Source organism: Nostoc sp., from assembly GCF_036919615.1.
GTDB lineage: Bacteria > Cyanobacteriota > Cyanobacteriia > Cyanobacteriales > Nostocaceae > Nostoc.
Genome location: NZ_JBALCN010000094.1, coordinates 1 through 57,671 on the forward strand (window position 1 = coordinate 1; position 57,671 = coordinate 57,671).

At 41.7% G+C, this 57,671-nt stretch carries 38 protein-coding genes and 3 pseudogenes (1 of these 41 running past the window's edge); 18 read left to right on the forward strand and 23 right to left on the reverse strand.

Annotated features, from left to right (window positions below):
* The first annotated feature begins 417 nt into the window (after window positions 1-417).
* The 3 genes from V7K48_RS27210 (at window position 418) to V7K48_RS27220 (ending at window position 2,268) form a co-directional block, all read left to right on the forward strand.
* Window positions 418-729 (forward strand): hypothetical protein, encoded by a 312-nt coding sequence (locus V7K48_RS27210; RefSeq protein ID WP_335077183.1) that lies wholly within the window; start codon window positions 418-420, stop codon window positions 727-729.
* 269 nt (window positions 730-998) lie between these two features.
* A complete protein-coding gene (locus V7K48_RS27215; protein WP_335077185.1) occupies window positions 999-1,904 on the forward strand; it encodes an ATP-grasp domain-containing protein in 906 nt (301 codons plus the stop codon).
* 229 nt (window positions 1,905-2,133) lie between these two features.
* Complete coding sequence (locus tag V7K48_RS27220) at window positions 2,134-2,268, forward strand: winged helix-turn-helix domain-containing protein (RefSeq protein ID WP_335077187.1); 135 nt, start codon at window positions 2,134-2,136, stop codon at window positions 2,266-2,268.
* Between the two features lie 401 nt (window positions 2,269-2,669).
* On the opposite strand, the gene V7K48_RS27225 is transcribed toward V7K48_RS27220, so the two are convergent.
* The gene (locus V7K48_RS27225; RefSeq protein WP_335077189.1) at window positions 2,670-2,804 is read right to left on the reverse strand and encodes a hypothetical protein; all 135 of its coding nucleotides are present in this window, start codon (window positions 2,802-2,804) and stop codon (window positions 2,670-2,672) included.
* A 24-nt stretch (window positions 2,805-2,828) separates the two neighbouring features.
* Between V7K48_RS27225 and V7K48_RS27230 the strand changes: the two genes are divergently transcribed.
* A complete protein-coding gene (locus V7K48_RS27230; protein WP_442949481.1) occupies window positions 2,829-5,441 on the forward strand; it encodes a chloride channel protein in 2,613 nt (870 codons plus the stop codon).
* 105 nt (window positions 5,442-5,546) lie between these two features.
* Here the strand turns inward: V7K48_RS27230 and V7K48_RS27235 are convergent, their stop codons facing one another.
* The 6 genes from V7K48_RS27235 to V7K48_RS27260 all read right to left on the reverse strand — a co-directional run bounded on the left by V7K48_RS27235 (window position 5,547) and on the right by V7K48_RS27260 (window position 13,244).
* Entirely contained in the window at window positions 5,547-6,128 is a 582-nt protein-coding gene (locus V7K48_RS27235; RefSeq protein WP_335077193.1) for a Uma2 family endonuclease, read from the reverse strand.
* 48 nt (window positions 6,129-6,176) lie between these two features.
* Window positions 6,177-7,772, reverse strand: a complete 1,596-nt coding sequence (locus V7K48_RS27240; protein WP_335077195.1) for a DHA2 family efflux MFS transporter permease subunit — start codon at window positions 7,770-7,772, stop codon at window positions 6,177-6,179.
* Between the two features lie 75 nt (window positions 7,773-7,847).
* Window positions 7,848-9,107, reverse strand: coding sequence for an MFS transporter (locus V7K48_RS27245; protein WP_335077198.1), 1,260 nt, complete (start codon window positions 9,105-9,107; stop codon window positions 7,848-7,850).
* Between the two features lie 299 nt (window positions 9,108-9,406).
* Window positions 9,407-10,879 (reverse strand): HlyD family secretion protein, encoded by a 1,473-nt coding sequence (locus V7K48_RS27250; RefSeq protein WP_335077200.1) that lies wholly within the window; start codon window positions 10,877-10,879, stop codon window positions 9,407-9,409.
* 161 nt (window positions 10,880-11,040) lie between these two features.
* A complete protein-coding gene (locus V7K48_RS27255; protein ID WP_334967797.1) occupies window positions 11,041-11,508 on the reverse strand; it encodes a MarR family winged helix-turn-helix transcriptional regulator in 468 nt (155 codons plus the stop codon).
* A 77-nt stretch (window positions 11,509-11,585) separates the two neighbouring features.
* Window positions 11,586-13,244, reverse strand: a complete 1,659-nt coding sequence (locus tag V7K48_RS27260) for a glycosyltransferase family 39 protein (RefSeq protein ID WP_335077203.1) — start codon at window positions 13,242-13,244, stop codon at window positions 11,586-11,588.
* Between the two features lie 139 nt (window positions 13,245-13,383).
* Between V7K48_RS27260 and V7K48_RS27265 the strand changes: the two genes are divergently transcribed.
* Complete coding sequence (locus V7K48_RS27265) at window positions 13,384-14,028, forward strand: class I SAM-dependent methyltransferase (RefSeq protein ID WP_335077205.1); 645 nt, start codon at window positions 13,384-13,386, stop codon at window positions 14,026-14,028.
* Between the two features lie 91 nt (window positions 14,029-14,119).
* On the opposite strand, the gene V7K48_RS27270 is transcribed toward V7K48_RS27265, so the two are convergent.
* A complete protein-coding gene (locus V7K48_RS27270) occupies window positions 14,120-14,944 on the reverse strand; it encodes a zinc-dependent peptidase (protein WP_335077207.1) in 825 nt (274 codons plus the stop codon).
* Between the two features lie 50 nt (window positions 14,945-14,994).
* Between V7K48_RS27270 and V7K48_RS27275 the strand changes: the two are divergent.
* Window positions 14,995-15,201 (forward strand): annotated as a pseudogene (locus V7K48_RS27275) (ISLre2-like element ISCst1 family transposase); the annotation flags it as partial.
* A gap of 269 nt (window positions 15,202-15,470) precedes the next feature.
* Here the strand turns inward: V7K48_RS27275 and V7K48_RS27280 are convergent.
* The 3 genes from V7K48_RS27280 to V7K48_RS27290 all read right to left on the reverse strand — a co-directional run bounded on the left by V7K48_RS27280 (window position 15,471) and on the right by V7K48_RS27290 (window position 19,116).
* Complete coding sequence (locus tag V7K48_RS27280; protein ID WP_335077210.1) at window positions 15,471-15,959, reverse strand: hypothetical protein; 489 nt, start codon at window positions 15,957-15,959, stop codon at window positions 15,471-15,473.
* A 314-nt stretch (window positions 15,960-16,273) separates the two neighbouring features.
* Window positions 16,274-18,196, reverse strand: coding sequence for a hypothetical protein (locus tag V7K48_RS27285; RefSeq protein ID WP_335077212.1), 1,923 nt, complete (start codon window positions 18,194-18,196; stop codon window positions 16,274-16,276).
* A gap of 14 nt (window positions 18,197-18,210) precedes the next feature.
* Window positions 18,211-19,116 carry a hypothetical protein gene (locus V7K48_RS27290; RefSeq protein WP_335077214.1) on the reverse strand — a complete coding sequence of 302 codons (906 nt, stop codon included), beginning with the start codon at window positions 19,114-19,116 and terminating at the stop codon, window positions 18,211-18,213.
* 272 nt (window positions 19,117-19,388) lie between these two features.
* Here V7K48_RS27290 and V7K48_RS27295 point away from each other — a divergent pair, with 272 nt between their 5' ends.
* Entirely contained in the window at window positions 19,389-20,180 is a 792-nt protein-coding gene (locus V7K48_RS27295; RefSeq protein ID WP_335077216.1) for an SAM hydrolase/SAM-dependent halogenase family protein, read from the forward strand.
* Between the two features lie 670 nt (window positions 20,181-20,850).
* Here the strand turns inward: V7K48_RS27295 and V7K48_RS27300 are convergent.
* Both V7K48_RS27300 and V7K48_RS27305 read right to left on the reverse strand, forming a co-directional pair.
* Window positions 20,851-21,591 (reverse strand): SDR family oxidoreductase, encoded by a 741-nt coding sequence (locus V7K48_RS27300; RefSeq protein ID WP_335077218.1) that lies wholly within the window; start codon window positions 21,589-21,591, stop codon window positions 20,851-20,853.
* Between the two features lie 925 nt (window positions 21,592-22,516).
* On the reverse strand, window positions 22,517-23,260 hold the full coding sequence (locus tag V7K48_RS27305) for a response regulator transcription factor (RefSeq protein WP_335077220.1): 744 nt from the start codon (window positions 23,258-23,260) through the stop codon (window positions 22,517-22,519).
* 157 nt (window positions 23,261-23,417) lie between these two features.
* Here V7K48_RS27305 and V7K48_RS27310 point away from each other — a divergent pair.
* Window positions 23,418-24,193: pseudogene (locus V7K48_RS27310) on the forward strand (alpha/beta fold hydrolase); the annotation flags it as partial.
* A 102-nt stretch (window positions 24,194-24,295) separates the two neighbouring features.
* Here the strand turns inward: V7K48_RS27310 and V7K48_RS27315 are convergent.
* On the reverse strand, window positions 24,296-25,261 hold the full coding sequence (locus tag V7K48_RS27315; protein WP_335077223.1) for an acyltransferase family protein: 966 nt from the start codon (window positions 25,259-25,261) through the stop codon (window positions 24,296-24,298).
* A gap of 331 nt (window positions 25,262-25,592) precedes the next feature.
* On the opposite strand from V7K48_RS27315, the gene hetI reads away from it, so the two are divergent.
* Complete coding sequence (gene hetI / locus V7K48_RS27320; RefSeq protein WP_335077225.1) at window positions 25,593-26,312, forward strand: 4'-phosphopantetheinyl transferase HetI; 720 nt, start codon at window positions 25,593-25,595, stop codon at window positions 26,310-26,312.
* A gap of 20 nt (window positions 26,313-26,332) precedes the next feature.
* Here hetI and V7K48_RS27325 read toward each other — a convergent pair whose 3' ends face one another.
* The 8 genes and pseudogenes from V7K48_RS27325 to V7K48_RS27360 all read right to left on the reverse strand — a co-directional run.
* Window positions 26,333-27,136 carry an SDR family NAD(P)-dependent oxidoreductase gene (locus V7K48_RS27325; RefSeq protein ID WP_335077228.1) on the reverse strand — a complete coding sequence of 268 codons (804 nt, stop codon included), beginning with the start codon at window positions 27,134-27,136 and terminating at the stop codon, window positions 26,333-26,335.
* Window positions 27,137-27,604: 468 nt separating this feature from the next.
* Entirely contained in the window at window positions 27,605-27,841 is a 237-nt protein-coding gene (locus V7K48_RS27330; protein ID WP_335077230.1) for a hypothetical protein, read from the reverse strand.
* A gap of 71 nt (window positions 27,842-27,912) precedes the next feature.
* Entirely contained in the window at window positions 27,913-29,436 is a 1,524-nt protein-coding gene (locus V7K48_RS27335; RefSeq protein WP_335077232.1) for a thioester reductase domain-containing protein, read from the reverse strand.
* Window positions 29,437-29,438: 2 nt separating this feature from the next.
* Window positions 29,439-31,112 carry a PfaD family polyunsaturated fatty acid/polyketide biosynthesis protein gene (locus tag V7K48_RS27340; protein ID WP_335077234.1) on the reverse strand — a complete coding sequence of 558 codons (1,674 nt, stop codon included), beginning with the start codon at window positions 31,110-31,112 and terminating at the stop codon, window positions 29,439-29,441.
* 272 nt (window positions 31,113-31,384) lie between these two features.
* A complete protein-coding gene (locus V7K48_RS27345; protein WP_335077236.1) occupies window positions 31,385-36,151 on the reverse strand; it encodes a PfaB family protein in 4,767 nt (1,588 codons plus the stop codon).
* Between the two features lie 299 nt (window positions 36,152-36,450).
* Window positions 36,451-38,178, reverse strand: coding sequence for an SDR family NAD(P)-dependent oxidoreductase (locus tag V7K48_RS27350; RefSeq protein WP_335077238.1), 1,728 nt, complete (start codon window positions 38,176-38,178; stop codon window positions 36,451-36,453).
* Between the two features lie 133 nt (window positions 38,179-38,311).
* Window positions 38,312-43,816, reverse strand: a complete 5,505-nt coding sequence (locus tag V7K48_RS27355; RefSeq protein ID WP_335077241.1) for a beta-ketoacyl synthase N-terminal-like domain-containing protein — start codon at window positions 43,814-43,816, stop codon at window positions 38,312-38,314.
* A 454-nt stretch (window positions 43,817-44,270) separates the two neighbouring features.
* A pseudogene (locus V7K48_RS27360) lies at window positions 44,271-44,513 on the reverse strand (hypothetical protein); the annotation flags it as partial.
* A 1,497-nt stretch (window positions 44,514-46,010) separates the two neighbouring features.
* Between V7K48_RS27360 and V7K48_RS27365 the strand changes: the two are divergent.
* From V7K48_RS27365 to V7K48_RS27395, 7 genes are all read left to right on the forward strand, one after another.
* Window positions 46,011-47,219, forward strand: a complete 1,209-nt coding sequence (locus V7K48_RS27365; RefSeq protein ID WP_335077243.1) for an ABC exporter membrane fusion protein — start codon at window positions 46,011-46,013, stop codon at window positions 47,217-47,219.
* 53 nt (window positions 47,220-47,272) lie between these two features.
* Window positions 47,273-48,451, forward strand: coding sequence for an ABC transporter permease DevC (gene devC, locus V7K48_RS27370; protein ID WP_335077245.1), 1,179 nt, complete (start codon window positions 47,273-47,275; stop codon window positions 48,449-48,451).
* 210 nt (window positions 48,452-48,661) lie between these two features.
* Window positions 48,662-49,666: an NAD-dependent epimerase/dehydratase family protein gene (locus tag V7K48_RS27375; RefSeq protein ID WP_335077247.1), complete on the forward strand. Its 1,005-nt coding sequence runs from the start codon at window positions 48,662-48,664 to the stop codon at window positions 49,664-49,666.
* 288 nt (window positions 49,667-49,954) lie between these two features.
* Window positions 49,955-50,938: a glycosyltransferase family 2 protein gene (locus tag V7K48_RS27380; RefSeq protein WP_335077249.1), complete on the forward strand. Its 984-nt coding sequence runs from the start codon at window positions 49,955-49,957 to the stop codon at window positions 50,936-50,938.
* Window positions 50,939-51,016: 78 nt separating this feature from the next.
* Complete coding sequence (locus V7K48_RS27385; RefSeq protein WP_335077251.1) at window positions 51,017-51,484, forward strand: DUF2141 domain-containing protein; 468 nt, start codon at window positions 51,017-51,019, stop codon at window positions 51,482-51,484.
* A gap of 117 nt (window positions 51,485-51,601) precedes the next feature.
* Entirely contained in the window at window positions 51,602-52,888 is a 1,287-nt protein-coding gene (locus V7K48_RS27390) for a glycosyltransferase (protein WP_335077273.1), read from the forward strand.
* A gap of 410 nt (window positions 52,889-53,298) precedes the next feature.
* Window positions 53,299-54,576 carry a glycosyltransferase gene (locus V7K48_RS27395; protein ID WP_335077253.1) on the forward strand — a complete coding sequence of 426 codons (1,278 nt, stop codon included), beginning with the start codon at window positions 53,299-53,301 and terminating at the stop codon, window positions 54,574-54,576.
* A 536-nt stretch (window positions 54,577-55,112) separates the two neighbouring features.
* On the opposite strand, the gene V7K48_RS27400 is transcribed toward V7K48_RS27395, so the two are convergent.
* Window positions 55,113-56,024, reverse strand: coding sequence for a LysR family transcriptional regulator (locus V7K48_RS27400; RefSeq protein WP_335077255.1), 912 nt, complete (start codon window positions 56,022-56,024; stop codon window positions 55,113-55,115).
* 231 nt (window positions 56,025-56,255) lie between these two features.
* On the opposite strand from V7K48_RS27400, the gene V7K48_RS27405 reads away from it, so the two are divergent.
* Both V7K48_RS27405 and V7K48_RS27410 read left to right on the forward strand, forming a co-directional pair.
* On the forward strand, window positions 56,256-56,744 hold the full coding sequence (locus V7K48_RS27405; RefSeq protein ID WP_335077257.1) for a nuclear transport factor 2 family protein: 489 nt from the start codon (window positions 56,256-56,258) through the stop codon (window positions 56,742-56,744).
* Window positions 56,745-56,903: 159 nt separating this feature from the next.
* Window positions 56,904-57,671 carry the 5' portion of a hypothetical protein gene (locus V7K48_RS27410; protein ID WP_335077259.1) on the forward strand. The gene runs 546 nt beyond the window's last position, so the window shows 768 of its 1,314 coding nt (coding positions 1-768); the start codon lies at window positions 56,904-56,906; its stop codon lies beyond the right edge, outside the window.

Genomic DNA, 57,671 nt, shown 5'->3' on the forward strand with positions numbered 1-57,671 from the left:
TGTATTTCTTTTTCACCATGATACAACTGGGTAGAAGGGGATTACTGAAATTATTACCATAGTCACCCCTCAATTCAAAGCTGACAGACTACTAGAAGTCGCACGCCAGTTGCTCATGGGGAAACCCCCTGTTCCCGTAATGGCTTGGCTATACAGGCAAAACTACCTGCGTGGGTTTCAAACCCTTGATTTTCTCTTAGTCCACGCAGGTGGACGAGAGCTTGTGTAGTAGTGACTTATAGTCGCCTAATACTTTTCAAACATCCTCTGAGGTAATTGAATGTAAATTGAAAAGCTTGATTAGCTATAACTCTCAAATATGTTAGAGAAGATTCCCAGGGGAGGAAAATGTTTGTACTTCTGGCTATGATATAGTACCATATAATACATTTATCTGGGAAAATTTTGGTGAATTATATGAAACATCCCTTTGAACTAGAAGTATCTGAGCTAGAAGCAATTGAGCTAGACTTTCTAGAGCCATTGGCAGATGAGTTAGCTCAAAAGATTACAGGAGGATTTCAAGCTACAACTGAGCACATTACTGCCAATGAGGGTGAGGCAGGAGAAGAAGGTGGCGGCCATGTGGCTACAACTAATTACATTACTGCCAATAAGGGTGAGGCAGCAGAAGAAGGTGGTGGCGTCCATAGAGCTACAACTGAGTACGTTACTGTCCCCCATCCGGGTGAGGCAGCAGAAGAAGGTGGTGGTTTGTGCCACTACTAGGCTTTCTTTCTTAATGATTATGTTTCCATTTGAAAGATAATATCCTGTGCTTAATTTCTGGTGCTAGGTAGGAGGCTCAGTTGGCAGTTCTAATTGAAGGCAGGATGGACAAAGTTTCTTCCTGAGAGAGTTTCAAAGATTATAATTTTACGTTTAATTATGTCCACCTACTTAGCCAATTTATTTCATGAAAAGGTAGCTGGTTGTTACTTGAACAAGAATAGTAATCTACTAGCTTATGTATTTAACTATTAATATTTCATATAAGGATGAATATTCTCGTATTAGGTAATTCTTTTGATGCTCATGCTTTACACATGAGAGATGCGCTGACAAAAGCCGGTACAGCAGTAAATTACTTGGATACTCGTTTGTTCCCAACTCAGGTACAAATTTCTTGGCAACCTGATATTCAAGCTGGCTGCTTGGTTCTACCAGGGGGGCATCAGTTAAATTTGCAAGATATCAAGAGTGTTTTTTGGCGGAATTTCTCTGCTCCTTACATTCCTAATTTACCAGAAGGTCAGCAGACAATTGCTTTTAGTGATGCAATGAGTGTACTGCGGACACTGCTTCAAGCTAAACCAGTCAGATGGGTCAATTCTTGGCAAGCTTACCAGTTTCACAAAGAAAAACCCTTGCAACTGAGTCAAGTTAAGCTTCTAGGCGTTGAAATTCCAGCAACATTAATCAGCAATAACCCACACCAAGTAATTGAATTCTGTAAAATCCAACCAAAGACAATTTTTAAGCCAGTCTACGGTGGGACACATACTCAGTTCGTGAGTGACTTTCATTTAGAACCCCATCGGTTAAATTTGGTATTACGACTTTCTCCGGTAACATTCCAAGAGTATATTCCTGGCACTAATATCCGCAGCTATGTAATAGGAGAAGATATTTATGCTGCGGAAATTCGCAGTAATTCTCTAGACTTTCGAGAAGATGAAAAAGCACAGTTAATTCCGGTGGAACTGCCTGACTTAGTTCAACAACAATGTTTAGCAATTAGCAGAGCCTTAATGTTAGAGTGGACGGCGATAGACTGGCGTTTAAAACCAACGGGTGAGTATGTCTTTTTAGAAGCAAATCCCAGTCCGATGTTTTTACACTTTGAGCAACAAACAAAATTTCCTATTACTCAAAGTTTAGTTAACCTTTTATTAGTAAACTAAGCTTGCAACACCCTCGCAGATAAAATTATTGGCTTGGATGCTGGGGCTGATGACTATATGACAAAACCCTCTGAAATGCCGGAACTAATGGCTCAGATTCGAGCAATGTTGCAGCGTAGTAACAACTTCAGCTGACCTTTGTTGGGTAAGTCTGCGTTTAAATTCTAGCACCTATGAAGTTACATATGCAGACAAACTTTTATATCTGGCTCCAAAAGAATATGCCCTGTTGGAACTGCTGGTTTCTAGCGATCGCCGGGTACTGAGTCGAGGTAGAATTATTGAGCGAATTTGGTCATTGCAAGACCCACCCAGCGAAGAAACTGTTAAATCTCATATCAAAAGTTTACGTCATAAACTCTGAGAAGTTAGCGCTTCTGATGATTTTATTGACACAGTTCACGGACTAGGTTATCGTCTGAAGCAGCTTTAGTTTTGGCTTGTGATTGTCTGCCCGATTTTTACCCGATTTCTACCTGATATTTCCACAACTATTTTTTAAGCTGATATTCTGAATAACTTCTCGGAACACCACACAGCAAAATTTCCCCGAACCAAATACATAATTTGGTTCGGGGGGTTTTGATTTAAACTATTAAAAATCCTCTTCCATGTTGCTAACAATAAAGTTGGAGGTCTTCTATGAGACATCACACTGTTGATGTCAACTCAAATTTATCTCAATCCAGCTTGACTGAAAACTCAGCTGATAACGTTGGGTGAAAAGAATTGTATTTATTATTGGTTTAACCATCACCAATTGCCCTAGCAATCCTGTGATACTCCAACTACGGTGTCAACACCAGCACCAGCAAAATCTCTGGAATTGAAGCGATCGCGCCCTAGTAACTTATTCGTGTGATTATTTATATATAGTGGTTGAATTGAATGAGTAGCCAATTGGTTGTCAAGTTTAGAATCAACATGACACGCATGGGGCAGATTTTTTGGAAGCGGCTCTCCTATAAGCTTTTGCCCACTAAACGCCTTGCAATGGTGCAAGCTTGTCTGATTGGTTTAGTCTCTGGATTGGCTGCTGTCTTGTTAGGGCAAGGTGTGGGATTGTTAGGTGGGTGGCGACTACAAATATCCCATCAGTTTCCTGCTTTGTTGGCACTGCCGATAATTGGGTTAGTGGGCGGATTTCTCGCAGGCTGGTTAGTGGAGCGCATCGCCCCTGAAGCTGCTGGTAGCGGCATGTCAGAAGTAAAAGCGGTGCTGGCAAAGGTGCCCATGCCGCTCAACTTGCGAATTGCTGTGGTGAAATTGGTCGGTGCAACGCTGGTGCTAGCATCTGGGATGCCCTTGGGGCGGGAAGGGCCTACAGTGCAAATTGGTGCAGCCTTAGCCAGTCAGTTTAGTCGCTGGTTTCCCACCTCCCCTGAACACCGTCGCCAACTGATTGCAGCCGGAGCCGGAGCGGGACTTGCGGCTGCCTTTAATGCCCCGATTGCTGGGGTATTATTTGTTGTCGAAGAACTTTTGCAAGATGTCTCTGACATCACCTTGGGAACAGCAATCCTGGCTTCATTTATTGGTTCTGTTGTTGCCCGTATTTGTGACACCCATAGTTTAGATTTAAATCTAAATCTAGCGGCTACCAAGACCAGCTTTTATGTGTCGGAAATTCCCTTTTACTTGCTGTTGGGAATTTTGGCAGGATTCGGGGGCGTGCTGTTCAATCGGGGAGTTCTCGCCAGTTTGGGTTTAAGTCGTCGCTTTCTCAAAATCAGCTTACCTTGGCGGATGGGACTGGCTGGATTAGTGACGGGATTGGTATTTGCTTGCCTTCCCTCATTATTTCGGGACAACGCTGGATTACGGGAACTGTTGCTGACGGGTGAAGCAAACTGGCAATTAGTAGCACTAGTTTTCTTTCTTCAGTTTCTACTTATCCTGTTTACCTACGCTTCTGGTGCGCCTGCTGGATTGCTGGTTCCCACATTAGGGCTGGGAGCAGCTTTGGGTTATTTGGTAGGAACCTTAGAACACCACTTCCTGGCTGTGAGTTTGGCGACAACTTATGCACGAGTTGGGATGGGGGCATTTTTCTGTGGGGTGGCGCGAGTCCCAATTACGGCAGTGATCATCGTGTTTGAGATGACAACTGACTTTAATTTGGTGTTACCGTTGATGATTGTTTCGGTAACTGCTTATTTGGTGGCGGAAGCCCTAGAAACGGGATCACTATACGATCATCTATTAGAATTTAAAGGCATTCATTTGCCAAAAGAAACCAATCCCCACGCGCCTTGGACGCAACTAACCGCAGCCAATGTCATGCAACCGAGTGTGGAAACTCTGGGGAGCCGGATGAGTTGGGATGAGGCATTACAGGCATTTTCTCAATCCTCCCACCGCCACTTTCCAGTATTGGAAAAGGGTAAATTGGTCGGAATCTTAACTCAACAAGATATTACAAATCTCTCCCGAACAGGCTTAAGTGAGCATCTTACTGTAGACCAAGTGATGACTCCAGAACCAGTAACTAGCTGTCCTGTTGATACCCTTGCCCATGTGCTGCACTTGCTCAACCGTTACAAGATTAACTGTTTACCAGTTGTGCAAGGAAACCGCTTGGTGGGTATCATTACCCGTAGTGATATTATTCGAGTGCAAGCTGCCTATTTCAATGGTTCTGAAGACTTTTTAGGTTCTAAAGCCGAACCATCCCGCGTGATTTACCATACCAGTGCGCCGGAAACTGGACAGGGAAGGTTACTGGTGCCATTGAGTAACCCGAAAACAGCAGGTATGCTGTTGGAGATGGCGATCGCAATTGCCCGCGATCGCCATTATGAAATAGAATGTCTGCATATTATTGTTGTCCCCCAGCACAAGATTCTTGCAGAAACCCAAGTGAATATCAAGGCAGCTATGGGCCCACTGCAACAAGCAATGCGTTTGGGACAGAAATGGCATATCCCAGTACATACCCAAATTCGAGTTGCCCACGACTTGTCAGAAGCAATTTTGCAAACTATCAAAGACCGCCATATTAATTTCATGCTGATGGGTTGGAAAGGCAGCACAGCCACACCGGGAAGGGTCTTCAGTCGGGTAGTAGATACGGTTATCCGGCAAGCAGCCTGTGATGTGGTGTTAGTTAAGCTGAATAAGCAAACTCACTTAGAACGCTGGTTAGTACCGATAGCGGGTGGCCCCAATGCCCAACAGGCAATTCAATTGCTCCCAGCACTGACTTCACTGAGTAAAACTCCAGTGGTCAACTTATGTCAAGTGTTTGAACCAAATAAAACTGAAGCGGATACAACAACTCTCAAAAAAGCTGCTGATTTTCTCAAACAACGGCTCAAAGGTTTAGTAACAATTGATCCACTCTATGCAAATTCTGTGTCAGAAGCCGTCTTGGATTGTGCTAGACGTAACCAGAGTGATGTGATTATTTTGGGAGCTTCTCGTGAGAGAATGTTGCAACAAGTAGTGCATGGTAATATCCCAGCAACTATCTGCCGCAATAACAACCAAATTGTGATTTTAGTCCGTGCAGCATCTGCTATTGGAGAGGGTAATTAATCTTCTTTTAACGGGTGAGGAACGGGCGGAAGTTGAGCGACAAAAGTGGGAGAAAATTGTAAAGATGCGACTCAACGTTTTAGGAATTGACCCCAGAATATTGGATTAGGATAGATTCTCGTCTACTAATAATACATCTTCATATATAGCTGCGATCGCACAATGAAAATCGACGCTAGCTAAATGTACTTCTTGTTCTTTTTCATAAGGGTAAAGTACCCAATGTCCTTCCTGATTGCGACGGAAGCATTCCACACTCATTTGGTCTGGTGAAATTAGCACATATTCTTCTAGTGATTCTAAGTGTCGATAACTAGCAAATTTCTTTCCTCTGTCATAGCCTTCTGTTGATTCAGAAAGCACTTCGACAATTAAGCAAGGATGGGACTTAAAATATTCAAATTCTCTATCTCGTATATCACAATTCACCATTACATCGGGATAAAAATAGCGATTTATAACATCAATTTGTGCTTTCATATCTAACATATAGACACGGCAACCACTACCCCGGAGATGGTTTCGCAGCAGGGAAAACAAGTTTCCTACTACGGTGACATGAGCATCACTTGCCCCTGCCATTGCGTAGACTTGCCCATCAATATACTCGTGTTTGATTTCACTTACTTTCTCGCCTTCTAGATATTCTTCTGGGGAGATATAATACTCACTTTGGCTAATGACCATTTTAGTACCTTAGTAGTTTTATCAAACATTTTAACCGATACAACAAATTTAATGAGCGCCAGCGCCACCAGTTGCCTTCACCTTTTTGAGGAATAAAACGGCAAGTCCACTAAGTAACAATGCAATACCAATAAAGTAGAAACAATCGTTAAAAGCCATTACAAAGGCTTCCCGGCGGACAATGTTGGATATAGATGCGATCGCTTCATTTTGGGCTGTACTCAAATCTGCTCCACGACTGACAAAATACTGTGTCATTTGGTCAATTCGCTGTTGAGTTTCTGTGTTATATAAAGATACTGTATCACCCAATCTATTCGAGTGAAATTGCTCTCTGTTTGTTAATAGAGTAGCTAAAGAAGCAATTCCGATAGAGCCGCCCAAATTCCGCATCATATTAAATAAACCACTTGCTGATCCTGCTTCTTGCGGACTCAATCCAGCAGTGGCAATAGAACTAAGCGGCACTATAATTAGGGGTTGTCCCATTGCCCGGACAAATTGCGACCATCGTAACTGATCTAATCCGGTTTCATTAGTCATTCCAGAGTTCATAAATGCACTGATGGAAAACAAAGTCACACCAACAGCCACCATTAACCGCACATCGATACGTTTCATCAATCGGGGGATGAGGGGAATAATAAATAGTTGGGGAATACCAGCCCAAATTAATACTTCACCAATTTGCAGCGCATTGTATTGTTGAATCTGGGCAAGATACAACGGTAAAATATAAATTGAACCATACAATCCTACTCCCAGCGACACATTGACAATACTCGCTAAACCAAAGTTTCGCCTAAGTACAAGCCGTAAATTAATAAATGGTTGCTTCCGAGTTAATTCAATATAGAAAAATATCGCCAAAAAAATTACTGCAATTACAGTTAAGCGCACAATCAACGCGGAACCAAACCAATCTTTGCGGCTACCTTCTTCTAAAACAACTTGTATGGAACCTAACCCAATAGCCATTGCAATAATTCCCCACCAATCACCTTGTTTCAATAAATTAATTTGGGGTTCTTCTTGCTTCATTCCGTACCAAACGCCAGCTAGCATTAATACCCCTGGAATTAGATTTATATAAAAGTTGTATTCCCAACCAAAATTTTCTGTTAACCAACCTCCTATTGTCGGGCCAATTGATGGTGCAAAAACTGCACTAAACCCAAATGCAGCTAACCCAACTGATTGCTTGGATTGGGGTAAAGTCGTTAAGACAACTGTCATAGCAGTGGGAATTAATACTCCTCCGCTCAAACCTTGTAAGGCGCGAAATAAAATCATGGAATTGAGATCCCATGCCCAAGCACAGCAAATAGAAAAGAAGATAAATAGTACAGTATTAACTAACAGATAACGCCGCAGAGAAAACACCCGTGATAACCATCCTGTTAGAGGAATTACCACAATTTCTGCTACGAGATACGCCGTAGAAATCCAAGAACCTTCTTCTAAAGTTGCTCCTAAACTTGCTTGAATATCTTGCAGCGAAGCATTAGTTATTTGAATATCCAATACCGCCATAAATGCACCAAGCATACTGGCTATTACACCAATCCAGGTTTTTAGCGGTACACGTTCTGGTGGTACAGCAGGATTTTGCCCTTGCTGACGAATTACACCTGTATTAGCCATAGTGTTGTTCCAGTTCCAAGGTTAAGTAACAAAATTATTATTAAATCTTATACCATCTATTGGCAGTTTTTTATCCTAAGCTTTGTCACTTATTACAATACCCTTCTGCTCATAAATTGGACGCATTATTTGCCTTAAACCAGGTAATTCCCTACTAAAAACTATCGACCCTAAGATACAAGCTATACCATCAATAATTAAAGTATTGGTAGCACCAATATGACTTGCTAATATACCTCCTAATAAATTACCTACGGGAATCATCCCCAAAAATGACATTGTGTATAAGCTCATCAATCGCCCGCGTCTGTCATCTTCAACAATTGTTTGTAAAAATGTATTGCTAGCAGCAATCTGGAGAATTGTTCCCAAGCCAACAAATAACATTGTAAATAAAGAAAGTGGTAAAAACCGTGACAATGAAAAGGCAATTAGACCAATTCCTAAAATTGCTGGAGCTAAGGCAATCAATTTCCCAATTCCCAAGATTGTTTGGCGCGTAGCTAAATAAATTCCACCAGTTAAGGCTCCAACTCCAGATGCCGCCATCAAAAACCCCAAGGTTTCTGCACCACCTTTGAGAACTTGTTCTGCAATAACTGGTACGAGAATAGTATTTTGCAGCCCCATAAGACTAACTAAAGCTGATAGCAATAAGGTAGATCGAATCGGTGGGAAGCTAAAGGCATATACAAATCCCTCTTTGACTTTTTGCAAGGGATTACCGTCAGTTACCGAATTTTTCCAAGGTTTAACTTTCATTGCTAATAAAGCAGCGATTACAGCAATGTAACTCAAACCATCAATTAAAAAACAATAGCCAGTTCCAACGTTAGCAATTAATAAACCTCCGATCGCAGGGCCAATTAATCGCGCACCGTTGAGCATTGTAGAGTTAATGGCGATCGCATTGGCTAAATCTTCTCTTCGTTCAACCAATTCTGGTACAAATGCTTGGCGGGCTGGTGCATCTAAGGCGTTAATAAATCCTTGAAACAAACTCAAAGCGATAATGTGCCATACCTGAATCACACCAGTTAGCGCCAGCACTGCTAATGTTAACGATTGAATCATCGCTAAGACTTGCGTACTAATTAAGGTACGATACCGAGAAAACCGATCTACAAATACTCCGCCAAAGGGAGCTAAAAAAAAGTTAGGAATTTGACTAGAAAATCCTACAATTCCTAGCATTAATGGGGAGTTTGTTAAGTGATAAACTAGCCAAATTGTGGCAACTTGCGTCATCCACGTCCCGATTAGAGAAATACCTTGTCCGGCAAAAAATAGCTGATAGTTTTTTGACCTCAATGCAGGTAGTAGCGGTTTTTTCATGTAAAGTTTGTTTTATACCAATCTGCTCTTACAAATATCATTTCACCTCATTTATATACGCCTGTCCATAGATGTAGGAAAATGTCATAGCAAGAAAAGGTTTTCCATCTGTTTGCAGGGAATTTGGTATTATAGCGTTTCTCGTTTAATTACTTAATTAAACCCGGAGAACCTCAAAGAGCCAAAGCTGTGCTTTGTCTCCCTGCCCCTAATCCTCAGAGGGGGCCCCGAGTTCTCCGCAGGCTCTTAGGGGTTGGGGGTGGGGTTCTTTTATTATGGGTAATTTAGTGGATATGGTATTACTTGACTTCCACAGCAACTTCCGCAGACATCCCCGGAGTAATCCGCGATTCGTATCCTTGAATACTCTTTTGGTCAAAAACTACTTTTACTGGGATGCGTTGGACAACCTTAGTAAAGTTACCTGTCGCGTTATCTGGTGGCAATAAGGCAAACTGAGCGCCGGAAGCTGGCGAAACACTATCAACACGACCAATAAAGGTGTGATGAGGGAAAGAATCCAGCTTGATTTCTACTGGTTCTCCTGGCCGCATCTTTTCTAATTGGGTTTCTTTGAAGTTCGCAATTACCCAATACTCGTTATCCACGATCGCCATTAATGGTGTTCCCGATTGGACTCGGTTGCCAACTTCCACGTTTTTCCTCCCGACTCGTCCGGCACTGGGAGCGGTAACATTGGCGTAGGATAGTTGCAATTGTGCGTCTTTGAGCGATGCTTCTGATTGGGCGATCGCCGCTTTTGCCGCTTCGTATTGACCACGTTTTACTGTTGTATCTTGTCCGCCAGCAGTCGCTTGTTGCAAGCCTCCCTTAGATGCTGCCAATTTAGCTTGGGCGTTGGTGACATTTTCTTGCGCCTGTGCTAGTTGAGATTGGGCTTTGGCGACACCAACTTTCGCGGAGGCTAACTTAGCTTGGGCTTGTTCTACTCCCTGAATAGCGGCGTTTTTTTGTGCTTTAGCCACATCATAAGTTGCCTTGGCTGTGTCTAATTGCTGACGAGCGATCGCACCTGTTTTATACAACTGGTTGTAACGATTGTAATCTGCTTGAGCTTTTTCCAAATTCGCATTTGCTTGCGCTACCTGCGCTTGGGCGGCAGGAATCCCTGCTTGGGCTAGTCTGACTTCAGCTTGCGCCGCTGGTATTCCAGCTTGGGCTTCTTGTACTGCTGCTTGGGCTGTAGAAATTGCTGCTACCGCACCACTGACATCCCCCTGCGCTTGACTTGTCTTACCAGTGGTAGTTTGTGAAGTTAAAGCAATATTTGCTTGGGCGGCTTGCGCCTGTCCACGCGCATTTTCTAGCGCTGCTGCTGCTTGTTGTACCTTACTTTCATAGTCCCGTGGATCTAACTTGACTAACAATTGTCCCGGTTGCACCAACTGGTTATCATTCACAAGCACCTGACTTACAGTCCCAGGAATGCGGGTACTAACTTGGTGAATGTTTCCGGCAACTGTGGCGTTGTCTGTTTCCTGGTGGGTGGAGGCGTATTGCCAGTAGTGAAAACCAAAAGTACCTGCGACGATCGCACCCACGCCTAATCCTGCCAAAATTAAACCAGTCGGTTTTTTCCGTTTCGGTTTCGCTGGAACTTCTTTCTCGATCTCAGGAGTTACAATCGGTGCTTTTACTGTTGCGGATGTGTCTGCTGTCAAAGTTTCTAAAGTCTCTAAATCAGGAATCACTTGTTTTTCTAAAACTGGGGTCTTGTGTCCGTTGCGTCCGTTCAAAGTATTAGCGCCCATTATCGTTACCTCGCTTGCTCGTTCAATAATTTGATTAATAGTCGTTTATTTAGAATGCGTAATATTTCCTGAAAAAAATCTTTTTTCCTTAGTACGCGTACTATTATCTCAAAATAAATCTTCACCCTACCTCCCCCGGTCGGGTGATTGTGGGATAATCTTTAGGAGAGGTTAGCGAGCGCCCGGTTCAATATTTGGGAAAACAGTTCTCGGTCAGCGAAGGAAATACCGTCCATTGCTTCATCACGCACTGTTGCCGCAATAGGCGGTAAGACAGCTTCTAGTTGCTTACCTGCATCCGTTAACCAGATCCGCCAGATGCGGCGATCGTGGGTGTCGCGTTCTCGACGCACCAAGCCACGTTCTTCCATCCGATCTAGTACGCCTGTTAAAGTCCCTCCCACTTGTTTGAGTTTGTCCCCAATACTAGAAGTTGGTAAACCATCTTCTTGCCAAAGACAGCACAACACCAGCCAGTGAAATGGCGTCAATCCAAACGGTTCTAGTTTCTCAGTAAACTTGCGACTGAGCAGTTGTGAGACTAATTTAATTCTGTAGCCCAAATTGTATGGTGCCAGATTTTGCTGCCACGACTGTAAAGGTGGGGAGTGATTAGATGTAGAAACCATTTAGCAAAATATTTAGTGTACGTACTATTATTTTACCAGGATAAACCTATTTTAGCAATACCTTGTTTGTATCTGTCTTAGGGAAGAACTTGAATCAACTGGGACTCTTTTACTGTACCAAGAATGCGGTGAGGCCGAGATAATTTAGGGGATTGGTCAGTATAGATCCAAGCATAGCTCAAAGCTGGTACTTGAGAAATAGAGACTACTGGTTGGGGGCGAATAGAAAGGTAGAAATTAAGCAGTACTTTGGTTTTAGCGTCTATTTCCACATAGTAGGTAGGATGAGATTGGAGAATTGAGGCGATCGCAGGTTGTTGTAAAAACACTTTCAAAGCAGGGTTATAGTCACTTAACAGCCCGATGCTACCTGTCGCCGCCAAAGCCAGCCAACAGGGAATTAACCAACCTGCAATCCAGTAACGGGCTGTAAGAAACTTTATGCCAAAGTGGTAACGACTAATCCACACTACAGGCAAAATTAACCAACCCAAGCCCATAGCCAAGCCAATAGTTGCATACTTACGAATATCAAAACCACCCCAACTAAGAACGCCAATACTCGCTATAACAAATAAAACACCTAACCCACCCAAGCCATAACTGAGATTTCGAGGCAGATTCTTGATGGTAAAAAGGGATAATATATTTATTCCACGTTTTTGAAGAGGGAATTGTGAGGGAATCCCTGTCTGGTAAACATCACCTAACCAGTTTAAACCTACAGATGCAAATAAAGCTATGAACGGATAAAGGCAGAGACTATAGTGAGGGAAACGACTGCTAAAAATACTAAGTTCACAAAATAGGACAATTGGAAAGCCAACTAATATTAACTGGTAACGAGGAATGGGACGACGGAGAGTCGAAACTAAACCGAAAATCCCGAAAAAAGCCCAAGGAAATGCTATTAAAGGGATATTCCATATATAAAACAGTGGCCCATTATTATAATGATCCTCAGAACCTTGCCGCACAACAAACTTGAACAACTCCTCAAAACTCTGATTTCCGTAGTGCAACCAGTTTAACCACAGCCAAACACAAGTAGGGATTAAACCTACGAAAAAGCCTAAATACAAAATTGGGTTAGTAAGATGACGATGACGGCGATGTTCCCAAATTAAATAAGGAAATAAAGCTATAATAGGCAAAAAAATCATAAAGCTTCTGACTAAGAAGCCTAAACCTAAACTTAAACCAGCGATAAAACTCCAAAAATAGCGATATTTAGGATGTAATTCCGTTTTTATTAAACACCAAATCGTTAAAAGTACCAATAAAATCATCGGTACATCAGGTGTACTTAAGCGGCAGTATTGCAGCCAGAGAAATTCCACACTTAAAATTGCAGCAGCTAGCCAAGCTAATTTTTTACCTAGCAGAATTTTGCCGATTTCATACACCAGGCATAAACTAAAAATGCCAGCAATCATACTAGGAAGACGCGCACTGGTATCACTGATCCCAAACAGCTTGTAGAAACTGGCAATTAACCAATAAGGGCCAGGGGTTTTATGATGTGCCCTTTCCCAAGGATCTATCCAATTACCAGAATCAAACATCAGACGGGCACGCGATGCGTAAAGTCCTTCATCATGTGCCATCAAACTATTGTGCCCAGAAGTAAGTAATAATAAGGGTAGTATCCAAACTAACAAACTAAAATAGGGTAATAATCCGATTAGACGGATTTGTCGCCAAATATGCTGCAATAAGTGTAGTTTATATAACATTAAATTGATAAAAATTGAATGCTGCTATTTAGACGAGTTTATGTGTCCTGCTGTTATTAAAATATCTTACATAGTGATTGTAAAAAAAATACCTGAAATTGCCGCATTTTTCGGAAAAAGTAATCCCAAACAGAGATTTATGCAGTTAAGACCAAATCAACGCCTGAAATTAGACGAAACAGATGATAAGCTGTTCTATGCCTATCCCCGCTTCGTCACCCATGTCGATGAAGGATTTATTCAACAGCTAACGGATTTATATCGCGATCGCCTCAAACCCAACACCCGCATTTTTGATATGATGAGCAGTTGGGTGTCTCATCTACCAGAAGAGATGCAGTTTGACCATGTGGAAGGACACGGACTCAATGGTGAGGAACTAGCACGAAATCCCCGCTTAAATCATTACTTTCTGCAAAATCTCAACGAAAATCCGCAGCTACCTTTACCAGATGAAGATTTTGATGCTGTCCTCAATTGCGTATCTGTGCAATATGTGCAATATCCAGAAGCAGTATTTTCCGAAATTTACCGCATCCTGAAACCCGGTGGTGTCGCAATTATCAGCTTTTCTAACCGGATGTTTTTTGAAAAGGCAATTCAAGCTTGGCGGGAGGCTTCAGAAGCACAACGAGTAGAATTAGTCAAAGAGTACTTCGCCTTAGTTCCAGGATTTACAACCGCAGAAGTTATAGCTCATAAGTCAACATTACCAAATTTATTACAGTGGTTGGGTGCAGCTGGAGGAGATCCATTTTATGCCGTCATAGCTTACCGCAGTTAAGCCAAATAGTCACCAGTACAGAGGGGGCGTAAATCCAGCTACTATCTCAAACAAGACTTGGGGCAAAATCCCTTGTTAAAGCCCCTGTACTTCACGCCCATTGCACAGGATCTAATTGATAGTAACGTTGCAGTTGTTCATAAAGTGCTGGATGCTTGGACAACAATTGGTGCGGTTTCTCAAAGAATGTCTCAGTCGCTACGGCAAAAAATTCTGCGGGATTTGTTGCGCCATAGCTATCCATTACTGTCTTTACGCCTTGTAGAACATCATTACAAAGTTGCTGATATGCTTCTGTCATCACCTTCGCCCAAATAGGATAGTCTGAGTTGCGTTGCAGTATCGGAACTCCTTCAGCTTTACCATCTTCTTGATCCAACTGATGGGCAAATTCATGAAGCACAACGTTACGTCCATCCCTCCAATTATTAGTGTCTTGTTTCACCTGTTCCCAAGACAGTACTACTTGATCAGTTGTCCACGATTCCCCTAATCTTGCCACACGCCTTTCTTCAACAACATAATTTCCGATAGAAGTCGTTTCCTCAACAAAATAAGTATTGGGATACACCAGAATTGAACGAAGTCTAGGGAAGTACTGCCCACGTTCATTTAGTAGGAGTAAACAGGCGATGGATGCAAGGGTCAGTTTCATTTCCTCCGTCACCCGTAATCCTTTACAGCCAATAAATTGCTTTTCTGCTAAGAACACTTGAATATGTCCCTGAAGTCGTCTGATTTCATCAGCAGAAAGACAGGGATAAATGGGAAGATTATTCTCAATAATGGCATTCCAAAGTGGGGGAAAAGGACGATGTTTGAGACGGTTTCTTCGCCTTTTGACTAGAATGGGATTGACTAAAATACCAATGATAATTAGCCCAAGGATGAGAAAAAAAAGTATTGTTTTAATCATTGAATTTTGAGCAATTTTAATACTTCAGTAGCTGGTAAGCAGAAAATTTTGGAAAACGTTGTAAAACTATCGTAATCCAGAGAAATTATCTTTTATGTGTATATCGTAAAGGGCGTTTAAATTATGCTCTTATTGCCGCCAAAAATTTCCCAATTGTTAGCGGGGCGATCGAAAGTTTAATCCGCCAAGTTGTCAATTTAAGAAATAAGGGAAACAGTAAATTTTGGTTAAAGTTTTATCATAAGGTTAGCTTATATGGGGTAATATGACGGCATTGGTGTGAACTTAAGGTGAAAGCCAGTAAGCGAGAATGCTTTGAAACATTACCTCGTTTACCTCGTTAAAAGTCTCCGACTGGGAACGCCTATTTTGAGGTGAAGCCTTAAGACTTGCGGCAGAGCCTCAATTGAAGAGCATTTTCAGCCTCTGGCTGTAAACGAGGGCCGAAAATTTTCTCTCGGTAGACGCGATCGCTTCTAAGCGGACATCGACCTGATCACGCCAGGTTAATACCTGCGGATAGTCATTATCGAGAAACAGGTATTGGGCTGGCATATTCAAGCAATCGTTCCCATCCCCAGAGCCATGCAGTTTTTACTAGGATCTCTTTACCATTGCTGAATTTGATAAATTCTCTACCTTCATCAGAAAATACATCAATAACCAATTCATTACGCACATCGCACCCCCATATAGAAGCTGCGGCCTTCCACCACTGTTGCCCAGGCGAAGAGAACATTGGCAATTCTAAATATTCATCACGCCATGCTTTAGGCTTCCAATTATCGTGTAACGCACGAATTAATAAAGCATTGGGGAAAACCTCTTTCTCGTGTTCACGCAACCATAGTGCATATTCAATTGCACTTCGCAAGGCATCCTCTAAATCATATGAACAACTTTCAAGTGCATCTTGGACTTCGGCATCAGCAAAATTAACACCAATAGTTCCCAGCGCTGGTTCGTATTTATTAAATACCTCGTACTCAATTGATTCTTTTTCCCAAAACCACATAGTACACCCCTAACTATGTTGAGCATCCAATCAAAATTTACCATTGAGCATCCCCAACTGGGGTATGGAGTCAATATCTGGAATTTTAGCAATTTTCTCGGTGACCTGGGATAATAACGCTTGGGCTGAATCTGTTCAAATTAGAAAGTTTAGATAAAATAATTGTTCTTATTATGGCTGGCTAACTAAATTAAAATGGGGTTTTTGTCTCTAAGTTTACCCTTGCCAGCACTCTAACTATCGCCATCATTTTTAAATCCTTAGTAGATGCAATCAGAATTTCTAAAAACTATATTTACTGGTATACATCACCGTTATTGGATCAGAATTATACAAGATTGAACCTTGGTGGAGAGGGTTTTTTGAAGCCCTTCCTCAACTTTGCCAATCAGTTTGTCAAAAGCCTCTTGATCCGCTGTCAGTTGTTCTTGAATAACTTTCTTTAACTCAGGCTTTATTTGCTCACATATATCCTCGATTTTTCTGTCGCCCAAAAAACTAGAACGAGTCCAACCAGGTACATCCACATTTGTCTTGATTACTTCTTGAACAGTCTTGCGATTTAGCTCCATTCCTGCTGCCATCAGCGAAGCCCCATATACTAGTGCAATAGGCCAGGTTAAATGCCCAGTTAGTATTAGAGTGATGATGCTAGCCACAGCGCCTCCACCAATTATTACATTGACAATAAACGCCACTGTCTCAGCAATGATAGCATCTCCAATTCGTAGCTCTGGGTTAACAAAATTTGGGTCAATGCTATCCTCGAATCTCAAGCTGCTTCTAGGTATCTGAAACTTTCGACATATTGGATCGGTTTGTGCAGCTAAATCAGGTTGGATTTTCTTATTAAACCAAGAAGTGCATTGATTATTAATTATCTGCCCAGCGAGATCACTTTTGAGCCACTGTTCTGCCCGACTGATCAAAGATATTTCCAAATCTGCTAAAGTCCGTATTTTGTTTTTTTGCCAATCTTTTAAACCTGGTTTAACTGCGTTGACAATCAAGCCATCTGTCAAAGGCTTAGTTAGTGATTCGATTAACTCCGGGATATGCCTCTCAATCAAACCTTTAAGCTGATTCGAGGTAAATAGTTTGTTGACTTCTTCTTTAAAAGCAGTCGCACGCAGATCCCATCGTCCAACTCGTGCTAAACCCATTGCAATACACCGTTCCGGTTCCGGATCAGGGCGAAGCAGCGTTTCTGGTTCGGGAAACATTTCCTGACAAAGAAAGTGCGTAAACTTCATGCGAGATGCACCGCCAGTCATCAGCACAAGTTTCGGCACGATTCCAAGTTCGTCCAGCTTTTCTTTTGCCTCAATTAAAGAGTCGCGAAACGATCGCATCCAACTATGCAGCTTCAGTTCAGGTAAGGGTTGGTTTAAGATTTCCTCCATCATCAATTTATTTACTTGCGGAATAAAATAAATCTGTTCGTTGATAGACTCGAAACCACGCGCAAAGGATTCAGGATCGCTGTATAGTTGTTCATTAGAAAAGTAATCTTCTTTAGCTTTGCGGCAAGCAAGTTCACAACGAGCTTGGTGATGCGGATATTCCTGAAATACTTTTTCGAGTAATGCTTTTTGCTCGTGGTTGGCGAGAGTCCGGGCAAAAATAGCTTTGTCAATTAAAGATGCTCCTAAAGTATTACTCCCGAAATCTATCGGGATCTCTTCTAAGCTCTTAACCAGAGTAAAATCTGTGGTTGAAGAACCAATATCAACAATTAGCACCGATGCAACAAGTTTGTCATACTCCAGCTTCCCGGCTTCCTTGGCTTGCATGAAAGCAGCCCGCGATTCCGGTACAACATTTAGTCGGGGAATGCCAGCTTCTTGAAGTAGCTTTTGGTATTCGGTGCGATCGCTAATTGACCAACCGGAAGGGCAACCAATGTAAAAATAGCTACCTTCCCCACCTTCAACTTGTTTGCTTTCTTTTAACAGGCGGTAGTAAGTTGCGACAAAAGTGCTAATTGTTTCCCGATATTTGGGATCGTTGTTGGGTTTTTGCTTGAAAGAAATTGTCAGTTGGGTAACGCCAGCTTGAATTAATGCTTGTTCTCCGACAAGATAACCGAGTTTAGGATGCCAACCAAGAGCTGTAACTTGGTTCTTCTTGTTATTAATCTCCAGCATCTGGGGGGGTTCGATGCTTTCCACTATAGCTTTAGCTACAGCCGTTTCACCGTGTCCCAAATCAAAACCGATTGTTTCTAAAATTTCCATACCCTTATTGTCTATTATTCTCTAGAAGAAGAATACACTGGCTCAATTACCCGGCCGCGCCTCAGGAGGCGATCGCCTTTCAACAAAGCAGGAGTTAGAGTTACGTGATCTTTGGTATCAGGGTCGATACTTGGCTCAAAGTCAAAATACTCGCGATCGCTATGAGGGTCATTTTGTCGGTAAATTTGAGCGTTAATTCCCTGAGACATTAAAATCTGTGGCAGAAGTTTCGCCAGTTCATGAGCCATTTGGGGTTTATCAAGTTTTGATGCGCCCATTAGCCTTTGCAAAAAGTTCAATAGCTCTGGGAGTTCTTCTATTGCTAAATCACCTTCATGTTTATTCGATTCTTCTACTCTAGCCACTGCTAGGTCGATCGTGTTGAGAGCATCGCCGAGGTGATCTAGAAATACTTTGCTATCAACCCGGAGAATAGGTTGAGGTAATTCCAATAGCTCTTGAGACATAGAATTTTGCTGGTTGTTTAAGTCGAGTTGAAGTACAACTTCTAATCCTAAAAGTAGAGAAGTTAGTAAGATAGCCATCCATGCACCTGGGGTATTTTTAGTTAAGGATAACAACGAACCTAAGATGCCTATATAAACGAGTCCCTGTAGCAGTTTCAGGATTAATCTGTTGGGAAAAAACTTTGTACCTGGGTTAGTAATTTGGCTTTGCTCTATTGGAGCAAGTTGAGAATAATTAGCCGCCGCGAGAGTGGCGATGGATTGCCGCAGCGTATCCAGAAAAAAGGAAGCCAGACGAACTTGAGCCAGATTAAGCTTTTCAATGTAAATTCTTTCGAGATGATCGAGTCGGTTCTGAACCAGCTTAATTATCTGCTCAATGTTGGTTGTGTTATCAATATCTGTCTGGAGTTGGTTGCGTTCTTCGCTAAAAAGTGAGGTTATTGTTTTCATTGGGTTGACTAAGACTTTAACGTTACTAATAAGGGTAAAATGAGCAGTTGTATGTTCATTTCACACTGTAAACAGATGATGACTGAATAATTTATAGTTCATAATTGATGATTCATAATTATGTTACATCAAGGATTTAAACCCCAACTAAAACAGGACTGCTAAAAGAAGCACCGCGGACAAACCCTTTTTAATTATGAATTATGAATTATGAATTAATGATTATGAATTAGGTTGATTGTAAATTACTACACTCAAAAAGGAGAAACAGAATGTTTATCTGCGTCATTGCAGACTACGGTACAGGAGATCCGGCATTTACAGAAGTCACACAACGTCTGCTGATGGCTTTTCCCGATGCCCAAATTCATTTGCTTTCAGTTCCAGCATTTAGTACCTTGGCAACCGGATTCTGGATTGCCCAACTGGGACTCAACCCAGGCCCTAGCGATCGCCTAATTTATCATAACTGTGCGCCTCGTCAAGATGATCCCGAAGCTCGGCGGGACAATGAAGGTGAAGGACTAACTTATGCACTTTTATCGAATGGTGTAAAAGTAGTAGGTGTGAATGCAGGCTACACCCTCTCTTTTATCAAAGACTATACAAAGGAGTTGCGAGTGGTCAACGTTTCTCGTGGTGGCTCGCAGTTTCGCTCACGGGATGTCTTTCCTCCAGCTGCGGCTGCGGTGATGGGTGAAGATTTTAGCCTTCTGGGAGATAGCTTTAAGAGTGAGCAAATCCCAGATGTTCCACCAGATCGAATTGCCTGGATTGATGGCTACGGCAACATCAAAACAACCATTGGGGCGCATACACTGAATTTAGAGCCTCAAACGAAGATTGTGATTCGGATTGGAGATGTGGTCAGTGATGCAGTGTATTCTGATGGCAGCTTCAAGGTGTCTGAAGGAACTTTGGCCTTTGCTCCTGGTAGTTCCGGTTGGTCAACAGGCGATTCCGGAGAACCATTGCGCTTCCTAGAGTTGTTTCTGCGAGGTGGAAGTGCTTGGGAGCGCTTTGGCCGTCCGCGTGTAAATCAGCAGGTAACTCGAATTGCGTGAAATCGGGTAGTTGGCTTGTGTGACCGAATTTTAGATTTTAAATTTTGGATAATGGAATTGAAAGATTCAAAATTTAAAAAGGTCTGAAAGCAAACGAATTTAAACGTGATAGGACTTACGCATCACTTACGGAATAACGAACCGCAGAGGCGCAGAGAAGCCAGTGCGCCCTTGCGGTTAAGAGACTTGTTCGCGCAGCGTCTCCCCTTGGGAGAAGCAACTGGCGCGACACGGAGAAATCAGAGTTTCAGAGATATTTTGCGTAAGTCCTAATCAAGTACGAAATGTAGGGGCAATACCCTGTGGGAAGCCGCTTCTCTACCTTCGCGCAGCGTGTCGCAGACAGACGCTCCGCGAATGCGTCTACATGAATTGCCCCTACGCGAAATCAAGGCTTTCACTGCCTTTTTGCGTAAGTCCTGTGCGAGAACAATTCTATTATCCAAAATCTAAAATTATTTATTCAGAGCAACTGCTTAAAGAGCATGAACGCCCAAGGGACAAGCATGGGGTCAATCTAAAATCGTTCGACTGAGCGACTTGCCTTGAGCATTCGTGCAGCGTCTCGTAGAGAAGCCGAGGTAAAGGAGCCGAAGTCTAAAATCCAAAATCCAAAATTGTTTGACCGTAGCTGAGTGCAGGCTAGATTTATCGAGCTGACCAAAAGCGATTAGATTTGTCCTATACCGCCATCAACGAACAATTCGATGGCGGTAATATAACTGCTGTCGTCTGAAGCCAGGAACACGACAGCTTTTGCCACTTCATCCGGTGTTCCTACGCGCCCCAGCGGAGCGCCATTCAACATCGCTGTATACATTTCGTCAGTTATCCCAAGACCCTCATAAGCTGGTGTAGGAACGATTCCAGGGCTGACGACATTGACCCGGATGTGGCGTTCTTTGAGGTCAACCGACCAAGTGCGTGCAAATGAGCGCACGGCTGCCTTAGTCGCGGCATAAATACTAAATGCGGGTTGGCCTTTGGAGGCTGATACCGAAGCGTTCAAAATAATTGAACTGCCATCTTTAAGCAGTGGTAGCGCCTTTTGCACCGTGAAGGCAACACCTTTGACGTTAATGTTAAATGTCTTGTCGAAATGCTCCTCAGTGATCTGTTCGAGCGGCACAAACTCACCGCTACCTGCGTTTGCAAAGAGGATATCAAGGTGTCCTTTCTGCTCTTTAATCGTGGCATAAAGGCGATCAAGATCGGCGAGATTCGACACGTCACCTTGAACAGCAGTGACATTTTCGCCGATCTCCTTAATCGCAGCATCAAGTCCATCTTGACGACGACCTGTGATAAAAACGTGCGCCCCCTCTGCGACAAACCGCTTTGCTGTGGCTAGTCCAATGCCACTGTTACCGCCGGTAACAAGTGCGATTTTTCCTGTGAATTTCTGTGACATGGTAATGGCTCCCTTGAATGAGTTGAGTGTGAACGAGAGATTTATTCGATAAGTTCTATGCTTAAGCGCTGTAGCCGCCTTCGACATCAAGCACCGTCCCGTGTCCCGGTACAGGCGAGGAAAATGATGTCGAAGGCGACTTCCTCCAGACGGGTATAATGCGTGATCGCAAGATAATCCCCAAAGCGGATTATCTTAATTGCCAGTGCGTCATTTATTTACCAATCGGTATAAAAGTTGATATCACCTTTTAACTCATGTTGTCAAGTGATTTTTATACTAGAAAATAGAAAAATCTAATCGCCAACGTCGGCGCGATCGCTCTGGCCAGTTTTGTTGCAACCGTCAACGTTGACATGGCAGTCCAAGCTGCCAGCATGTGATCAAAGAACTAAGATTTAGAACCACGACAAGCGACTTGATATCCACTCACTTTTCTCATAGTCAACTTCGTGCAACAACTAGGAAATTTATTAGTTAAGTATAGGGATTGTGTAGCTGGCTGAAGTGCTGACCACCGGAGCGATCGCCATCAGGGTAAACGCACTCTTATTTATGAAACCCTTGTTGTATAAGGATCTTGAGCAAAAAATCGCCTAAATTCTCAAATGCCCAAACCCTTGCTATTAAAGAATTCTTATCCTTTAGATGCGTTTGCCCTGTGATCGCTTACTATATTGCTATCCCAAAGTCCTATTCTCTCATCGCTTATTGTTATTAAGTCTAAGCTGTTGACATGATTTTAGACTAATACCCATGGGATAAAATGATTTCCCTATCTATATAAGTTTGTAGAGACGTTGCATTGCAACGTCTCTACACACCGGAAAATCTCAGCAATAACCTTAACTAAACGGTAAGGAATTAAGAGTTTCTAGAAGTTCTTGTCTAAGTGATAGCTTAGTTAAGGTAATTTAGCATGATTTCATTCAACGACTGTTACCGAAGCCCCTTCAGTTGATGGAGGTATACCGGGTAACTCAAGACAGTATCCGGCACCATACACTGTCTTGATATAGCGGGGGTGGCGGGGATCTGGTTCTAGCTTGGTTCTCAAGTGGCGAATATGGACTCGAATCGTTTCAATGTCATCATCAGGATCGTAGCCCCAAACTTCTCTGAGGATTTCGCTGGGGGAAACCGTTTGACCGTGGCGTTGCAGCAAGCAGTGAAGTAGCTCAAATTCCAAGTGAGTCAATTTCACCGTCTCATTGAACCATATTGCCTCAAATCTTTCGGGAACGAGAGTGAGTGAGCCATAGTTCAGAATCTCACTGTGCTTGGCTGCTTGGGGAATCCGGTCAGTCCGCCGCAAAAGTGCCCGCACCCGCGCCAGCATTTCTTCAACTTCAAAAGGCTTGGTGAGGTAGTCATCTGCGCCAGCATTGAAGCCTTCCACCTTGTTCTGAGTTTGGCTCAAAGCCGTCAACATTAACACCGGAATCTCAGAGGTGCGATCGTCGCGACGCAGGCGTTGGCAAACGGTAAACCCATCTACCCTGGGCAACATCAAATCGAGCATGATCAAGTCTGGTTGTAGCTGGAGAGCCAGCGCTTGACCTTTGATACCGTCTTCAGCTTGACTTACATCGTAGCCAGCCATTTCCAAGTTGACGGCAACTAGTTCTGAAATCGCTGGGTCATCGTCTATGACAAGAATCCTCGGCATTCTTAAAAAATTATTACTACTTATTAAGGATAAATAACAACCTTTGATAGATACAAAGATTTTTGAATCGATTATGAAAAAGGTTTTAAATCTTACATAAATATTAAGATTAAATGACTGTGAAATCAAGACTCAATTACACGAAATCTTATAGTCTATGATGTGTTATACTGCCCATTACAATCCGTCTCAATTTTTACAAAACGGTGTAAAGATGACTGTATACACCGCTTTGTGGGGAAGACGTTACTGGAAAAGTATTACCCAAGATCCAGAACCGTATTATCAGGAAAAAATCTTTACTGGTAGCCAAGGTGTGCCAATTTTTGGCTTGGTTGCATCCTTAAAAATGCTCATAGCACGATTATCGGTACTTATGGCATTACTGGAGAGTTAGAAACAGAATGGTTTTTGAGAGTGCTAGGACGTAAGGCTTATGCTCAAGGATACGCTGTGGTGTTATTTGATTGGCGTGCCCACGGCAAAACTGCCGTTTTGTCCCCAACTCTGACTGATGATGGACTGTACGAGGGGGAAGATTTTGTTCGCATCGCTGCTAAGGCAATGGGATGTCCTGGGAAATTTTGGTTTACAGGGTATTCTTTAGGAGGGCAATTAGCACTATGGGCAGTGAAGGTCGCTCTTGAAGTGATTAGGGAGCATGGAGATTTAGGACTAGAAGATAGCGATATTGGCGATAGTATGGTGATTTGTCCCAGTTTGGATTCTGAGCGATCGCTATCTTATCTAGTTACAACGCCCTTTGGCAGATATTTGGAAACAGGGATTGCACAGAATTTAAAAAAACTGGCATGGCAAATCCATGATGCCCATCTTGGAAGCATTGATCCAGCAGCGATTGAACGGGCGAATAGTATTTGGGGTTTTGACAATGAACTGGTAATTAACCGACTAAGTTTTCCTTCTGTGGAATGGGATACAACCAAATCCTAGTTTGATTGTATTCAAACTCTATGCCCTACCGTATACCCTTGCCTACTAATAGCAACATGGTCTTCTGTGAATCAACATCCTTTAATTATGTTGATTTCTAATTTTTTTACGCCAAGCAATTACTGGCTTTTCAAAACAGAAAAAACCTATTGCTGAAAGAAATGTAGAAAATAATAGCATTAGCAAAATCCATTTTAAGTTCCAGTGTATCCCTAGTTTCTCAAACTCAAAAATAATCAAGTAATGAGATAAGAATAATCCGTAAGATAGATTACCTAAAAGTTCATCTAAATATGTTTTTTTAATTTTTATTAATAAAGGTATAATCATAATTCCTAATATTAATCCTATCAATACTTCTCGATTGTAGGGCAATATCAAACGGGGATATAAAAAAGTTGCTGCCAATAATAAACAGGAAAAAATTAATGTGTACTTTACTGGCTGATTTGTAATAATATTGTTATTTTTATGTAAAAAGCTACCACAAAAAAAGATAAATATTGTTCCAAATATTAATCTATAACCAAAATAATCTGTGTTAATAATTCCTAAATAAGCCATAAAAAAAATTATATATGATAATAGAAAAAAGACTTTTTGTAATTTATATATTAATAAAAATGGAATTAAGATATAAAAACATCCTTCAAGACCCAGCGACCATGCAGGTGGAATAATTATGAATTTCTCTCCTACCCAAGGAATCATATAAAATCCCATAGGTATTATCAAAAGATTTTGTAATAATCCAATTTCTGTAGGTTTACTAAGATAATGTGAGTTGAATCCAAAGATAAAATAAATAATTAAAACTGCTATTATGTTAAATAAATACTGCGGATAAATTCTCAAAATCCTATCGAGATAGAACCAAACAATTTTTTTCGGCTCAAAATAGTTTTTAGATATCAAGGCTGTCATTACATATCCACTTATAATAAAGAATGATATTACGGCTATCACTCCGGGGTTTAAGCCGTTTATAAGTACTCCTGCATGACTTATGGCAACAAAGATTGATAACAGGAAACGATAGATTCCCATTAGATATCTCCAAAAATAAAATTACCTAGTGTTATTTTAGTATAATTAATAAATAAAACTTTTTGAGAACATTAGTTAATTATTCAACTATATGGAAAAACACACGAAAGCCATCAAGTTATTTGATTGGACTGGAGTATGAATAGTTTGGCTTTACTGCTCCCTTTTTACTAAAGTACTACTTTTTACTTTCCCAAATTACAATGTCAACACCAATAAGAACCTAATCAAAGTTAATCTCATACCCAATTCAAAATTTAATTATGAATTATGAACTACGTTAGCGTAGCAGTAGCGAGTCTGCAAACTTCATTACGAATTACGAATTATCATGACTGCTACTCATAATCTCTGGCTACCTACACCGACAAATTTAACTTTGTTACAGAATGAGATTCATGTCTGGCGCATAGACCTTGACCAACCAGAACCAGATCTGCAAAATTTGACAGCAACTCTTTCCAGTGACGAAATGGCTCGGGCTGAACGGTTCTATTTTCAGGAACATCGGCAGCGGTTCATTGCTGGCCGTGGTATTCTCCGAACTATATTAGGTCGCTATTTAGATATCCAGCCCTCACAAGTTCAGTTTAATTATCAACACCGTGGTAAACCAGTATTGGCAGATGCATTTGCCGATACTGGACTGGCGTTTAACTTGTCTCATTCCCAAGGGTTGGGTTTGTGTGCGGTAAATTGCACCCGCCCAATTGGCGTAGACCTAGAATATATTCGCCCAATGTCTGATTTAGAAACTCTTGCCAAACGGTTCTTTTTATCGAGAGAATATGAAATGTTGCGATCGCTATCTCCCAGCGAACAGCAAAAGGTATTTTTCCGTTACTGGACTTGTAAAGAAGCTTATTTAAAAGCAACTGGAGACGGACTAGCTCAGTTAGAGCAAATTGAGGTGTCACTGACTCCTACAGAAGCAGCCAAGTTACAGATATCTGAAGACTGGAGTCTTTTTGAATTAGTGCCTGCTAACAATTATGTTGCTGCTGTTGCTATAGAGAATTTTGACTGGCATTTAAAGTGTTGGCAGTATTGATGTTCAGTATTTTAAATCGTTTATTTATCTTCCTGCATATTTCTGACAATTTTTGTCACCAAGTTTCTGGGTACAAATCTAACACTTTTTGCAAGTAGTTTATTCATAAAACCAGGAATGACAATGGTTTGACCCTTCATTAAGGCGCGAAAACCAATTTCGGCTACTGTTTGTGCATCCATCATCTTCTTGCCCTTGAGCAACTTCGAGTCAGCCATCCCGGTTCTTTCATGAAACGCAGATGCTGTTGAGCCTGGGCAAAGAACTGTCACGGTGACACCTGTACCTTCTAATTCATTAGCGATCGCTTCTGAAAAAGATAAGATATAGGCTTTAGTAGCAAAATAAACCGCCATCAAAGGGCCTGGTTGAAAGGCAGCGGCTGAGGCGACATTTAATATTTTTCCTTCACCTTGCTTTACCATGTCCTTCAGGAATAGCTTGGTTAAATGGGTGAGACACACCAAATTTACCTGTAGCATTTCCAGTTCAGTCGCTAGGTCTGTTTCATGAAATAATCCATAGATCCCAAATCCAGCATTATTTACCAGCACATCAACCTTAATATTGGCTTGTTGCAACTCTGCAAAAATTTCTTCAGGAGCTGTTGGTATAGATAGATCCTTAACAAGAGTTGTAACAAAATTTCCGAATTTTTCTTGGAATTTAACTGCAATTTCTACAAGCATTACCCCATTTCTATCTACTAAAACAAGATTGTAATCATGAGCAGCAAAAAGACATGCTAATTGATAGCCAATTCCACCTGCTGCTCCAGTAATAAGAGCAGTTTGTTTGTTCTGTCCTCGGTGTGTTGTGTTCATGTAAAAAGGTTGGTGAATTCGACTTGATGAAGCTGCATTACATTTATAGTGGTTATCGTTCTACAAATAAGTGCGCGTAATATCTGAACCGACAAGAAATGTCTTAAGTTATTACCCTTTCAATTGCTTGTGTAGTGCCTTGGGTAGATGTAGCAGTCTAAACATAAATTTAGGACTTATGCATCGAATAAGTTGGGCATTAAAAAAGTTCAGTTATTCCAGACTGCTAGTGTAGATGCGTGGCGGCTTGTCGCCAGATAGCGCTTTTGATTACTCACAAAAACAAGCAGATAAAATCAAACTTTTATGCCTGACACTAACTATTCTATCCTTGATCGCTTCTATCAAAAGGTGAATCCTAAAAGTTTACATTATTGAGTATAAAAAAACAGGACAATTAGATTGCCGCTGTTGGTGTATGAGTTGTTGGTGGCATTGGAAATATTGACTATTAAGTAGTACTGAGTCCTAAAGAACATGGACTAAACAAAACACAAAACTTCTGTTTTGTAGGGGAGCCAGTGCGTTGCGGTGAGTCCAGCGCCGTAGGCGACTGGCTTTCCCGTTGGGAGGTTCCTGACGCAAGGGTAACGCAGCATTAGCGACTCGCTCTAAGCGAACGCGAATAGCGTCTCTAAGAGTTTCCATGCCACAGGCTTTACGCGCTACCCGTTGTCGCAACTGGCGTAGTGTTACGGCTTCCATAACGCTCCGAAAATATTCAGGATGGTGCGTTACGTTCCTAACGCAACACACCTTACGAAAGTTGTGAATTCCTAAGCGATATTTAAGAAGCCGCTTTGAATCAAGTAGGCGGTATAAGTCATAAACAATTGAGAGTTAATGGGAGGACAAACAATAGAACTGCCTGCTAGTGCATGAAGGGTATCTTGGCAGCTAATATGGGGTCTTCGAGCTTGTAGGTACAAATCAGGAATAGTCAGTTGTTCATCAGACCAGCGTTCCAGTAAAAAGGGTCGCAGAGTGTATAAAGGATTATCCACAGAAGACACATTATTGATTAACTCTGCTTGCCATTCTTCATAGGGAATCATCTTAACTGAATAACCAAATGAGCGTATCCACTCAACTAGTATTTTAAAAGCGGCAGGTTGGGGATGTTGTAAATTGAAAGCTTTTCCTATGGATTCTTTTTGCCGTGATAGATAAACAACGGCTTTACTTACATAGTCCACAGGAGACATATCTAACATATAATCTACATCAGGGAAACTTCCCATTTGTAGACAGCCCTTGGTCATCAAATTGATAAAGTCATGTGTATTACAAATGCCTGTTTTGCTATCTCCTGAAATCAGTGGCGGTCTGTACATAGTTACAGGAAGTCCTCGGTCACGAGCAATCTTGACTAACTTTTCAGCTACCCATTTAGTTTGGGAGTAACCAAGATAAATACCTTCCCAATGATTGAATTCATCCTGTTCTTTGACAACCTTGCCAGCATAAGCAGTCGATTCAAAAACAGCAACACTAGAAACGTAATGTACAGGCTTGACTTTAATTTGACATGCCAGCCTCAAAACTTCCTGTGTTCCTAAAACATTGGCTGCTTTTAGTGCAGAGTAGGGAAAAACATAATTCAACAAAGCACCACTATGATATATAGTATCAATATTGGCAGCTAAAATTTGAAACTGTTCAGAGCCAACACCTAACAATGGCTGAGATAAATCGCCGACAATAGGAATAACTCTGGAGTTAAATTCTTCCTGCCAAATTGCATACTGTTGCAGATTATTTTGGAGTTTGCTCTTGCCTTCTTCGGTATTAGCAGCACGCACTAAGCAATAGATATCCGCATTAGTTTCTTGGAGTAATTCCCGGATGACAAAAGCTCCTAAAAAGCCTGTTCCTCCAGTTAAAAAGATGTTTCTGGGTTCACCTACAGGCACATTAGATGCAGCGCCGGGATGGATGGTGGGGTCAAGAACAGCCTCGGCACTCAAATTTAGAACAGAGGGGGCAGCGTTGGCATTAGAAGATGTCTGACGCACAACTTTTGTGTCTTGAACTGGTGAACCCTCTTGCACTTCTTCAGCTAAACGCTGTGAAAGAGCTTCAATACTTGGGTAATGCCACAGGAGCAACGGAGATGGTTGAAATCCTAGCAGTTTTTCTAATTTACTTACTAGAATCATTGCTTGGGCTGAATCCAAGCCAGAATTTTCTAAATGTTCTTTGACATCTATTTCATCAGTTGTTACTCCTAGCAACTCGGCTAAGTTAGATATCAAAAATACTTGAATATCATCTGCTGTAAAAGACTGTTTTATAGTCATTTTTAAATCTCCACTAATTTAGAAGGGACAGGGTGATAGTGACTGTAATAATCGGAAGCTTGCAGTCCTTGAATTTTCAAATTTTGAACACGATACAAAAAGGCTGCACCAGTCATAATTTGATTAGCAACATCAACTACCTGACGATTATTTGCTTCAGACAGGTAGGAACCCCGTACCCAGTCATTGAAACCGCCCATTGCTGGGCCACACCAAATCTGATAATCGACTTCTCTACCTTTTTCACCAGAACTAGACCAACGAGAAGATAATCCTAGATACCAGCGGAAAATCAACGCCATTTTCAGTTTAGGATTATTGACTGCCTTACCCAGTTTTTCAGGATTTTTCTGGGACAAATAAGCCGCTGTTCCTTCCCATACTTCAGCAATACTCTTACGAAAAACTTGTTTTTCTAATTTCTCTCTTTCTACCAAAGGAATCTCTTCAATCGAATCATAAGCGCGATATAGTTCAAATAATTTCTGCGCTCGCATGGGGAACATCGTACCCCGTTTGAGGACTTGTAATTTGACCCCCATTTCAAACATATCTGCTGCTGGGGCCATCATCACATCAGCCATTTCTGCTTGAGCTAGTAATTTTTTGGTATGTTCACAAGCCCCAGATTCAACGCATGACTGATTAATGGAACCGGTCATTACATAAGCAGCACCCATCATGAAGGCTGCTAATGCTGATTGTGGTGTACCAATTCCCCCTGCTACTCCGATTCTAATAGGTGTTTGGTAATGATATTGTGCTTGAATTTCATCCCGCAAGGCAATAATAGAAGGTAACAAACAAACCAGGGGACGGTTATCTGTATGACCCCCAGAATCAGCCTCGACAGTAATATCATCAGCCATTGGAACTTTAGCTGCAAGGGTTGCTTGTAATTCAGTAATTAATCCTTGTTCAAGAAGTTCTTTGAGAATTCTAGCTGGTGCTGGCTGCAAAAATTTAGTAGCAACTTCTCGGCGAGAAATTTTGGCAATGATTTTATTTTTGATTTCAATTTGATTGGCGTTATTCAACCCTAATCCAGCAACACGGTAATAAACAATGTTGGGAGTCAAGTCGAGAAATGCAGATGCTTCTACTGTTCTCACTTGATATTTGAGGTATAAATCCACTGCCCTACGTTCAATCGCAGGTTCATTGGGACTGTGAATTAAATTAAAGGCGTAGGGTCCTTGAGGTAAAGCTTCTTGAATGCGATTTATGGCTACTTCCAAACGTTCTGGAATTAAACCACCTGCACCAAAGGAACTCAAAATTTGCGCTTTTCCTAGTGCAATGACCATTTCTTCAGAAGCAATTCCGCCAGCCATTGCGCCAGTAACATAAGCATATTTCACTCCATGAAAGGAGAGAAAATTGGGATCTCCAAACTGTTGAATGTGAATTGGTGCTACAAATGTCAGCAGTTCTACTTGTGCTGTTGTGCCATTATCACCAGGGGATAAATATCCCTCATTAGTGACACCGATTTTTCCGGCAACTTTCACGATGTAACAGGGTTTATCTAACACCATCAATTTACTTTTGATGGTTTGTTGCTCAAAAGATACAGTTTCTAAAGAACCTTTCCAAACCTGGTTTTTGTTATAAGACCAGGCAGAAAAATTAAGACCATCATCGTGTTTACTTAGCACCGTATCTACGGTTGTCACGGCAGTTATCCCTCTGAATTACAAGCAATGGATGATAAAAGCTGAAGGGTGTAGACTTTTTATAAAAGTCTATGTTTTCATACCAATTCTCTATGAAGATGCATGTAATAATTATTAAAGGAACCACTAAGGACGCCTTCTCTACGAGAGGCTTCTCTTTCAGAGACGCTAACGCGAATGCCAACGCGCAGCGTCTCGTTAGAGAAGGACACCAAGGAAGAGATGAGTTAAGAATTAGTTGGTGCAAGTTGAGAGAGAATTGGTATGATTTATTAGGATTCGTCGTTAAGCAAGTTTTGGGCGCAAGTTAGTTGCAATTGAATGATTTCGCTCATTTGTTGACTATAATCTTGTCTAGCTTGTAAAAAAGCAGTGTGCGCTTTAGTTATCTTTGAATTATTAGCATTAAGCTTTTGATACTGAGTCTTATTTAAATCGAACATGCTGATGATGCTACTAATTTTTTGAGTAATGACAGGTGGAGAAGAAAGAGGAATTTGCTGCCCAATTGCGCTTGACTCAGAAGATTGTAATTGTTCTCTCGGTTCAAAACCGTTATCAATGATATTTTTTGGTTTGACTTCTTCTGTCTGAGTAAGGGATGGCAAGATGTTAGAAGAATAACTTTCTTGTTGAGTTATTTTGTTGGAAGTATTAAGAGAATCTGTGATTTCAGATTCTTGGATATTAGGTATACTTGAATGCTGTTTTTTGAAGCGATCGCTCCTAATATCTCCAGCAAAATCTTCAACAAGTTTGCGATTTTCGTTACTCAAAATTGTAGCAGCGATCGCTTTCCCACCCAAGGTAACTGTTCTCAATGTTGCTTTAGTTTGATTGGTGGTTTCTTGGACTTTGCTGTAGAGTGGTGATAAATCCACATTCACCTGATGACTGAGTAGTTTTGCTAATGCTTTGACTATAGAAGCATGGTCATCCATACCTCTACGATTCAGAGAAACTGTGAGGTGTTCTTTCTTGCCAAGAGTTTTATCAATCCATCGTGAACAAACACTACCTGCGCCTGCTTCTAAAAATATTCGCACACCATCATCGTAGACACGATTAACTAATCGGGGAAAATCAAGCTCTTGGCACAATCCTTTGGCAATGCTGTGAGCGATCGCTTCACTTTCAAGTGCGAGCGGTTGATAATCAGCAGCAGAATAAAAAACAATACCTGGGAGAGTTTGCGATGGTAAAGTGTTTACCTTCTTGATTTCCTCATACTGCGATCGCATCGTCTCACAATGGATTACGTGGTCGAAGGGAGCTGGAAAAGCATTACAACCTAGAGTTTGAATTACTCGCTTACAAGCTGCTTCATCACCAGCAATTAACACTTCTTCTGGTGTATTAATTTGAGTTAAATAAACCCGATTCTCATGTTTAAGACATTCTCTGACTTGGGATGGTGTGGCTATGAGAACATAGGTTATCCAAAAGTTGTTTTGTGAATCAGGAACATCTTTTAATCCCCAATACTCACGCACAGCATTTTTAGGGCCAGATAATCTATCTCCAAAGAGAGGGGATGAGTTTAAAGTGTTACTTCCACCAGAAAAATTGCTCCAAACTCCTTGGGCAGACATCATGCTAGTTTCGCCCAGACTATAGCCAAAGACACATTGTGGTTTGACTTTAAAATCATCTCGAATAATTGTGGTAATGAGTCGAGAATAAGCAATTTCTGTTTCAAACATGGCTAGGGAATCGTCTAGGAATTCTTTTTCAAGAGTTTCTAGTTGTCTGGTAGAAAACTTATGCAAGCTTCGGGGATAAAGTCGCTGATGAATTTCGATGGCACGGTTGGCAAGACTATTGAATATTGTGTCATCGTAGACTTTCGGGAATAAGCGGAAGAGATTCTGACCGATACCCACATAAGAATTGACAGCTGCTGGATAAACGTAAGCGATCGCTCCGGTTTTACCCAATGGTTTAGCTGTGAAATAACTTCCTATTGGTGTTTGCCAATCTGTGCCGTTCTCAAAGGCATTGTTTACACCTTTACGGGCAGATTCAATTTCTTTGAGTAGTTCTTTTTTATTACGTCCTGTGATTGAGAAGACGTATTTTGCCTCAGGATGCTGTTCAAAATTAGCAAATGTTTGACTGGCTGTAGTGGATAAAGAAGAACTAGTTTCGATGGTTTGTTGAAGATTGTTAAGTAAATCTGGGATGTTGGAGCGATCGCTAACTGCGATCGGGAACAGATGAAAAGGCATTTGCTGCAAATATCTATTGTCCCGCTCCTCTTGATTGGGTTCCTCCGATAAGATTAAATGGGCATAACTCCCATCTATACCCATACTATTAATTGCTGCTATTCTGCGTGTGGCATCTTTATCGATAAACCAAGGTCTTGATTCCATTGCGACATAGAAAGGGCTACCTTCCCATACTTGCGGTGTTTTGACACCAGACCATTTGGGAGTGCCGGGAATATACCTGTAATAAAGACACAGAGCGGTTTTAATTAAGCTAGCAATTCCCGATGCTGTACAGGTGTGACCAATATTAGCTTTGACGCTGCCCAATGCACAGTGCAAACCACTTCCCACTTTCGGATAAGCTTGAAGCAAACCTGTGATTTCGGCTTCATCCTCCTGGAGAATACCACTACCGAAAACTTCCACATAATTAACATCTGTGGGTTGAATATCTGCAATCTGGAAAGCTTGTTTGCAGACATTGCTGATAGCTGAAGCATCAGGCTTTACCGGAGCGTTACTGACAGTAGAATTATCTTGAGCGAAACTCATGGCATCAATAACTGCATAGATGCGTTCCTTGTTTTCCTTAGCAGTTTCGTAGCGTTTCAGGACGACAGCACCCGCACCTTCGCCAACCGTCCAGCCATTGGCTTGTTGATCAAAACTCAACGTATTCACACCCGTATTAATTGGTGCAAACTGGTTGCGGAATAAGACATTTTCCACACCACCTGCCAAATCCACTGCACCAACAACCACTGCATCTACTTCTCCAGTAGTAAGTAGCATTTGTGCAACTTCCAACGCCTTAAGGGCAGAATTTTCGCCAGCCGTCATCGTGAATGCAGGGCCAGTGAAATTCCATAAAGTAGAAATTCGACTCGCCATAATGTTGGCGATATGACTGACATATTCGCCGATTTCTACTGGTTGGTGAATGCTATCTTTGACAATGGTTTCCAGTTGCGCCAGCTGTTCAGCAGGCAAAGAAACTTCTTGCGCGAGTAAGCCGTCCTTAACCTGCCAAGACAGATTCCATCTTTGCTGTAGCTGATGTACAGAAAACTCTGTCTCAGCGGCGACAATAACCGCTACATTGCTACCCTCCTGTAGTTTCGCATCTTTCACGGCGCGATCGGCAACCTTTAAGAGCAATAATTGTTGTGGGTTTAATTTTTCTATTTCATTAGGTGGGATTTTGCACGAGAAAGTATCTATTTCAAAATCTTTGATGTATGCTCCAACTGGTGCTTTAGCATCTGTTAAACCGTACTCTTTCAGAACATTTTCTTGATTTTCTATACCGTGCCATCTTTGAGGCGGTAGGGAAATAAAATGTTGGGTTCCATCATAAATACTCCGTTCAAAAGCATCTAAACTATTGCAGCTACCGAAAAAGGCATCCATGCCGACAATGGCAATTTTGGCAGGTGGAATAGGTGCAGTTGAATCAACTGGTTGTGTTGTAGTTCCTTGTTCTAAAATCAGATGAGAATTAGTGCCGCCAAAACCAAAAGCACTGATGCCTGCCCGTTTAATTTGTGTATTATTATTCGGCCATGACGTAGCTGTTCTAACAATTTTGTCGGCAGAAATTGTTTTCTTTTCGGAAATTAAAGGTTCAGTAACATTTATGGTTGGTGGAATTACGCCATGAGACATACTCAAAATCACTTTAGTCAAGCCAACCATACCAGCAGCAGTTAGCAAGTGACCAGTATTTGCTTTGGCAGAACCCACCAAAGGCGCAGCTTGATTTTGACCAAAAAATGTTTCTATGGAGTTGAATTCGGTTGTATCTCCTAGCAATGTGCCAGTGGCGTGACACTCTAGATAATCGATGGTTTTTGGACTAATTTTTGCCTCATGATAGGCTCGTTCAAAAGCTAAGATTTGTCCTTTAGGATTAGGACTAAGTAGGTGCTTACCTTTGCCATCATTTGAGAGTCCATTACCGCAGATAGTGGCGAGAATATTATTGCCGTCTCTAACAGCATCAGAATATCTTTTCAGCATCACCATCCCAACACCATCGGCAGGAATTAGCCCTCTAGAGGACTTATCTAAGGGGCGGCTGATACCGTTTTCTGGATACCCTTGAACACCAGAAAATAACATCCGCACGAATAGGGAATCTGCACAACTTATGGCTCCAGCTAACATGACATCAGCTTTGTGTGACCATAAGTAATGAGACGCTAGCTTAATCGCATAAAATGATGACGAACAAGCAGCATCCAGACATAAATTAATCTGGGAGAGTGAAAAGGCTTGAGCAATTGTAGATGCTGGTAAACCAGATATCATCGCATTGTACAAAGACGCTTTAGTTGCACTTGGCAGAATAGTTAAATCAAAGTCTTCATACTGCAAAAGTTCTCTGACAGCAGGTGTGATCGCTTTCTGGTAAATTGGAGAGAATAATTGATTAGATAATTTTGTCGGAAATGACAAATTGCCTAAAATTACGCCGCATTTTGAGAGAACAGTTTGATTACCCCAATAACCACTCTGTACAATTGCCTGTTTGGCGGCATACAATGACCATTTGAAGGTGTTATCTAAGCCAGTAAGAAATTCTGATGGGAGATTGTATTCGGAAGGATTAAATTGAAAGTTGCGGATGTACCCGCCTTTGAGAGAATAGGTTTTGTCTGGTGTTCCTTTAACTGGATTGTGAAAGATTGTCGGATCTACTCCGATTTCTTCGACTGTTGCAGTAGATGTCGAATCTTTTTGATTAACAATATTATGCCAGAATTCTTCAGGGTTTTTAGCATCGGGGAATAGACATGATAATCCGATGATGGCTATTTTTTCCACTAGTTATATCCTTAAAATTTGGGTATTAGGCAAGAGATATTTAAAACGCAGGATTTACGCTGTTCCCCAAACTTTCAAGAGACGGTTGCTAAAGAAATAGCTTACGCACAAGCCAAAAAAGACGCAGAGAGAAGAAGTTGAAAGTTACAAGTACACATCGGCGGAAATAAACAACCCATTCCAAATCAACGAAATACTAAAGCTGTATTCATTTTGACTTTTGACTTTTGAACGCCAGTTGCTTCAAGTCGGCAGAGCCGCCCAACGCACTGGCTCCTTTTGACTTCCGCGCAGTGGTACTAGCTTCTAAGTAATTTCATCGACCAAATAATTGCTTTTGCTCCGAGTAAACGTGAGTAGACTTGTCCTTCTCGATTGTGGATGATAAAATCGGCGGTTGCACTACTGGGTGTTTTGGCTTTCACTTCACAAGAAACGTAAAAGGGTTCATTGGGTGGTGTGGTTGCAAATTGTTCATATTTTGCGACTTGTCCAGGTAAGCAACCTTCTTGATGAAAATGCTGTGTCCAAACCCAGAGTGCGTGCATACTTAGGTCAGTTGTATATGGATTTACCCATTGGACTGGAAATTGTCCTTGTTGTTTATCTGAGATTTGTTCCCACAGACATTGTGTAGTAATTTTTTCTGTAGTGATATTTAGAACTTTTTGGATTTCTTGAAAACAGGGGCCATGAAATAATGTAGTTTCTCCATTTTGATAAAAAGATTTGCCAGTGAGAGTGATGATATTATCTGGTTCTAGATTCAATGCATCATAAATTGGAATAGTGGGGATTTCTAGTAATAGTTGAATTTGGGCACTGAAATGATAAAATGTTTTTCCATTTGCCTTTTTACTCGATATTTTGGTGTTGAATGTAATCTGTTGAGCATTAGTTTTAGAAATCTCTTCAACATCTAAAATATATTCACTTGCCAGAATTTCATTAAAAGTAATTCCTTTCAAAATTTTGAAATCTTGAGCAGCAAAAAATCTATATCCTGGATAAAGTTGTTCGCAAGAATCAATCATCCATGATAGAGCGCATGTAGCAGGTAACACTGGAGAACCAGCGATCGCATGATCCAATAAAAATGGATTCTCTTCTACTGTCATTCGGCGGCGCATCCGATAGGTATACAGTTCAGAATCTAACTCCCTAGCAAAGAGTACTAGGGGGCTACCAATGACAACTTGTGTATTTTCTCGATAGGCGGGATGCAATTCTTTGACTAACATTTGTGTCCCAGCTTCTACAGGAATCACTTCAACTCCTCGTTCAGCAAAAGCCTTTTTAAGTTCTGGTGACACCATCCCACTATCCCAAGCTCCCCAATTAATTGCCACTACATGACATGAAGGATATTGTTGTTTGAAAATATGCCCTGATTTATTGAGAATTTCATTAGCGATCGCATAATCAGACTGCCCAATATTTCCATGAAAGCCTGTTATCGAAGAAAACAAAACTAAATACTGAAGTTGACTAGGGTTAACGCAAGTAAGTAGATTTTCTAATCCTTGCACTTTAGCGGTGTAAACTTTTTCAAAATCCTGTTCTGTTTTCTTTTCAATTAACTTATCGGCTAAATTTCCAGCGCCGTGGATAATTCCTGTAATCGGCCCAAGATGTTGCACAGCATTGGCAAGTTTTTCTTGTAAAGCTTCCGGATCTGTGACATCGACACTAATATATTCTGCTTTAGCTCCTGTTTTTTGAATTGCTGCTAGGGTGTTTTTAATTTCGCGGCTGGAGGTAATTTTGTTATATATCTTTTGCACACTCATGGGTGTGGGCTTCTCTCCTTGGGAAAGAAGATTTTCCATGATGCATTTTTTCAATGCTGATTCATCAGAATTTTGAGCAAAATCTGGCTCGGTTTCTAATACTTCAGAGCGACCAAGGAGGATGAATTTGCAGGGTTGCTGTTGGGCTAATTTGATAGTACACTCAGCCGTAATCCCTTTTGCACCGCCGCTCACGACAAAGACAGATAATGGACTAAGCTGGGCTGTTTGTGTCATAAATCCTCATGAATAACTGAATAAATTTGGTTTTTTCTGACTCTGTGTCCTCTGCGCCTCTGCAGTTTTTTTTAACGAACCACTCCAGACGCAGAGAGCGCAGAGAGAAGAGATCAAGGAATTAACCTGCTTTTTAATCGGCGATAATGGTGACTCGTCCTTGTGAGCCGTAGCCAACTTCACTAATATAAAGATTGGGATCATGAAGCTCGGCTATGATGTTTTGTACTGACTGTTTGGCGTCAAGTCTGGGACTTAAGTCGATCGCACGGGTAAAAACTTTTGGCCATTCCCATCTCAGAGTTTTGGTTAATCCGAATAAACCAGCGCCGATCGCCCCGAAGTTGACTTTGTACTCTAAGCCAAAAGCGCCATCGAGGTGAGCAACTGTGCAAAAACAACTACGTCCATGACGGGCGGCTTCGTTGAGGGAGGGTTTGAGGTGTTTCGCCATCAAAAATACGTGCTTGACGATTGCCTTTTCTTGTTCGTGATAGGGAATTGTCCCGGTGTGATTTCCGACAAATATCGGATGGAGATGGATGAAGGCCCCAATCGCTCCGCAGTGAGATGCGATCGCTTGCAATTGTTGTTGGAGATGTTCTTCACTCAAGTTTGCTAAGGTGACGCGGGTTACTCCTGTGGGTAAGGGCGCTTGTTGGGGAATGAGCGATTGGGGAAAGCTTACAACTACTACTTTCCAACCTTTCTCGATTAGGGATTCAGTTAATTTATAAGTGGTGAGGGAACCATCATCGGTGATTAAACCGATGTGTCCCTCTGGTAACGTGAAATCCAAATAATCGGGCTGTGGTAGGCTTTTGAGTTTGACGGGATGGCGCGGGATATTATGCTCTAATTCGGGTGGCTGTTGGACAAACTCAGGCTCAAACTTTTTTTTTTCACCTCCAGCTAACTGCTGTAGGTAATCGACTATTTGACCAATGGTGCGGAGTTCTCCGAGTTCTTCGATATTTGGCTTGGGTAAGTCGGGGTACATTTCTTGCATCGCCCCTAAGATTTCCACCCGTTTGATGGAGTCAATCCCTAAGTCGGCTTCCATGTCCATGTCCAGTTCCAGCATCTCGACTGGATAGCCAGTCTTATCACTGGTGATCGCTAGTAGGGTTTGACCTAAGTCTACAACTTCACCTAAGTCTACAACTTCATCAGTTACAGCGGGTTCTGGTGCTGGGTTAAATGTGACAACTAGGCTTGGTTCAGGTGAAGTGACTACCTCAACTACGGGTACAGTTTCTACTGGAATCTCGGTTAGTTGTTGTATTTCGTGAACTGCAATTTCTACAGAAATACTTTTGGAAGCCTGGGATTGCAGATACTCGACAACTTGACCGATGGTGCGGAGTTCTGCCAGTTCTTCTATATTTGGCTTGGGTAGGTTGGGGTACATTTCCTGGAGCGCCCCTAAGATTTCCACGCGTTTGATGGAGTCAATCCCTAAGTCCGCCTCCATGTCCATGTCCATTTCCAGCATCTCGACTGGGTAGCCCGTCTTGTCACTGGTGATCGCTAACAGGTTTTTATCCAAGTCAACAATATCGATGGTTGCGCCAGATACAGGTGCAGCAGTTGTGGGTGCTGGTTCTGGGCTGAATGCGATAACTTCGTTGACTGAGGGTGAGCTAATTGTGACTACAACCTCGGTTTGAGGTTCTACTACTGGGACAGGTGGCTCGGCTACAGGCTCTACTGTCTCGATAGGGAGTGGAGAGAAGAGATTAGGGAGTAAAGAAGAGGAATTTTCATCCTTCTTAGAAGTGGGGGATACAGGAGTTTCAACTACAGGCTCTACCACCTGGGGAGCGGGCGGGAGAGGTGCTTGGGTAACAGTTGAGCCATTTTTCACTACTGGCTCAGTTACAGGCAAAGGCTGGCTTTCTACTATCTTGGTAGTAGGAGGTACTGGTGCATCAGTAACAGTTGTTTCTGTGGTGAACGGATAGCGTACCCCGTTGCTTATCTCCGTTAGTTGAGTCGCTCCCTCACCTGAGATGATTTGAGAATACTCTTGCTGTATGAGTTGGAAAAAGTTTTTGGTATATTCCAGCTGCTCTTGGAGATATTGCTCATGGATGCGTAAGGTTTCACCTTGTTGGGAGTGAAACTGCATCATGCTGCGCTCTAAGCTTTCCATGACAACTAGCTTCATTTTGGCAGTTTCGGCTGTTGATTTAGTTTCACTCAACAAGGAATTCTGCTGCTGCATCAGTTGGAAAAACGCTTTGGCATATTCCATTTGATGGTTGAGATAAGTTCCGTGAACTTGTAAATTCTCGGCTTGATTTTCCTGAAACTGTGTCAGAAGGTATTCTAAACTTTCTAAAAGCTGTTGGTAATTAGTAAGTTTTTCTGGTGTTGGTTGCATCTTAGATTCCTGGGCTGTTTGACTTGAAAGGGTCACAGGATTCATTTGTTGCTCTGTTTGGGTGATGATATTAGAAGTCACACCGTTCATTGCTGGGGCGCTAACAAGGGATGGTTTTTTATGTCCGTTAGTCTCTATCACTGCTAGAGGTGGAGTTACGCCTGGGCTGGTGAATAAGGGAGCCGCATCAGAATGTTCGGGGGTGGGTAATGTAACTTTGTACCCATCCTGCAAAGCTAGAGCGAAGGCATTTTTCGTTTTTTCGGATCTGTAGTTGATGCCGTTCAAACGGACATTTAATGTCTTCTTCGTCTCAATTGGGGGTAGAGTTTGAGGAAGTTGGTAAGGATCGAGGTTATTCAAAGCCAGACCAATTACCCGCAACTGTACAACTGCTTCTCGCAAAGAGCGATCGCTATTCTTTTGAGTGCTGGGGTTCAATGATACGGTGATATGAGGGCGATCGCCAAGGATATCTTTTACCAAGTTGGTGAGAATTCTCCTCGGGCCAAATTCCACAAAGCAAGTACCACCGGCTGCATAGATATTTTCAATTTCCTGCTTAAACAGCACTGAGTTGGAAAGGTGCGTTTCCAGGATTTTTTGAATACCTTGGGGTTCCTTGGGATACTGCTTACTAGTAACGTTGCTGTAAACAGGGATTTTAGGACTTTGGAACTTGACAGACTTAGTAGCGATCGCAAAGGATTTCTGAGCAAAGGCAATTAACGGTGTATGGAAAGCTGCTGAAACAGGTAACAATACAGCCGTATATCCTTTCTCGTGTAAAGCCTCTCTGACTCTGGCGATTTCTGCGGTGGGCCCAGCTAAGACAAATTGAGTGGGAGAATTTTGATTAGCGATCGCAACTAGGGGAAAATGCCTCAGCACTGCTTCTACTTTGCTGATGTCTTCTTTAACAGCCAACATACTACCCGCATCATGATCCGGGTCTTCTGGAGCCGCCATTGCTTGACCCCTAGCTTTCACTAAGAACAAGTAATCTTCTGTACTCAAAACTCCCGCAGCCCAAAGCGCTGTTAGTTCCCCAAAGCTATGTCCCGCCACAAAATCTGATTTGAACCCAGCTTGTTGCAGTATGCTGTACATCCCTGCACTCAACACCCCGATCGCTGGTTGAGCATATTCTGTGCGTTGTAAGGCAGCAATTTGGGCATTTTTTTCTGCTTCCTCAAACACCGGATGAGGAAAAACTATCTCTGAAAGCGGCTGTAAATTATCTTTGAGTAACAAGCTATCCATGTAGCCATGAAGACGCCGCATCAAAGGAAAATTCATTACCAGTTCCCGGCCCATCTCCAAGTATTGCGAACCTTGACCAGAAAATAGAGCAACAACTTTTCCACCCAATTCCATACCAGAGGCGCGGTAATAAATCCTTTGGGGATGCTCCCAAGATGCTGCTGTTCCTTTGTGTTTCAGCCAGTCAATGCTAGTTTGCAGCAACTTGCAAGCTTCTTCGATATTCTCAGCTACAAACCCAAATCTGGCAGCAGAGAGGGGAATCTGTGGCGATTTGGACTCCTGGACTAATTGTGCATAGTGTGTTTTTGCTTCAGGCGATACTCCTGCGGAGTCACTTCGTGAACGCAACTTACCTAAAATCTCTTCAGATTTGGTCAGCAATTGGTCTACTGTTGGAGCAAACAACAGCACTTCACTAGCAGGACTGTGTAAGCGGTAAGCCTGGTTCTGGTCAGCTTCATATTCTTCTAAGACGACGTGATAGTTAGTGCCGCCAAAGCCGAAAGAACTTACACCTGCACGTCTTGGTGCTTCCCCTTCTGCACGAATCCAAGGTCTGGTTTCGGTATTCAAATAAAAGGCGGAATTTTTAATGTTGAGTTTGGGGTTCGGCTCGGTGATATTAATTGTGGGCGGTAATACTTTGTGATGTAATGCCAAAGCAGTTTTAATCAAACTCGCCGCCCCCGCAGCCGCTTTTGTGTGTCCAATTTGCGATTTTACACTACCCAAAGCGATGTGCTGTTTTTTGTGATCATGTTCGCCAAAGAAGTCTTTTAAAGATCCGAATTCTGTCGGATCTCCAGCCATTGTACCGGTGCCATGTGCTTCCATTAAACCAACAGTGGCAGGAGAAAAGCCGGCATCTTCATAAGCACGTTCTAAAGCTTTGATTTGACCTTCTTTGCGGGGAGCATAAATGCTCTTATAGCGCCCATCACTGGAGGTACCAATGCCTTTAATTACGGCATAGATTTTATCGTTGTCGCGTTCGGCATCTTCCAGGCGTCTGAGGACAATCATGCCGATACCTTCACCCAGCATCATTCCATCAGATTTAGCATCGAAAGGTTTGACATTTTCACTAGGAGAAACAGCCGGCGTTTTGCTGAACGAGATGAAAGCCATGATGGTGTTATCAGTATCAACACCACCAGTTAGCATCATGTCAGAACGATGCTCAACTAGCTCACTAATTGCCATCTTTAAAGCACCGAAGGAACTAGCACAAGCGGCATCAACTACGCAGTTCATCCCGCCAAAATTTAGACGGTTGGCAATTCTACCCGCGACTACATTAGCTAACATTCCAGGGAAAGCGTTCTCATCCCACTTCACATAGGCGCTTTTGATTTTCTCGACGATTTTTTGTGTATCCTCATCGGATAAACCGCTGCTTTTGAGTGCTTTTTCCCAAATCGGATATTCCAATCTGGCAGAAAGTGGCATTCCTAACTGCTTGGCCATGGCCACGCCTAAGATTACGCCAATAGTCTCGCGGCTAAACTCACGTTTTTCGCCATAACCTGCATCTTCCATCGCCTCTTTTGCAACCACTAAACTTAACAGTTGCGATACATCTGTGACTTCCAAAATGCTGGGTGGTATACCGAATTCCATCGGGTTAAAATCTACCTCTGGAATAAATCCGCCTTTTTTACAGTAGGTTTTATCTTCAGGAGTTCTCGGATTCGGATCATAATAATCTTCGACGCTCCAGTGAGTAGAAGGAACATCAGTAATACAGTCAATTTTGTTTACTATGTTTTGCCAGTATTCCCGCAAATTTCTGGCTTTAGGCAATAAAGATGCCATCCCAACAATGGCTATAGGATTGTGTTGTAATTGTCTGTTAATTTTGTTGATTGACACCGATTTATCTGACCTCATTTTTTTTTCCTCTATAGACCTCATTACAGCCTTTTCACAATTATTGACAAGGCTCTCTAACTCCGCTAAGGCAGTATTAATTGAATAAGCAGACATAGGGCATAGTTAGTACTGTGGATTGTGTAGATACAGTAATTTCTGTTGCCTACTAATAATGAAAAACTCTTGTTTTGTAAGCAGTTAGCTATCCTATCTCCGCTAAATGCTTTTCTCCAAATTGACACCACACGACACATACTGCCCTGAGAAAGCCTTAGATTTATAGGCGATTTTGGCACACTGCGATCGCGAAAAATGTTATACAACGCTAGACTCTTAATATTGTGGCAATAGGTCAACCAATTTTGGATTTTAGATTTGCAATTTTAGATTTGCGTTAGCAATAGCGCAGCATTAGCGAGTAATCGTACTCCTACAGAGAAGCAAGCTATGCAGAGCGTCTTTTAGATTTGTTCCACCGACAATGAGTGGAGGACAAACCAAAAAAGCCAAAATCCAAATTGCGCTTCCATTGCACCAAAGGTGCGACCCAGAATCTAAAATTGCCAGGATCGATGACGTTGTTAAAACTGGTAAAATACTCTTGGAGTGTAATAACTGCTTGACCAGTGAATTCAATCCATTTGTAATGGGAGAGATTTTGAGCAATGGTATCCCACTTGAGCGATGAAAACTGAGGAGTAGCTAAGGGAACAGAAACGCTTTTTTCACCCGAAACCGTTTGATTATTTAGCTTAATTGCAGCAACGTAGCTGGTGTTCATGACAACGTTCTGTATCTTGATAAATGTCATAGCCAGTTTCAACGTCCAGGATAATTAGTTTATGGGATTTGACCCAGCAAAGTTGACAAGTTCGTTACAGAAAAGACACCACCTTTAATCCGAGTTTATGCAAGTTGAAAAAATAATTAAACGATCATAAGGTGATGACAAAGCAGTTATGTTTAGTTATTTTTAATTTAAAAATATCAATTAAATAACTAGTTTGTATAACCACTTTAAAGCATTGAATTAATAAAAACACTAACATACTTTACAGAAACTAAATCATTTCTTTAAAGTTATTTTATAAATAAACCTCCACTATTACTGATGTGAATTTTGAATAAAATTAAGTATGAAAGTATAATTTTTGACTAAAGGAATGTGTGAAATATTTTGTTATCTACAAGTTAGCCAGAAATTAGTGCTGAATTAAGTTAACAATCTAAATTTGTTGTCTAGTAAGTAACAATTCAGCTAATACATAGATAAATTAAATAACCATAAGTATGTTTTCTCAGAGAAACATGATAATTGGGTCAAAGTTTTTGGTTATTTTTCAATATAAGTCAAGTTAAGAAGCAAAGCGGTTATTTATAAAGCAAATATTAATTTTTAGTATGTTGCTTGATAAACATAATCATGATTACATTAGTAATACTTTTGACTTTTGACTTCCACCTTGCGGTACTAGTACGTCACAGCAGAAATAAAGCTACGATCTGAAATAGGTAAAATGCTTGCAGCAGATGTGTTCTTTCTTTTTACTTTTTACAGCTCGGCTACGCTCGGTGTAAAGAGAGAGTGTAGTCGTTCGCGTCTTTGTTGGTGCAGCCTAAGAAGAGAAGGAGAAGGGTTACTTTTGCCTTGTTGTACTAGTGTATTTTTAGATGTGCGTTGGCATAGCCCACCAAAGGTATCGCTTCATGCCTTTAATTAGTATGATCAAAACTGATCAGAATGTCTTGGACTACACAACCTTAGTAACAATAATCTGTTAGTAATATCAAATCTGCTTACTAACTAACCATCTGTTAGTATTCAATTGGCAGACAAGGAATTAGTAATGAGTAAATTTTTTCAGTCTATAATTTTACTGTAATTAAAAATTTTAGTGATAAAATCAGGACTTATGCAAAGTAAAATTGTTGACAAAATTCAATTTTTACGCCATACTTAATGACAAGTTTATCCAAGTTTTTAGTTGATTTTTATTAGCGCTTCGTTGTGATTGAGAGTTAAGTTTTCTGGTTAGCACTATTGTATTTTACGCTACTGGATTAGATGTCAAATTAGGATATAACTTAGGAAGCTTTGAAGTAACACGCCATTAATTTTCACGCCACAATAGTGAGTTTGGGCGGCAAAAGCGTACAACAATTCATATAAAACCAATTTAGACCCATCCACTTTATTAAGGTAGAAACTCTAGAGGAAAAGCCCTCTTGGTAATTTGCGGATGAGTCCATTCTACTCGACTAAATATAACCAGGCTATCCCCTAAAAAAGCAGAATTGGAATGAAAATATGGCAGTAAATAAAGAAAGCCGATTCTTCACAAAACCCGTAGGTCGATCGCAAGCAATTTTAGCAGCTTCTCTGACTTTAGCGGCCGGATTAATAGCTTTTTATAGTTTGACCCCGTTTTGGTCAAGGACTAAAGTTCAGACACCACAAGCGTTTCCTCCAAAAGCTGCCACTCCTGTGAAACTTGCGGTGACTGCCTTGGGACGTTTGGAGCCAGAAGGCGAAGTTACTTCTTTGACTGCTCCGGCTTCCAATAACGGGGTGCGGGTAGAAAGACTGTTGGTGAAAGAAGGAGACGCGGTTAAAGCAGGGCAATTATTGGCATATCTAGAAAATTATGGTCGTTCTAGAACAGCTTTGCAACAGGCTTTAGACCAACTGCAAGTTGCCAAAGCTAAACTAGCGCAGGTGAAATCTGGACCTAAAACCGGAGATGTCGATGCTCAAAAGGCAGTGATCGCCCGTTTAGAGCCACAATATAAAGGAGACGTTGCTACACAACAGGCGACAATCGACCGTATCCAGGCAGAGGTAGACAATGCTCAAGCCGAGAATGATCGCTATCAGCAATTATACAAACAAGGTGCGATCGCAGCTTCTATAGCAGATACTAAGGCTTTGCAACTAAAGACTACACAACAGCAGCTAACAGAAGCCCAAGCCACTCTCAAGCGGACTCAAGACACATTCCAAGAACAGAAAAAGCAATCACAAGCGCAACTCACCAGTATTAGTGAAGTGCGTAGCGTAGATGTTCAAGTCGCACAAACCGAAGTCAACAGTGCAACAACTTCTGTTCAACAAGCAAAAGCTGACTTGGATTTAAGTTACATAAAATCTCCTATAGCTGGCAAAATATTAAAAATTCACGCCAAAACCGGAGAAGTCATCAGCGCCAACAAAGGATTTGCTGAGATAGGTAAGACATCTCAAATGTATGTGATTGCAGAGGTGTATCAAACCGATGTTCGCAAAGTGCGTGTAGGACAAAAAGCCACAATTACCAGTACTGCATTTACTGGAACATTAAAGGGAACTGTGAAAGAGATTGGTTGGCAAGTTGACAAGCAAGGCATCTTCAGCCTCAACCCTGGTTCAGATACAGACCGCAGAATAGTTGAGGTGAAAATCTCTATCGATAATCCCGCAGATAGTCAGCGGGTAGCTCGTTTAACTAACTTACAAGTGGATGTCGCCATTCATATTTAGTTATTAGTCATTCACAAATGACTAATGACAAATAATAATTAACAAATAAATCCATGATTTTCAAAATTCCTTTAGGATGGCTACAGCTAGCCCAGCAAAAAGTTCGTTTACTAGTAGCTGTAGCCGGGATTGGTTTTATTGTGTTGCTAATGTTTGTGCAACTTGGTTTTCAAGATGCTCTCTATTCAAGTGCAACTGCACTGCATCAGAATCTCAAGGGAGATTTATTTTTAGTTAGTTCGCAATATAAATCTTTGACTTCAAATCAAAGCTTTTCGCGGACTCGTTTGTATCAATCTCTAGGATTTGAGGGTGTAGAGTCAGTTAGCCCCATGTATTTGCAATTTGCCAAACTGAAAAATCCGGCAACTAGTGAGAAATATTCAATATATGTTATTGGTTTCGATCCAGGTAACCCTGTGATGAACATCCCAGAAGTTGAGAAAAATTTAGATAAACTCAAAATTCCTGATGTCGTGTTTTTTGACCGGGGTTCTCGCCCAGAGTTTGGCCCAATAGCTGAAAAATTTAATGCTGGAGATACTGGACAGACAATTGAAATATTTCCCTTCAATTCATTAATTGGCTATAGAGTGAGAATTGGTGGTTTATTCAGCTTAGGGCCTTCCTTTGGGGTAGACGGAAATTTAATTGTTAGTGACTCAACTTTCCTCAGGATAAATCCCAATAGTCGTCCGGCAGATATGATAGATATCGGTTTGATTTCCCTCAAACCTGGTAGTAATCCAGAAACAGTACTGAAAAATTTGCAAGCAAGTTTGCCTAATGATGTGCAAGTTTTTACACGCCAAGGCTTTATTGATTTTGAAAAAAAATATTGGGCAATCAGAACACCAATTGGTTTTATACTTAACTTGATGTTAACAATGGCTGCGGTTGTTGGTGTGGTTATTGTTTATCAAATTCTTTACAGCAATATTGCTACACAGTTCGTTGCTTACGCCACTTTAAAAGCCATAGGTTATGCCAATAGATATTTATTAAATGTGGTATTTCAGCAAGCTTTAATTCTGGCAATTTTAGGTTATATTCCTGGATTGATTAGTTCTGTGTTGTTATATAGTTTTGCAGCAGAAACAACTAAATTACCAATAGTTATGACCATTAATAATGCATTGCTCATCTTAACTTCAACAGTATTAATGTGTATAACATCAGGTGCACTTGCTATCAACAAACTCCGCTCCGCAGATCCAGGAGATATTTTCTAGCTGATTCTTAACAGCAAAATAATCAAATTATTTTGCCTTGATATAGACTCAAAACTAAGTATCAGTACAGCCTCTCCACAGAAAAATTGCTCTTTATACCAATTTTAGATAAAAGATTTAAAAGTCTTTACTAAAATTCCAATTTTGTAGAACTTTGAAGTTTTTTATCTAACAACTCAAATTCACCTATTTAACAATAATCCCGACTTTATGAACCTCAAAAACAAAACCCTCCTAATTACCGGGATTGATGAACTTGTCGGTTTGCGTGCAGCCGAGTTAGCCATAGCACAAGGAATGAAGGTTCGTGGACTGCAAAGTTCTACAGAACAGAACAAACAATTACAGAATTTAGGTGTTGAGATAATTATTGGTAGTATCACCGATTCTACCACTGCCCAAAAGGCTTGTCAGGGAGTAGACATTGTTTTACATACATATCAAATTGCCGAAGAAACTGGCGCAATTAACCATTTTCGTGATGTCAATGTTGGCGGTACTGTCAACATAGCTAAAGCCGCTAAACAGGCTGGTATCAAAACATTCGTGCATCTATCCAGTGTGATGGTTTACGGTTTCAACTATCCTAATGGTGTTACAGAATCCGGGCCGCTTTCTGGGGAAAATAATTCATACTGTCAAACGAAAATAGAAGCAGAAATAGCACTCTTAGAACTGAATAATCCCCCAGATTTTGGCATCATCGTTATTCGAGCCGGAGATGTTTACGGCCCAGGAAGTATTCCTTGGATAGTCAGACCAATTCTGATGATGCGTCAAAAATTATTTGCCTGTGCCAACGATAGTAAAGGAGTAATCAATCATGTATATATAGATAACCTGATTGATGGCATCTTTCTAGCGATAGAAAAAGAAACCTACGGTGAAATATTTAATATCACCGACGGACAAGAAACTTCCTGGAAAGAGTATTTCATGCGTTTAGCAGCAATGGAAGGTTTATCAGCACCCCTTTCATTATCGAAAGATGAAATCAAGTTGTTTGTAAAGCTACGTGTTCAAGGACAAAAACTTTTTCGCCAAAAAGTTGATATTTTACCTGAGTCTATAGATTTTATGACTCGTCCCTATGCTTGTTCCATTGTCAAAGCACAAAGCCTGTTAAATTATAAACCAACAATTGACCTAGAAGAAGGTATACAGCGAACACATGAATGGCTGCAAAAAACAGATATTCAAAAGCTGATGAAATAGTCCATAAATTTTCGTAATCATTGTTGGATTGTCAGGAGTTGGGAGTTAGGGATTAGGGGTTAGGAATTAGGAGTAGAGACGCGATTAATTGCGTCTGTACAGGATGTTAGGAGTAGAGACGCGATTAATCGCGTCTGTACAGGAGTTTGGTACAAGATGTCAGGTATCAAAGTATTCTTAATTCTGATTTCTGGATTCTGATTTATGGATTCTTACGTTGCATCTGCCTAACAATTAGCTGCAATTAAGCATAAAATAATCCACCTATTTTCCAAAAACTTGTTTTCTATGATTGGGAATCAGCCACGATTGAGCATCGGATTACCTGTATACAATGGTGAGAAATTTCTCAAAGAAGCCATAGATTCACTCTTGGCTCAGACCTTTGAAGATTTTGAGATAATTATTTCAGATAATGCATCTACAGATAAAACTGAAGAAATTTGTAGAGCATACGCCGAGCAAGACCAACGTATCTGTTACTACCGTAACGACAAGAATATTGGTTGCGCCCGTAACTTTGATCGCGTTTTTAAATTGTCTTCGGGTGAGTACTTTAAGTGGGCAGCTTATGATGATCTACATGCTCCAGATTTTATCAAAAAGTGTGTTGAGGTGCTTGACCAAGACCCTACCATCATCTTGTGTCACTCCCAGACATATTTCATTGATGAACAGGGGAATTTTCTCCAAAACTACGATATCAAACTCAAGGCAGATGCACTAAAACCACAGCAGCGTTTTAACGAATTGCTGACCAAGCATTTATGTTATCAATGTTACGGGGTAATTCGCGCCAGTGCCTTGAGAAAGATACCGCCTATGGGTGGTTACGGTAATGCAGATGGAATTCTCTTGTTAAGACTTGGTATTCTTGGTAGGTTTTATGAAATCCCTGAATACCTGTTTTTTGCCAGAAGCCATCCGCAACAATCAATGAGTATGTATTTCCCTAATTATTTGTTGTTTACTAACAACAGTAAAAAACCCTCATTAAGTATGCTGCCTGATTTTTATGCATATGCAGTATGGTTTGATTCAGCAAAGAAAGGAAAAATTTTATTGCCACATTGGAGAATATTCTGGGAGTATGTACTCTCCATATGGCGTAGTCCCCTAAGTTTGTATGAGCGGCTGTGTTGTCATATAAGTCTATATCAGCAGTTAAAAGGGACACAATATCTTTTGCTGAAAGATTTGCTAAAAGTGCTGCAAGTACTTTGGAAAAGTTGGCATAGAGCATCAATGAAAAAACAGCAAATCCCGCTTTGAACAAATCAGTTCAGAAAAAAAGCTGGCGAACGCAGCTTTTGATCAGCCCCAAAATCACCTATTCTTCACTACAAAATTATGCTGAAACTATCTCAAATTTGTCATGTTTTGCTTGCTACTTTAGTGAGCATCAGCTTTGCTAAAACAGTGAATGCAGAGCCAACTGAAACACTAACTGTTGTGGTAAATGGAATACATCACCAAAAAGGTGAGATTTGCCTCAGAGTTTACGCAAGTGAACGAGGATTTCCGATGAATAATTCTAGTGGAGATCAAAGTGGCTGCGTTAAGATTACTGGAAGTTCTGTAAAAAAAGAATTTTCCGGTTTGAAGCCTGGAACTTATGCTGTCGCTGTAGTTGATGATCAGAATGGCGATCGCAAACTCAATAAAGACTTTTTCGGTATTCCCAAAGAAGGTTTTGGGATTTCTAAAAATCCAACTGTGTCCATACAAACAGGTACACCAAAGTTTCGTGATGCCAGTTTTGTTGTAAACAAAAATACAACAGTCAACATTATCATGAAATATTCGCTTGATTCCTAAAGGGACTGGGGACTAAACATGGAGACACGGAGAGTTTTTTCACCGCGTCTCCCTGTCACTGCATTACCCCATCTTCCTAATCCCCAATCGCTTATTCTACCGGAGATTAAAAATTTAATGGAAGATTTGGCGATATTTCTGTCTAAGTCTTTGATGAGTTGGCTAGTTATTCAGGTGTGTTTAACGCTTGTCTTTATATGGTATCTGCGCTCATCCAAAAAAAACTTATTACCAGATGACCAGTTACCTAAGACAGCAGTGATTCTTTGCCTACGCGGGGCCGATCCGTTTTTGCCTAGATGTTTGCGATCGCTCCTAAATCAGAATTATCCACAGTATGATTTAAAGTTGATCGTTGATAGTCACGAAGATCCCGCTTGGAAAATTGCTAGTGAAACCATCACAGAGCAAGAAGCGACCAACGTTCAAATCAGCCCTTTGAGAATAGTACGCAACAATTGTAGTCTCAAATGCAGTTCCTTAGTCCAAGCTATCCGTGAGTTGGACGATTCTTACAAGGTAGTTGCCCTAGTAGATGCTGATACCATAGTCCATGTGAATTGGCTGCGAGAATTAGTCAGTCCTTTAGGCGATGCCAAGGTAGGGGCAACAACGGGTAACCGTTGGTACGTACCTACAGGTAAGTATTGGGGATCTTTAGTGCGCTACATAGGCAATGTATCCACAGTAGTGCAAATGTTTATCTTCCAGATTCCTTGGGGTGGGACTTTGGCTGTGAAAACAGAAGTGCTTCGCCAAACAGAACTGCTAGATAAGTGGGGACAAGCTCTAGGCGAAGATTTTATGATGCACGACATCCTTAAAAAACATGGGTTGCAGGTAAAATTTGTGCCTTCGCTGCTGATAGTCAATCGTGAAGAGACTGATTTATTCAACTTAATAGACTATCTTAAGCGCCTCATTCTTTATTCTCGGCTGTATCACCCACGTTGGTTAGCTCTAGTTAGTGAAGCTGTTTCTAGTATTTTGTTTCCGACTTTAGTCATAATTTTAGTTCTAGAGTTTTTGTTAGAGGCAAAATGGGAAGCTGCGGGTCTCTTATTAGGCTGCTATGGAGTCTATACTGTCGGATTACTTTTGGTAATGCTGGTGTTGGAATTAGAGATACAGCGAGTGGTTCGCTCTAATGACCAGGCGATGCTTATCGGCAAGCCCTTGCACATCTACGCAAAATTATCAGCAGTTACAATCATCAAAATGTTAATTGGGATTCCCCTGACACAGTGGGTTTATGGGTTAGCGATGCTATCGTCACTGTGGATTTCAACAGTTACTTGGCGCGGTGTCAGCTATCGGGTTCAAGGACCGTGGAATGTCCGGCTAATCGAATATCGCCCTTATCAATGGTTGGATCAGCCTATTGATAACAAGGTTTCTCTTTGAACTGAATTGTTAGAGATAAACTAGGGCATGAAAGTTATTACACTAAACATTCCCTAGTCTTCAAATTATATTATCTTATATTTAGTCGAATTAGATTAGCTATAACCCTTGTCAAAATACACGCTTTTGTTTGTTGATTACCAAAATTTATTTACATTCCTGACAAAGGTTTAGAGAAATATATTAAGGGGAATTTAGACTAAGTATTTTGGATGTTTTGATAGTTCCTAACCAAGGTTTAAAAACATCTTCTTCAGAATCCGGATTTTAGACTATTTGTAAATGCGTAAATCCCTAGCCTAACTGTATTAGTGGTAATTTCTGAACCAAATAATCAGGATGTTCATGAAACATTTGCTGCGTAAATCCTAAATTCCAAACCAGCATTTTAGTGTAATATTCCCCTTTTTATGACTAAGCAACCACTTCGCATTGCACTGTTTACAGCATTGTACCCTCCTTTCTTGACTGGAGTTTCCGTCGCAGTACACCAACGGGTTCAATGGTTACTGCAACAAGGGCATGAGGTCTTTCTTATCCACCCAGAAATTAATAGTCAGTACCCCAGAAAGGTTGGAAATCGTCCAATGTCAGGATTGGATGAATTACAGCCCTTCCCCAACTTTTCTGCTTATGCATTCCCCACCAAACCGCTAATCTTCTACAAATCTCTTCCCCAACCATTAAACTATCGCTATTGGAGCGATACTAAGTTACTTGAGAACTTTCAGCCTGATATTATACTGGTTGAAGAAGCGGCGCAAATGAGAGGATTATACTCACTTTTCTTACAAGGTTATGGTCGCCCCATAGGAGTTGAGTATGCTAAACAAACTCATACCCCAATCATCTCAATTTTCCATACCGATATCGTTGCCTATATTCGATATTACTTAGGAAATCTGTTCTTCAGCTTGCTACGTCCGATTGTTCCCCTTTTAGTCAAGCAGTTCAGTGATGCTTATGATCTCAACTTATTTCCGTCTCAAGAACTGCTTGCTAAGTACAACCGACTGAAATGCCAACGCAGTGAATACGTGCCATATCAAGGGATTGATTGCGAAAAATTTCACCCCCAAAACATCGACTACAACCCCATTGTTAACGACTATCGACCAACTATCCTTTTTGTTGGACGCATTACCCCAGAAAAAAATGTCACCCAACTTATAGATGCATTTCCAATCATTGCTGCCAAAATTCCTGATGTCCATTTGGTCATCGTTGGTAGTGGCCCCTTGGATGAGGAGATGCGTCGGCGCGCCCAAAAGTTTGAGTCCGGTATTACTATCTGGGGTGAGTCCCACGGAACAGAACTTCTAGGTTTATATGCACGAGCAGATGTATTCGTCAACCCCTCTGTCACCGAAAACTTCTGTACCACCAATATGGAAGCTTTAGCATCTGGAACCCCTGTTGTAGCAGCTAAGGCTGGAGGAAATCCGGAACAGGTTTTTCATGCGATCAACGGTTTCTTAGCCGAACCCAATAACCCAACAGATTTTGCCCACAAGGTGATTGCGATTTTGGAAAATCCTAGCCTTAAAGCAGATTTGACTCGGCAAGCTCGCCCTTCCATACTTGACTTTGATTGGTCGGCATGTATGCAAAAATTAGAAGACAAACTCTACCAAATCGTTGAAGGATCGCAGAAGGTGAAGGTAGGTACAGGCATTATAAGACCATAACAATAACGATAATAAATTTAACAATTAGCGATCGCTTGTATTTACAGTACTAGCGATCGCTAATTGTTTCATGTCAAGAAACTCTTTGGGTGTTGAAAAGCAGTATAAATTAGTTTACCGTCTGTATCGAGAATGAGAATTTTCTTTAAGGAAATCTAAATCCAACAGCTATGTTTGGCTAAAAGCAGTAACCAGCAGTGAAGCGATGCCTGCGGCGAGCTACGCCTACGCAAGACTGAAAAAGTGGCTACAAGTCGATTGAAAATGGATTTGCGATAACCGATAATTTGGGTAAAATCATCGTTCCAGCTAAAATGCTCTGACCACAGATGAATGGCACTAAGAAAAGATGAAACCCTTGCTAGGGCTGGGTGTTGGGTGTAGGTAAAAAGCAAGAAAAATAGAATGGGATAAGAACATTAATAAACTTATTGATCACTACACCCCACACCCAAAAGCCTTATAAATAATAGATTTGCCGTTATCTTAGTGCCATTTGCCGCTGAACCCTCTTTCACATTCGCGCTGCTCTCATCTCAAACGTTGTTTTCCATCTCGGTGATGCCAGAAAAATGCTCAGCTAGAAAATCTACGAAAGTCCTTATTTTGGGTGATAGGTATCGCCGATTTGTATAGACAGCATAAAGATATGAGGTTGCCAACGTGTAGTCCAGCTTCAGCACCTCCAATCGTTGGCTGGTAAGATCATCTTCAATCAACCACTTTGGCAAAACCGCTAACCCCATACCGGCTAGGGTTGCCTGATATAGCATGGTAGTGTTGTTGGAGCGGATCGAGACTGGCAGTTTGACTGTCTCCCGCCCGTTAGAACCCTCAAAGAGTATCTCATCGGCAAACTGCGAATAGTAATAGCTGATACTTACATGCTTCGATAGTTCGTTGGGAGTTTTTGGGTATCCATTTCTTTGCAAATAGTCAGTTGAGCCAACCAACATGAGTTGAATTGGGCAAATGCGTCGCGTGAGCAATGAAGAACCGGGTTCCTCAGGCGTGACACGTAACGCCAAGTCAAATCCTTCTTCCACTAAGTCCACCACCCGATCATTCAAATTTATATCTAGCAAAACGTCTGGATAGCGAGAGCGGTACTTCGCTAAGGCTTTAGTGAATAACGGGTTAGCAAACCAAACTGGGGCGCTGATCTTGAGTACGCCACGCGCAACGACGGCTGATTGCCTCACCGTTGCCTCCACCATTTCCAATTTATCAAGCATTTCCCGGCATTGCTCATAATAGACTCTTCCTGCCTCGGTTAGGCTTAAGTGTCGGCTGGTTCGATTCAACAAACGTGCGCCAAGGTTTCGTTCCAAGTGCATCACATGCTTACTGGTCATGGCTGTGGATAAGTTGAGCCGTTCAGCGGCTGCCACAAAACTTCCCGATTCCACCACCTGAAGCAATACTTTCATGCTCGTTAAGGTGTCCATCGTAGTTCTAAAGTTTCCTAAGAAGAAACATCACATCAACAAAATGATACTTGTACAACGATGAGAAATAAATGTAATTTGAGGAAGACGGCAGCATCAACTAGCTAGGCAAGTAAATAGCGATGACTGAAGAATTTATGCATTGGACGTTTCAGGAGTCTTAACAACAAATCTAGAACACTATCAACTCGTCGACCGCCCGCAAGAATTTCAACGTAGAGGAGAATTTCAATGTCTCAGAACAACGAACTCACGGTGATCGACCGCTTTATAATCTTCGAGCAGTTGAACATGCATCAGCGATGTATCGACAAGGGTTGGGGGCGCGAGCAGGTCGACCTCTACAACCGCCTTTACTGGCCGGAGGCCAAATTCCACGTCAACGACTTACGTACTTCAACCTTCGAGGGTTTTGAAGGCATGAAGCAGATGTTCGACTACGCGCACAGCGTCTTCCCAATGGACAAGTGGTTCCACTCTATGGGCGCGTTTGAAATTTCCGGATCGGGTGACAGGGCCGAAGCGCACTGGCGATGGTTCGTGTACTGGAAGGCTGAACACGTCGGAATCGTTTCAACTGGCACCTACGACGACATCTTTGAACGTCGCGATGGCGTCTGGAAGTGTCTGGAGCGCACCTCCAAGAGCGATCCCAACTGGCCGGTAGACTTGTTCCAGCCCTTCATCGATCAGGCAGACATCACCTTCAAGGCGTCCTGATAGTCAGACTTTTGTAGGTTAGGTGGAGCTTCGCAAAAGCCGTCTACATATCGCTCATGGAAATGCGCGTCAATTGTTTTCACTCTAACTAAAGCCTCAACACCAAGTAAACCGTTGTATTGTGAGTGAGGTAAATCCAACCACTGATGGGAGTCGTTTATGGCACATAGCACAGTTGGCACTCATGTAGTCGTTGAGGACGCAGCTTCTCTGGCTGAAGCGGTTCAACGTACACATGTTGTAATCGAGGTGGCTGGTCGCCTTCATGACTTAGAGAAATTTACACTTCTTGAAGGCTCAAGTTTGGTGGGTACAACTTCTGAGGCAGAATTGGTCTTCAAGCCAGATTCAGACGGGGTAGCGCTCACGGCAAATAACACCCTCCAGAACCTAACCCTCCGATCAGATCCGAGCCGATTAACGCTCAGTCTGGAATCGGCAACGACTACCCTTGGACAACTCAAGTTGCAGCATCTCGTCGTCTACGGTCGACTGCACTTGGAATCCAGTATTGTGATGACCGCTGACCTTGTGCTCACTGACGTTCAACTGTATGACGGCGACAGCACCTCAGCGCTGCATCGTCCAGTCGGTTACGGCGTAGAGGTCGTTCCGGGTTCCCTTACGATCTACAACCGCTGTACCGATCCCCAAAGTCGCTGGACACTGCGTGCCGAAAACCTCTCAGGGGGAACGCGAGATGTGCCGTTGAGGGGTAGCGGCATCTTTATTTTTGGCGGCATGACTGTTCCCGCAAACGCCGATCTTCAAAGTGGACCAGCGCCCAGTTCTCCTGGTGGCATGATTGACCTTAAATTATTGACCACAGGCGAAATCCATACTAATGGCAATATCCCGGCTGGTACTGGCAATCTTATCTCAGGCGGGGTGTTCGTTGGCTCAGGCGTGAAGGCTCAACAAGTGATC

What these genes read in the sequence shown, in the direction of transcription:
- V7K48_RS27295 (WP_335077216.1), top strand. Translation starts at nt 19,389, where the DNA reads ATGTTTATCTGCGTCATTGCAGACTACGGTACAGGAGATCCGGCATTT.
- V7K48_RS27255 (WP_334967797.1), bottom strand. Translation starts at nt 11,508, where the DNA reads ATGGTTTCTACATCTAATCACTCCCCACCTTTACAGTCGTGGCAGCAA.
- V7K48_RS27400 (WP_335077255.1), bottom strand. Translation starts at nt 56,024, where the DNA reads ATGGACACCTTAACGAGCATGAAAGTATTGCTTCAGGTGGTGGAATCG.
- V7K48_RS27365 (WP_335077243.1), top strand. Translation starts at nt 46,011, where the DNA reads ATGGCAGTAAATAAAGAAAGCCGATTCTTCACAAAACCCGTAGGTCGA.
- V7K48_RS27390 (WP_335077273.1), top strand. Translation starts at nt 51,602, where the DNA reads ATGGAAGATTTGGCGATATTTCTGTCTAAGTCTTTGATGAGTTGGCTA.
- V7K48_RS27215 (WP_335077185.1), top strand. Translation starts at nt 999, where the DNA reads ATGAATATTCTCGTATTAGGTAATTCTTTTGATGCTCATGCTTTACAC.
- V7K48_RS27335 (WP_335077232.1), bottom strand. Translation starts at nt 29,436, where the DNA reads ATGACTATAAAACAGTCTTTTACAGCAGATGATATTCAAGTATTTTTG.
- V7K48_RS27305 (WP_335077220.1), bottom strand. Translation starts at nt 23,260, where the DNA reads ATGCCGAGGATTCTTGTCATAGACGATGACCCAGCGATTTCAGAACTA.
- V7K48_RS27380 (WP_335077249.1), top strand. Translation starts at nt 49,955, where the DNA reads ATGATTGGGAATCAGCCACGATTGAGCATCGGATTACCTGTATACAAT.
- V7K48_RS27285 (WP_335077212.1), bottom strand. Translation starts at nt 18,196, where the DNA reads ATGGAAATTTTAGAAACAATCGGTTTTGATTTGGGACACGGTGAAACG.
- V7K48_RS27280 (WP_335077210.1), bottom strand. Translation starts at nt 15,959, where the DNA reads ATGTGGTTTTGGGAAAAAGAATCAATTGAGTACGAGGTATTTAATAAA.
- V7K48_RS27250 (WP_335077200.1), bottom strand. Translation starts at nt 10,879, where the DNA reads ATGGGCGCTAATACTTTGAACGGACGCAACGGACACAAGACCCCAGTT.
- V7K48_RS27330 (WP_335077230.1), bottom strand. Translation starts at nt 27,841, where the DNA reads ATGGAAGCCGTAACACTACGCCAGTTGCGACAACGGGTAGCGCGTAAA.
- V7K48_RS27260 (WP_335077203.1), bottom strand. Translation starts at nt 13,244, where the DNA reads ATGTTATATAAACTACACTTATTGCAGCATATTTGGCGACAAATCCGT.
- V7K48_RS27395 (WP_335077253.1), top strand. Translation starts at nt 53,299, where the DNA reads ATGACTAAGCAACCACTTCGCATTGCACTGTTTACAGCATTGTACCCT.
- V7K48_RS27385 (WP_335077251.1), top strand. Translation starts at nt 51,017, where the DNA reads ATGCTGAAACTATCTCAAATTTGTCATGTTTTGCTTGCTACTTTAGTG.
- V7K48_RS27315 (WP_335077223.1), bottom strand. Translation starts at nt 25,261, where the DNA reads ATGGGAATCTATCGTTTCCTGTTATCAATCTTTGTTGCCATAAGTCAT.
- V7K48_RS27230 (WP_442949481.1), top strand. Translation starts at nt 2,829, where the DNA reads ATGACACGCATGGGGCAGATTTTTTGGAAGCGGCTCTCCTATAAGCTT.
- V7K48_RS27355 (WP_335077241.1), bottom strand. Translation starts at nt 43,816, where the DNA reads ATGTCTGCTTATTCAATTAATACTGCCTTAGCGGAGTTAGAGAGCCTT.
- V7K48_RS27235 (WP_335077193.1), bottom strand. Translation starts at nt 6,128, where the DNA reads ATGGTCATTAGCCAAAGTGAGTATTATATCTCCCCAGAAGAATATCTA.
- V7K48_RS27300 (WP_335077218.1), bottom strand. Translation starts at nt 21,591, where the DNA reads ATGTCACAGAAATTCACAGGAAAAATCGCACTTGTTACCGGCGGTAAC.
- V7K48_RS27265 (WP_335077205.1), top strand. Translation starts at nt 13,384, where the DNA reads ATGCAGTTAAGACCAAATCAACGCCTGAAATTAGACGAAACAGATGAT.
- V7K48_RS27210 (WP_335077183.1), top strand. Translation starts at nt 418, where the DNA reads ATGAAACATCCCTTTGAACTAGAAGTATCTGAGCTAGAAGCAATTGAG.
- hetI (WP_335077225.1), top strand. Translation starts at nt 25,593, where the DNA reads ATGACTGCTACTCATAATCTCTGGCTACCTACACCGACAAATTTAACT.
- V7K48_RS27405 (WP_335077257.1), top strand. Translation starts at nt 56,256, where the DNA reads ATGTCTCAGAACAACGAACTCACGGTGATCGACCGCTTTATAATCTTC.
- V7K48_RS27350 (WP_335077238.1), bottom strand. Translation starts at nt 38,178, where the DNA reads ATGACACAAACAGCCCAGCTTAGTCCATTATCTGTCTTTGTCGTGAGC.
- V7K48_RS27245 (WP_335077198.1), bottom strand. Translation starts at nt 9,107, where the DNA reads ATGAAAAAACCGCTACTACCTGCATTGAGGTCAAAAAACTATCAGCTA.
- devC (WP_335077245.1), top strand. Translation starts at nt 47,273, where the DNA reads ATGATTTTCAAAATTCCTTTAGGATGGCTACAGCTAGCCCAGCAAAAA.
- V7K48_RS27375 (WP_335077247.1), top strand. Translation starts at nt 48,662, where the DNA reads ATGAACCTCAAAAACAAAACCCTCCTAATTACCGGGATTGATGAACTT.
- V7K48_RS27290 (WP_335077214.1), bottom strand. Translation starts at nt 19,116, where the DNA reads ATGAAAACAATAACCTCACTTTTTAGCGAAGAACGCAACCAACTCCAG.
- V7K48_RS27240 (WP_335077195.1), bottom strand. Translation starts at nt 7,772, where the DNA reads ATGGCTAATACAGGTGTAATTCGTCAGCAAGGGCAAAATCCTGCTGTA.
- V7K48_RS27325 (WP_335077228.1), bottom strand. Translation starts at nt 27,136, where the DNA reads ATGAACACAACACACCGAGGACAGAACAAACAAACTGCTCTTATTACT.
- V7K48_RS27270 (WP_335077207.1), bottom strand. Translation starts at nt 14,944, where the DNA reads ATGATTAAAACAATACTTTTTTTTCTCATCCTTGGGCTAATTATCATT.